The organism is Burkholderiales bacterium (genome assembly GCA_036262035.1).
Taxonomy (GTDB): Bacteria; Pseudomonadota; Gammaproteobacteria; order Burkholderiales; family SG8-41; genus JAQGMV01.
On the sequence record DATAJS010000003.1, the window covers coordinates 56495 to 113033 of the forward strand.

Annotated in this window: 58 protein-coding genes (2 of these 58 cut by a window edge); 34 read left to right on the forward strand and 24 right to left on the reverse strand. The window is 66.7% G+C overall.

The window, feature by feature from the left end; all coding sequences use genetic code 11:
* The 3 genes in view from VHP37_01490 to VHP37_01500 are tightly spaced (at most 2 nt apart) and all read left to right on the forward strand, a layout consistent with a single transcriptional unit that may run on beyond the window.
* Positions 1 to 163: the 3' portion of an isocitrate lyase/PEP mutase family protein gene (locus tag VHP37_01490; GenBank protein HEX2824993.1), read on the forward strand. Its footprint begins 731 nt before the window's first position; 163 of the gene's 894 nt are visible here — the last part of the coding sequence; its start codon lies beyond the left edge, outside the window; its stop codon occupies positions 161 to 163.
* A 1-nt stretch (position 164) separates the two neighbouring features.
* Complete coding sequence (locus tag VHP37_01495; GenBank protein ID HEX2824994.1) at positions 165 to 1109, forward strand: tripartite tricarboxylate transporter substrate-binding protein; 945 nt, start codon at positions 165 to 167, stop codon at positions 1107 to 1109.
* Between the two features lie 2 nt (positions 1110 to 1111).
* Positions 1112 to 2068, forward strand: a complete 957-nt coding sequence (locus tag VHP37_01500; protein HEX2824995.1) for a tripartite tricarboxylate transporter substrate binding protein — start codon at positions 1112 to 1114, stop codon at positions 2066 to 2068.
* Positions 2069 to 2124: 56 nt separating this feature from the next.
* On the opposite strand, the gene VHP37_01505 is transcribed toward VHP37_01500, so the two are convergent.
* On the reverse strand, positions 2125 to 3102 hold the full coding sequence (locus tag VHP37_01505) for a tripartite tricarboxylate transporter substrate binding protein (GenBank protein HEX2824996.1): 978 nt from the start codon (positions 3100 to 3102) through the stop codon (positions 2125 to 2127).
* A 123-nt stretch (positions 3103 to 3225) separates the two neighbouring features.
* Here VHP37_01505 and VHP37_01510 point away from each other — a divergent pair, with 123 nt between their 5' ends.
* Complete coding sequence (locus VHP37_01510) at positions 3226 to 4197, forward strand: tripartite tricarboxylate transporter substrate binding protein (GenBank protein HEX2824997.1); 972 nt, start codon at positions 3226 to 3228, stop codon at positions 4195 to 4197.
* Between the two features lie 39 nt (positions 4198 to 4236).
* On the opposite strand, the gene VHP37_01515 is transcribed toward VHP37_01510, so the two are convergent.
* Positions 4237 to 4647 (reverse strand): rhodanese-like domain-containing protein, encoded by a 411-nt coding sequence (locus tag VHP37_01515; GenBank protein ID HEX2824998.1) that lies wholly within the window; start codon positions 4645 to 4647, stop codon positions 4237 to 4239.
* Complete coding sequence (locus VHP37_01520) at positions 4644 to 5609, reverse strand: tripartite tricarboxylate transporter substrate binding protein (GenBank protein ID HEX2824999.1); 966 nt, start codon at positions 5607 to 5609, stop codon at positions 4644 to 4646. Before VHP37_01520 ends, VHP37_01515 begins: the two co-directional genes overlap by 4 nt.
* 119 nt (positions 5610 to 5728) lie before the next feature.
* Between VHP37_01520 and VHP37_01525 the strand changes: the two genes are divergently transcribed.
* The 4 genes from VHP37_01525 to VHP37_01540 are packed head-to-tail and all read left to right on the forward strand — an operon-like array spanning position 5729 to position 9082.
* On the forward strand, positions 5729 to 6790 hold the full coding sequence (locus VHP37_01525; protein HEX2825000.1) for a beta-propeller fold lactonase family protein: 1062 nt from the start codon (positions 5729 to 5731) through the stop codon (positions 6788 to 6790).
* A 10-nt stretch (positions 6791 to 6800) separates the two neighbouring features.
* The gene (locus tag VHP37_01530) at positions 6801 to 6926 is read left to right on the forward strand and encodes a hypothetical protein (GenBank protein HEX2825001.1); all 126 of its coding nucleotides are present in this window, start codon (positions 6801 to 6803) and stop codon (positions 6924 to 6926) included.
* 36 nt (positions 6927 to 6962) lie between these two features.
* On the forward strand, positions 6963 to 7901 hold the full coding sequence (locus VHP37_01535; protein ID HEX2825002.1) for an LLM class flavin-dependent oxidoreductase: 939 nt from the start codon (positions 6963 to 6965) through the stop codon (positions 7899 to 7901).
* Between the two features lie 5 nt (positions 7902 to 7906).
* On the forward strand, positions 7907 to 9082 hold the full coding sequence (locus tag VHP37_01540) for an acyl-CoA dehydrogenase family protein (GenBank protein HEX2825003.1): 1176 nt from the start codon (positions 7907 to 7909) through the stop codon (positions 9080 to 9082).
* 6 nt (positions 9083 to 9088) lie between these two features.
* Here the strand turns inward: VHP37_01540 and VHP37_01545 are convergent, their stop codons facing one another.
* Positions 9089 to 10018, reverse strand: a complete 930-nt coding sequence (locus VHP37_01545) for a class I SAM-dependent methyltransferase (protein ID HEX2825004.1) — start codon at positions 10016 to 10018, stop codon at positions 9089 to 9091.
* Between the two features lie 87 nt (positions 10019 to 10105).
* Here VHP37_01545 and VHP37_01550 point away from each other — a divergent pair, with 87 nt between their 5' ends.
* Complete coding sequence (locus tag VHP37_01550) at positions 10106 to 11557, forward strand: amidohydrolase (protein ID HEX2825005.1); 1452 nt, start codon at positions 10106 to 10108, stop codon at positions 11555 to 11557.
* Between the two features lie 54 nt (positions 11558 to 11611).
* On the opposite strand, the gene VHP37_01555 is transcribed toward VHP37_01550, so the two are convergent.
* The gene (locus tag VHP37_01555) at positions 11612 to 12346 is read right to left on the reverse strand and encodes a hypothetical protein (GenBank protein HEX2825006.1); all 735 of its coding nucleotides are present in this window, start codon (positions 12344 to 12346) and stop codon (positions 11612 to 11614) included.
* Complete coding sequence (locus VHP37_01560; protein HEX2825007.1) at positions 12304 to 13260, reverse strand: tripartite tricarboxylate transporter substrate binding protein; 957 nt, start codon at positions 13258 to 13260, stop codon at positions 12304 to 12306. The genes VHP37_01555 and VHP37_01560 overlap by 43 nt, the downstream gene beginning before the upstream one ends.
* A gap of 132 nt (positions 13261 to 13392) precedes the next feature.
* Between VHP37_01560 and VHP37_01565 the strand changes: the two genes are divergently transcribed.
* Positions 13393 to 13926, forward strand: a complete 534-nt coding sequence (locus VHP37_01565; GenBank protein ID HEX2825008.1) for a 2,4'-dihydroxyacetophenone dioxygenase family protein — start codon at positions 13393 to 13395, stop codon at positions 13924 to 13926.
* Between the two features lie 111 nt (positions 13927 to 14037).
* Positions 14038 to 14424, forward strand: a complete 387-nt coding sequence (locus VHP37_01570) for a hypothetical protein (GenBank protein ID HEX2825009.1) — start codon at positions 14038 to 14040, stop codon at positions 14422 to 14424.
* A gap of 88 nt (positions 14425 to 14512) precedes the next feature.
* Here the strand turns inward: VHP37_01570 and VHP37_01575 are convergent, their stop codons facing one another.
* The 4 genes from VHP37_01575 to VHP37_01590 form a co-directional block, all read right to left on the reverse strand.
* Positions 14513 to 15259, reverse strand: coding sequence for a hypothetical protein (locus tag VHP37_01575; protein ID HEX2825010.1), 747 nt, complete (start codon positions 15257 to 15259; stop codon positions 14513 to 14515).
* A gap of 113 nt (positions 15260 to 15372) precedes the next feature.
* Positions 15373 to 16023: a hypothetical protein gene (locus VHP37_01580; protein ID HEX2825011.1), complete on the reverse strand. Its 651-nt coding sequence runs from the start codon at positions 16021 to 16023 to the stop codon at positions 15373 to 15375.
* Positions 16024 to 16226: 203 nt separating this feature from the next.
* Positions 16227 to 16898, reverse strand: coding sequence for a hypothetical protein (locus VHP37_01585; GenBank protein ID HEX2825012.1), 672 nt, complete (start codon positions 16896 to 16898; stop codon positions 16227 to 16229).
* A gap of 106 nt (positions 16899 to 17004) precedes the next feature.
* The gene (locus VHP37_01590; protein HEX2825013.1) at positions 17005 to 17961 is read right to left on the reverse strand and encodes a tripartite tricarboxylate transporter substrate binding protein; all 957 of its coding nucleotides are present in this window, start codon (positions 17959 to 17961) and stop codon (positions 17005 to 17007) included.
* 100 nt (positions 17962 to 18061) lie between these two features.
* Here VHP37_01590 and VHP37_01595 point away from each other — a divergent pair, with 100 nt between their 5' ends.
* Positions 18062 to 18976, forward strand: a complete 915-nt coding sequence (locus VHP37_01595) for a formylglycine-generating enzyme family protein (GenBank protein ID HEX2825014.1) — start codon at positions 18062 to 18064, stop codon at positions 18974 to 18976.
* Positions 18977 to 19103: 127 nt separating this feature from the next.
* Here the strand turns inward: VHP37_01595 and VHP37_01600 are convergent, their stop codons facing one another.
* From VHP37_01600 to VHP37_01615, 4 genes are read right to left on the reverse strand one after another with little or no spacing between them, the layout of a single operon-like run.
* The gene (locus VHP37_01600) at positions 19104 to 20039 is read right to left on the reverse strand and encodes an aldolase/citrate lyase family protein (protein ID HEX2825015.1); all 936 of its coding nucleotides are present in this window, start codon (positions 20037 to 20039) and stop codon (positions 19104 to 19106) included.
* Positions 20036 to 20998 (reverse strand): aldolase/citrate lyase family protein, encoded by a 963-nt coding sequence (locus VHP37_01605; GenBank protein ID HEX2825016.1) that lies wholly within the window; start codon positions 20996 to 20998, stop codon positions 20036 to 20038. The genes VHP37_01600 and VHP37_01605 overlap by 4 nt, the downstream gene beginning before the upstream one ends.
* Positions 20995 to 21714, reverse strand: a complete 720-nt coding sequence (locus VHP37_01610; protein HEX2825017.1) for an aldolase/citrate lyase family protein — start codon at positions 21712 to 21714, stop codon at positions 20995 to 20997. Before VHP37_01610 ends, VHP37_01605 begins: the two co-directional genes overlap by 4 nt.
* Complete coding sequence (locus tag VHP37_01615) at positions 21711 to 22679, reverse strand: tripartite tricarboxylate transporter substrate binding protein (GenBank protein ID HEX2825018.1); 969 nt, start codon at positions 22677 to 22679, stop codon at positions 21711 to 21713. Before VHP37_01615 ends, VHP37_01610 begins: the two co-directional genes overlap by 4 nt.
* An 86-nt stretch (positions 22680 to 22765) precedes the next feature.
* Between VHP37_01615 and VHP37_01620 the strand changes: the two genes are divergently transcribed.
* Positions 22766 to 23716 carry an amidohydrolase family protein gene (locus tag VHP37_01620; protein ID HEX2825019.1) on the forward strand — a complete coding sequence of 317 codons (951 nt, stop codon included), beginning with the start codon at positions 22766 to 22768 and terminating at the stop codon, positions 23714 to 23716.
* 33 nt (positions 23717 to 23749) lie between these two features.
* Here the strand turns inward: VHP37_01620 and VHP37_01625 are convergent, their stop codons facing one another.
* Both VHP37_01625 and VHP37_01630 read right to left on the reverse strand, forming a co-directional pair.
* A complete protein-coding gene (locus VHP37_01625) occupies positions 23750 to 25693 on the reverse strand; it encodes a tripartite tricarboxylate transporter substrate-binding protein (GenBank protein HEX2825020.1) in 1944 nt (647 codons plus the stop codon).
* A gap of 205 nt (positions 25694 to 25898) precedes the next feature.
* Positions 25899 to 26864, reverse strand: a complete 966-nt coding sequence (locus VHP37_01630; protein ID HEX2825021.1) for a tripartite tricarboxylate transporter substrate-binding protein — start codon at positions 26862 to 26864, stop codon at positions 25899 to 25901.
* 52 nt (positions 26865 to 26916) lie between these two features.
* Here VHP37_01630 and VHP37_01635 point away from each other — a divergent pair, with 52 nt between their 5' ends.
* Entirely contained in the window at positions 26917 to 27888 is a 972-nt protein-coding gene (locus VHP37_01635; GenBank protein ID HEX2825022.1) for a tripartite tricarboxylate transporter substrate binding protein, read from the forward strand.
* Between the two features lie 114 nt (positions 27889 to 28002).
* On the opposite strand, the gene VHP37_01640 is transcribed toward VHP37_01635, so the two are convergent.
* Together VHP37_01640 and VHP37_01645 are read right to left on the reverse strand one after the other, a co-directional pair.
* Positions 28003 to 28740 (reverse strand): dienelactone hydrolase family protein, encoded by a 738-nt coding sequence (locus VHP37_01640; protein HEX2825023.1) that lies wholly within the window; start codon positions 28738 to 28740, stop codon positions 28003 to 28005.
* Between the two features lie 9 nt (positions 28741 to 28749).
* Complete coding sequence (locus VHP37_01645; GenBank protein HEX2825024.1) at positions 28750 to 29763, reverse strand: tripartite tricarboxylate transporter substrate binding protein; 1014 nt, start codon at positions 29761 to 29763, stop codon at positions 28750 to 28752.
* 65 nt (positions 29764 to 29828) lie between these two features.
* Between VHP37_01645 and VHP37_01650 the strand changes: the two genes are divergently transcribed.
* Entirely contained in the window at positions 29829 to 30770 is a 942-nt protein-coding gene (locus VHP37_01650; protein HEX2825025.1) for a tripartite tricarboxylate transporter substrate binding protein, read from the forward strand.
* Here the strand turns inward: VHP37_01650 and VHP37_01655 are convergent.
* On the reverse strand, positions 30767 to 31612 hold the full coding sequence (locus VHP37_01655) for a universal stress protein (protein HEX2825026.1): 846 nt from the start codon (positions 31610 to 31612) through the stop codon (positions 30767 to 30769). The genes VHP37_01650 and VHP37_01655 overlap by 4 nt on opposite strands.
* A 99-nt stretch (positions 31613 to 31711) precedes the next feature.
* Here VHP37_01655 and VHP37_01660 point away from each other — a divergent pair, with 99 nt between their 5' ends.
* From VHP37_01660 to VHP37_01685, 6 genes are all read left to right on the forward strand, one after another.
* A complete protein-coding gene (locus VHP37_01660) occupies positions 31712 to 32674 on the forward strand; it encodes a tripartite tricarboxylate transporter substrate binding protein (protein ID HEX2825027.1) in 963 nt (320 codons plus the stop codon).
* A 118-nt stretch (positions 32675 to 32792) separates the two neighbouring features.
* Complete coding sequence (locus tag VHP37_01665; protein ID HEX2825028.1) at positions 32793 to 33863, forward strand: flavodoxin family protein; 1071 nt, start codon at positions 32793 to 32795, stop codon at positions 33861 to 33863.
* Positions 33860 to 34873 (forward strand): AI-2E family transporter, encoded by a 1014-nt coding sequence (locus tag VHP37_01670; protein HEX2825029.1) that lies wholly within the window; start codon positions 33860 to 33862, stop codon positions 34871 to 34873. Before VHP37_01665 ends, VHP37_01670 begins: the two co-directional genes overlap by 4 nt.
* Before the next feature lie 337 nt (positions 34874 to 35210).
* Complete coding sequence (locus VHP37_01675; protein HEX2825030.1) at positions 35211 to 35606, forward strand: hypothetical protein; 396 nt, start codon at positions 35211 to 35213, stop codon at positions 35604 to 35606.
* Positions 35607 to 35786: 180 nt separating this feature from the next.
* Entirely contained in the window at positions 35787 to 37349 is a 1563-nt protein-coding gene (locus VHP37_01680) for a DUF1800 domain-containing protein (protein HEX2825031.1), read from the forward strand.
* Positions 37350 to 37353: 4 nt separating this feature from the next.
* Positions 37354 to 38541 carry a DUF1501 domain-containing protein gene (locus VHP37_01685; GenBank protein HEX2825032.1) on the forward strand — a complete coding sequence of 396 codons (1188 nt, stop codon included), beginning with the start codon at positions 37354 to 37356 and terminating at the stop codon, positions 38539 to 38541.
* 137 nt (positions 38542 to 38678) lie between these two features.
* Here the strand turns inward: VHP37_01685 and VHP37_01690 are convergent, their stop codons facing one another.
* Entirely contained in the window at positions 38679 to 39959 is a 1281-nt protein-coding gene (locus VHP37_01690; protein ID HEX2825033.1) for an amidase, read from the reverse strand.
* Between the two features lie 135 nt (positions 39960 to 40094).
* Between VHP37_01690 and VHP37_01695 the strand changes: the two genes are divergently transcribed.
* Positions 40095 to 41114 carry a tripartite tricarboxylate transporter substrate binding protein gene (locus VHP37_01695; protein ID HEX2825034.1) on the forward strand — a complete coding sequence of 340 codons (1020 nt, stop codon included), beginning with the start codon at positions 40095 to 40097 and terminating at the stop codon, positions 41112 to 41114.
* 52 nt (positions 41115 to 41166) lie between these two features.
* On the opposite strand, the gene VHP37_01700 is transcribed toward VHP37_01695, so the two are convergent.
* Positions 41167 to 41580: a hypothetical protein gene (locus VHP37_01700; protein HEX2825035.1), complete on the reverse strand. Its 414-nt coding sequence runs from the start codon at positions 41578 to 41580 to the stop codon at positions 41167 to 41169.
* A gap of 66 nt (positions 41581 to 41646) precedes the next feature.
* Here VHP37_01700 and VHP37_01705 point away from each other — a divergent pair, with 66 nt between their 5' ends.
* From VHP37_01705 to VHP37_01735, 7 genes are all read left to right on the forward strand, one after another.
* Positions 41647 to 42999, forward strand: a complete 1353-nt coding sequence (locus VHP37_01705; GenBank protein HEX2825036.1) for an MmgE/PrpD family protein — start codon at positions 41647 to 41649, stop codon at positions 42997 to 42999.
* Positions 43000 to 43027: 28 nt separating this feature from the next.
* Positions 43028 to 44008, forward strand: a complete 981-nt coding sequence (locus VHP37_01710; GenBank protein ID HEX2825037.1) for a tripartite tricarboxylate transporter substrate binding protein — start codon at positions 43028 to 43030, stop codon at positions 44006 to 44008.
* 259 nt (positions 44009 to 44267) lie between these two features.
* Entirely contained in the window at positions 44268 to 45239 is a 972-nt protein-coding gene (locus VHP37_01715) for a tripartite tricarboxylate transporter substrate binding protein (GenBank protein HEX2825038.1), read from the forward strand.
* A gap of 125 nt (positions 45240 to 45364) precedes the next feature.
* Entirely contained in the window at positions 45365 to 46555 is a 1191-nt protein-coding gene (locus VHP37_01720; protein HEX2825039.1) for an MFS transporter, read from the forward strand.
* A gap of 86 nt (positions 46556 to 46641) precedes the next feature.
* Positions 46642 to 46938, forward strand: coding sequence for a hypothetical protein (locus VHP37_01725; GenBank protein HEX2825040.1), 297 nt, complete (start codon positions 46642 to 46644; stop codon positions 46936 to 46938).
* A 33-nt stretch (positions 46939 to 46971) separates the two neighbouring features.
* Complete coding sequence (locus VHP37_01730) at positions 46972 to 47187, forward strand: hypothetical protein (GenBank protein HEX2825041.1); 216 nt, start codon at positions 46972 to 46974, stop codon at positions 47185 to 47187.
* Positions 47184 to 48233, forward strand: a complete 1050-nt coding sequence (locus tag VHP37_01735) for a hypothetical protein (protein HEX2825042.1) — start codon at positions 47184 to 47186, stop codon at positions 48231 to 48233. Before VHP37_01730 ends, VHP37_01735 begins: the two co-directional genes overlap by 4 nt.
* A 96-nt stretch (positions 48234 to 48329) precedes the next feature.
* Here VHP37_01735 and VHP37_01740 read toward each other — a convergent pair whose 3' ends face one another.
* Both VHP37_01740 and VHP37_01745 read right to left on the reverse strand, forming a co-directional pair.
* The gene (locus tag VHP37_01740) at positions 48330 to 49340 is read right to left on the reverse strand and encodes an amidohydrolase family protein (protein HEX2825043.1); all 1011 of its coding nucleotides are present in this window, start codon (positions 49338 to 49340) and stop codon (positions 48330 to 48332) included.
* 89 nt (positions 49341 to 49429) lie between these two features.
* The gene (locus VHP37_01745; GenBank protein HEX2825044.1) at positions 49430 to 50395 is read right to left on the reverse strand and encodes a tripartite tricarboxylate transporter substrate binding protein; all 966 of its coding nucleotides are present in this window, start codon (positions 50393 to 50395) and stop codon (positions 49430 to 49432) included.
* 104 nt (positions 50396 to 50499) lie between these two features.
* Here VHP37_01745 and VHP37_01750 point away from each other — a divergent pair, with 104 nt between their 5' ends.
* From VHP37_01750 to VHP37_01760, 3 genes are read left to right on the forward strand one after another with little or no spacing between them, the layout of a single operon-like run.
* The gene (locus VHP37_01750; protein HEX2825045.1) at positions 50500 to 50817 is read left to right on the forward strand and encodes a hypothetical protein; all 318 of its coding nucleotides are present in this window, start codon (positions 50500 to 50502) and stop codon (positions 50815 to 50817) included.
* An 18-nt stretch (positions 50818 to 50835) separates the two neighbouring features.
* Entirely contained in the window at positions 50836 to 52251 is a 1416-nt protein-coding gene (locus tag VHP37_01755; GenBank protein HEX2825046.1) for a UGSC family (seleno)protein, read from the forward strand.
* Complete coding sequence (locus tag VHP37_01760) at positions 52235 to 53161, forward strand: FAD-dependent oxidoreductase (protein HEX2825047.1); 927 nt, start codon at positions 52235 to 52237, stop codon at positions 53159 to 53161. The genes VHP37_01755 and VHP37_01760 overlap by 17 nt, the downstream gene beginning before the upstream one ends.
* Positions 53162 to 53389: 228 nt before the next feature.
* On the opposite strand, the gene VHP37_01765 is transcribed toward VHP37_01760, so the two are convergent.
* Positions 53390 to 54427: a hypothetical protein gene (locus VHP37_01765; GenBank protein HEX2825048.1), complete on the reverse strand. Its 1038-nt coding sequence runs from the start codon at positions 54425 to 54427 to the stop codon at positions 53390 to 53392.
* 152 nt (positions 54428 to 54579) lie between these two features.
* On the opposite strand from VHP37_01765, the gene glgP reads away from it, so the two are divergent.
* A complete protein-coding gene (gene glgP / locus VHP37_01770; protein ID HEX2825049.1) occupies positions 54580 to 56259 on the forward strand; it encodes an alpha-glucan family phosphorylase in 1680 nt (559 codons plus the stop codon).
* Positions 56260 to 56300: 41 nt separating this feature from the next.
* Positions 56301 to 56539, forward strand: the 5' portion of a protein-coding gene (locus tag VHP37_01775; protein ID HEX2825050.1) for a PaaI family thioesterase. Its footprint extends 229 nt past the window's final position; the window shows 239 of its 468 coding nt (coding positions 1-239); its start codon is at positions 56301 to 56303; its stop codon lies beyond the right edge, outside the window.

Sequence of the window (56539 nt, forward strand, 5' to 3'; positions counted from 1 at the left end):
GCTCAAAGGCATGATGAACGCGATGGCGGTGTTCAAGGACGAAGTGGTGAAGAACGAGCGCGTGGTCGATCGGCCCGACCTCCTCGCGTCGTTCGAGGAGCTCAACAACCTGATGGGGATGAAGCAAGTGGACGAGCTGGAGCGTAAATATGTCGGCGGTTGAGATGCGCGCGTTGACCCTGATGCTGCTGTCGCTTGCCGCAGGCGTTGCGCATGCCGACGACTATCCTTCCAAACCGATACGCCTGCTGACCGCCGGCGCCGGGGGCGGCAGCGACCTGACCGCGCGCGTCATCGCCGACGGGCTCTCGACGCGCATGAAGGAGTCGGTGATCGTCGATTCGCGCATCGGCGGCCCGGTGATCGCGGACATCGGCGCGAAAGCGGCGCCCGACGGCTACACGGTGATCGTCTACAGCGCGGCGCTGTGGCTGCTGCCGCTCATGCAGGAGAAGCCGAGCTACGACGTGTTCAAGGCGTTCGCGCCCATCACGCTCATCGGCGGATCGCCGATGGTGCTGGTGGTCAATACCTCGGTGCCGGCGAAATCGGTGCACGAGCTCGTCGCGCTCGCCAGATCGAAGCCGCGCGGGCTCAACTACGCGAGCGGTCCCGTCGGCGCGACGCCGCACATCGCGGGCGAGCTCTTCAAGATGCTGGCGGGTGTGAACATCGTGCACGTGCCGTATCGCAGCGTCGGCGCGGGGCTGACCGACGTCATGGGCGGGCGCGTGCAGATGATGTTCCCCGTGGCCGGGACGGCGATGCCGCTGATCAAGGCGGGCAAGCTGCGGGGCCTGGGCGTCGGCAGCCTTCAGCCGTCGCCGCTCGCGCCCGGCCTCGCGCCCATCTCCGAGAGCGGGCTGCCGGGTTTCGAATCGGTCGCGACCTTCGCCATGTTCGCGCCGGCAAAGACGCCCGCCGCCATCGTCAAGCGCCTCAACGACGAGGCCGTGAAGACCGCGACCTCACCCGAAGTGAAAGAGCGGCTGCTCTCGGCCGGGATCGAAGTGATCGCGAGCTCGCCCGAGGGTCTGGTCAAGCAGATCCGGCGCGACTTCGACGTGCAGGGCAAAGTGATCCGCAGCGCGAAGATAAGACTGGACTGAAGATGGCTCATCGATACCTGATTCTCGCGGCGCTCGCCGCGAGCGTTGCGAATGCCGCGGAAACGTTCCCGAGCAAGCCGGTGCGCATCATCGTGCCCGCCGCGCCCGGCGGCACCACTGACATCGCCGCGCGCATGCTCGGAGAGAAGATGGGCCCGGAGCTCGGCCAGCCGGTCATCGTCGAGAACCGCGCGGGCGCCGCCGGCATCGTCGGTGTGCAGGCATTCCTCGCCGCGCCGTCCGACGGACACACGGTCCTGATGGGCAACATCGGCCCCAACGCGATCAACTACGCGCTCTACAAGAGCCTGCCGTACAAGCCCGAGGACATGATCCCGATCACCAGCGTGATCTCGAATCCGAACGTGCTCGTGGTGAATCCGAGCGTGCCGGCGAAAAGCGTCAAGGAGCTGGTTGCGCTCGCCAAGGCGAATCCGGGGAAGCTCAGCTTCGCGTCATCGGGCCGCGGCCAGTCGGTGCACATGTCGGGCGAGCTGTTCAAGCTGCGCACCGGCATCGACCTCGTGCACGTGCCTTACAAAGGGACCGGCCCTGCGCTGATCGACGTGGTGGCCGGACAGGTCTACATGATCTTCAGCAGCCTGCCGAGCACGATGGGCTACATCAGGGGCGGGCGGCTGCGTCCGCTCGCCGTCACCAGCCTCAAGCGCACGCCGGAGCTTCCGAGCGTGCCGACGATGCAGGAGTCGGGCTATCGCGATTTCGAAGTGACGGGATGGTTCGGTCTGTTCGCTTCGGCAAAGACGCCTTCCGCGGCGATCGACCGGATCTACGGCGCGGCGAAGGCAGTGCTCGCGCAGCAGGATATCCGGTCGAAATTCGCGGAGCTCGGCGGCGCCGCGGGGGGCGAGCCGCCGGAGCAGTTCCGCAAATACGTGATCGCCGAAAAACAGAAGTGGGCGGAGGTCGCTGCCGCGGCGAGGATCCAGCCCGAATAGAAATCCAGGTGAGGGTCACATTTCGCCGCAATTCGACTCCGGGCCCAATTAATTTTCTACTGTTTCGGAATCTTTGCGTCCTTGATCACCTTCGCCCAGCGCGCGGCCTCCGAACGTATGAACTGATCGAACTCCTCGCGAGTCGTCGGCGAAGGGGGTATCACGAGGTCCGTCAGGCGCTGCTCGACATCGGGCATGCGCAACACCGAAACGACATCGTCGTGAATCTTGTCCAGCAGGGCCGTGGGTACGCCAGCGGGAGCGCAGACGCCGTACCAGGAGTTGACCTCGTAGCCCGGCACCCCCGATTCCTGCACCGTCGGCACATCCGGCAGCAGCGGCTGACGTTTCGCGCTGGTAACCGCCAGCGGACGCAGCCGGCCGGCTTTCACCGGCTCGACGAGAAACGGAAAGTTGGTGATGTTGATCGGAAGCTGGCCGGCGATGACATCGCCGGTCCCCTGCGCCGCATTCTTGTACGGAATGTGCACGATGTTGAAGTTCATCAGCAGCTTGAGCCATTCCATGGACAGGTGAGGCGAAGTGCCGACGGTGCCGGCAGCGTAACTCAGCTTGCCGGGGTTGGCCCTCGCGCGCGCCACGAGGTCCTTGAGCGACCTGAAAGGTGTCGACGGGTGCACCGTGATCATGTTCGGCGTCATGCCGATCCGCGTGATTGGCGCGAAATCCTTGTGCTCGTATGGCACCTTTTCGAACATCGACAGCGAGATCGCGTTGGGCGCGATGTTGCAATGGAGAAGCGTGTAGCCGTCGGGAGGCGCCTTCGCCGCAAACGCCGCGCCGATCGAGCCGGAAGCGCCGGCACGGTTATCCACGATGACCTGCTGACCCCAGATCCGCGTCAGTTTGTCGGTAATCAGACGACCGACGATATCGTTGCCGGTGCCGGCGGGAAACGGGATGACGTAGCGGACGGGTTTGACGGGCCAGTTTTGCGCTGAAGCCGTCGCCGGCAACAGCAGCAGCACCGTTACAACGCACAACAGGCGACCTGTTTCGAGCACTACGCGCATCGTTTCCTCCAGATTGGCGACGACGGGGCTTCGGCGGACAGGCTTATATGTGCTTTGAAACACAGTATGCTCCTCCCCGTCGAAAATGCGCTACATGCGAGGGAGGATTAATTGAGGTCTGCATTGAAAAAGCTTGCGTTCGTTCTGTTTCTCGGATTCGCATGCGGGGCACATGCTGCCACCAACGCCTGGAAACCCGAGCGTACGGTCGAGTTCATCGTCGCCACCGCGCCGGGCAGCGGCGTCGACTCGACCGCGCGCACGATCCAGAACATCCTGCAGTCGGAGAAGCTCGTGCCGGTGCCGATCGTCGTGGTGAACAAGCCGGGCGGCGGCGCGACGGTGGCGATGCAGTATCTCGCCCAGCACGACCGCGACGGCCACAAGCTGCTGATACAGACGTCGACCGGCCTGCTGACCTACGCGGCGGGCACGATGCCGCTCAACTACTTCGAGTTCACCCCGCTTGCGAGCCTGATCAGCGAGCCCATCATCGCGCTGGTGCGCACCGAATCGCCGCTGAAGAGCGGCGCCGACTTCATCTCGCGGCTCAAAGCCGACGCGGCGGGCGTGAACGTCGCGCTCGCGACCGCGCGCGGCAACGCCTTCCACATCGCCGCGGCGCAGGTCGCGAAGAGCGTGGGTGTCGATCCGAAGAAGCTCCTTGTCGTCACCTATACGTCGTCGGGGCAGGCGGTGAATGCGGCGCTCGGCACTCATGTCGACACCGTCTGGGCGACGGCGGGCAACGTGCGCGGCCTGGTGGAAGCCGGGAAGCTCCGGGTGATCGGCGTGTCGGCGGACAAGCGCCTGGGCGGCGCTTTCGCGAACGGACCGACGTGGAAAGAGCAGGGGGCGCATTCGGTCGTCGATCTGTGGCGCGGCGTGCTCGGCGCGCGCAAGCTCGGCCCGGCCGAGGTCGCTTACTGGGAAGACGTGTTCGCGCGCATGGTCAAGACCAGGGCGTGGCGCGAGAGCCTCGAGAAGAACCTCTGGGTGGATGCGTACGCGGACAGCGCCGCGACGCTGGCGCAGCACAAGAAGGAGTACGAGGCGATGAAAGCGGCGCTGAGCGAGATCGATATCGCGAAATAAACCAGGGTCCGACCCCGGAGCACCGGCGTCGGACCCCGATTACGGTTTGACGGCTGTGACCGGGCGCTTCTCCTTCAACCACGCCCGGATGCCGTCTTTCGCGTTGTACACCGTCGTGTAGCCGGCTTTCTGCGACAGGAAGCGGCTCACTTCCTTGGTGCGGTTGCCGCTGCGGCAGATCACGATGACCGGTTCGCCCGGTCTGGCGATCGCGTTCAGGCGCGAGACGAAACCCGCTGCGTCGTAGTTGCCTTTCTCGTCGAAGAACATGAGCGGATGGCTGCCCGGGACGACGCCGGTCTCCTTCCATTCGCCGGGCGTGCGGATGTCGACCACCGGGACGCCCGCCGCCTGCAGGCGTGCGAGCTCCGCGGTGTCGATGTCCGTCACGCTGGCGCGCGCCGCCAGCGGCAGCAGCAGCAGACACAGCGTCGCGAGCAGCTTGCTCATTCGCCCTTGATGCCCGTCGCCTTGATCACCTTCGCCCACATCGCTCCCTCGTCGCGCAGCAGGCCCTGCGTCTCGGTCGGCGTCGTGAACGCGACTTCGGATCCGCTCGCGACCACGAGATCGTGCACTTCCTTCTGCTTCATCACCTTCACGGTCTCGTCGTAGAGCCGCTTGACGACCGGCGCCGGTGTCTTCGCCGGTGTGAGCAGGCCGACCCAGCCTTCGATGGCATAGCCCGGCACGCCCGACTCGGCGATCGTGGGCAGGTCGGGCAGCACGGTCGAGCGCTTGCCCGCGGTGATCGCGATCGCCTTGAGCTTGCCCGACTTCACGTGCGGTATCGCCGACGGCGCGGTCGCGAACGAGACCTGCGTCTCGTTGCCGATGACGCTCACGATCGCCGGACCGCCGCCTTTGTACGACACGCTGGTCATGTCGGTGTGGGTCATGATCTTGAACTGCTCGACCGCCAGATGGTTGCTCGTGCCCACGCCCGGGTGCGCGTAGCTCGTCTTGCCGGCCTTCGCGAGCGCGATCAGCTCCTTGATGTTGCTCACCTTGACCGTCGGGTTGATCACCACGACGTGCGTGTACTTGATGAACTGCGTGATGCCGATGAGATCGCGCGCCGGCACATACGGCAGCCGCGGATAAAGGCTCGGGCTGACGGTGATGGGTCCTTCGGAGGTGGCGAGCAGCGTATAGCCGTCGGGCGCCGCCTTGGCGGCGATGTCGGTGCCGATGTTCCCGCCGGCGCCGCCGCGATTGTCGATGACGACGGTCTGCTTCAGCAGCGGCGGCAGGTTTTGCGACAGGATGCGCGCGCCGAAATCCGAAGACCCGCCGGGCGGGAAAGGACAGACGATGCGTATCGGACGTTCCGGATAACCCTGGGCGGCCGCGGCTCCGATGCCGGCGGCGACTGCGGAAACGCTCAGGACGATGCTGGCGGATCTTCTCATCAGTGGGCTCCTCCTCTGGCGGCAGCGCCGGGACGGCACTCGCCGTTGAGCGAGAGTCTACGCGAGGCCGGCCCGCCCAACGAGCGCTTCGCGTAAACTCGGCCGCGAGGAGGACGCTCGTGAGCAAGAGCTTCGTATACGTATCGAACGCCGAAGACGGCGAGATTTCCTGCTACACGCTGAACGAGGGCGGCGCGCTCGAGCCGGGTCCCCGCGTGAAGGCGGACAAGGGCGTGATGCCGATGGGCATCAGTCCCGACCGGCGCTACCTGGTCGCTGCGGTCCGCGGCGAGACGTCGCAGGCATACACCTACAGCATCGACCGCACGACCGGCGCGTTGAGGCACATCGGAACGGCCCCGCTCGCGGCGAACTGCCCGTACATCTTCTTCGATCGCAACGGCCGCTTCCTGCTGGGCGCGTCGTACAGCCAGAACCGCGTGGTCGTGCATCGCGTGAACGACGACGGCACGATCGGCGAGACGGTGCAGGCGATCCCGACCGCGCGCAACGCGCACGCGATCCGCACCGACGAGACCAACCGCTACGCGTTCGTGCCGCACCTGGGCACCGACCAGGTGTTCCAGTTCCTCTTCGACGAGACGAGCGGCCGGCTCGCCGCGAACACGCCGCCGCTCCTGCAGATGGCGCAGGGCAGCGGTCCGCGCCATCTCGTCACCTCGCCCGACAATCGCTTCGTCTACGTGCTCGCCGAGCTCACCGCCACGGTCACGACGTGTGCGCTCGACGGCGAGACCGGGTTGCTCACCGAAGTGTCGTCGGCGTCGGCCCTGCCGCCGGGCAGTACCTTCGTGCCGGGCGCGCCGCGCGGCCCGAGCGCGCCGGCGCGCGACGTCTCCAACGACATCTGGGCGTCCGACCTCCACATCACGCCCGATTCGAAGTTTCTTTATGCGGCCGAGCGCACCGGCAGCACGATCGCGACCTTCGGCGTCGATTCCGCGAGCGGCGCGCTCACGCCCAAAGGCGTGACCGAAACCGAGAAGCAGCCGCGCGGTTTCCGCATCGATGCGAGCGGACGCACTATGGTCGTGTCGGGCGAGCAGTCCGAGATGCTGTCGTCGTACGCGATCGCGCCCGGGAGCGGTGCGTTGAGCCTCGTCGGCCGCTATCCGACCGGACGCGGCGCGAACTGGGTGGAGATCGTGAGCTTCGAGTGAGGAGGCAGCCATGCGGATCGTCGCGATCGTGTCGCTCGCAATCGCGCTCGCCGGCTGTGCCGGTGTCGGCGGCATGGAAAGCATGCAGCCGGCCGGCGGCGCGCCGTATACGTGGCCGTGCAACGCGTCCGGCTAGGCCTTACCCTGCGGTGATTCCAGCAAGGAGAGCGATTTGACCGTACGTATCGGATATCTCTTGCCGACCCGCGAGTCGATCATGGAAGGGCGGCCCGAAGCCGGGCCGCTGCTGGCGCTCGCCGAGCGCGCGGAAGGCCTCGGCTACGACGGCGTGTGGATCGGCGACTCGCTGCTGGCGCGGCCGCGTCACGAGCCGATCACGATGCTCGCGGCGGTCGCGGGTCGCACGAAGCGCGTGAAGCTCGGCACCGCGGTGCTGCTGCCGGCGCTGCGCAACCCGGTGCTGCTCGCGCATTCGGTCGCGACGCTCGACCAGGTGAGCGCGGGGCGCGTGATCCTCGGCGTCGGCATCGCGAGCGACGTCCCCAACATCCGCGCGGAGTTTCGTTCCGCGGGCGTGCCGTGGGAGAAGCGTGTCGGCACGATGATGGAAGGCCTGCGCCTGTGCAAAGCCCTGTGGAGCGGCAAGCCGGTGGAATGGGAAGGCCGCTGGCACGTCGAGCAGGGCGTGATCGGACCCACGCCGGCGCAGCCCGGCGGACCGCCGCTGTGGGGCGGAGGCTCGGCGCCGGCGGCGCTCGAGCGCGCGGCGAAGTTCTTCGACGGCTGGTTCCCGACGGGGCCCGATGCGCAGCGCTGGGGCGAGCAGTGGCGCCACGTGCAGGCGCTCGCACGCGAGAACGGGCGCAATCCCGAGACAATCGAGCCCGCGATCTATCTCACGATGTTCGTCGACGACAACGCGTCGCGTGCCGGACAGCGCATCGACGAGTTTCTTTCCGCGTACTATGGCCAGCGTCCCGATCTTTTGAAGCAGCGTCAGGCGTGTTTCGCAGGATCGGCTTCGGCGGCCGCGGAGTGGATGAACGGTTACGTGAAGGAAGGCGTGCGCACGGTCGTGCTGCGCTTCGCGGGCGAGCACGAGCGGCACCTGGAGACGATGATCAAAGTACGCGAGCAACTCGGACGATAGACGATATGGATGCCGGACCTCTGAACGACGCCAAGCAGTTGCAGGCGGCGCGAGACCTCGCGCCGATGATCCGCGCCAGCGCGGACGAGATCGACAGGAACCGCGAGCTGCCGCGACCGCTCTTCGAAGCGCTCGCCGACGCGGGCATGTTCCACATGGCCGTGCCGCGCGAGATCGGCGGCGGCGAGATCGATTTCCCGATCTACGTGCGCGTGATCGAAGAGCTCGGTAAAGCCGACGCGAGCACCGCGTGGGCGGTGAACCAGGGCGCGACGTATGCGACGTACTCCGCGCGTATCGCCTCGGCGAGCGCGGCGCGCGAGATCTGGATCGATACGCCGCGCAGCGTGGTATCGAACAGCCCGGGCGCGACGGCGAAGGCGGTCGTCGTGCCGGGCGGTTACATCGTGTCGGGCCGGCAGGGGTTCAGCACCGGTTGCCGTCATGCGTCGTGGATCGCGGCGAACACGACGGTGTACGAGAACGGCGAAGTGCGGCTGCGCGACGGCAAGCCCGAAGCGCGTTACTGCGTGCTGCCGGTCGCGCAGGCCGAGATCCTCGACACCTGGCACACGCGCGGCATGCGCGGCACGGGCACGCATCACTTCGAAGTGAAGGACGTGTTCGTGCCGGAAGAGCGCACGTATTTCCCGAGAGGCATGCCGGCGTTGCGCGGCGGCCCGCGCTACAAGATTCCGTCGGGGCTGTCGTTCGCGGCCGGCGATGCCGCGGTCGCGCTGGCGGTCTCGCGGAGCTGCCTCGATGCGTTCTACGACCTCGCGGGCGCGAAGGTGCCGCGTTACACGACCAACCTCCTGCGCGACCAGCCGACGATCCAGTTGAGCATGGGGCAGGCGGAAGCCGCGCTGCGCTCGGGACGCGCGTTCCTCATGCAGGCGGTCGAGGACATCTGGGCGGACGCGACGACTATGGAAGCCGTGACCGTCGACCGTCGGGTCGCCTTACGTCTGGCCGCGACGCACGCCATCCGCCTCGCCGCGCAGATCGTCGACGCCGTCTACAACGCCGCGGGTGCGACCGCCGCGTTCGAAGGCAACCTCATCCAGCGCCACTTCCAGGATATCCACGTCATCACGCAGCACGTGCAGGGCCGGCTCGCGCATTACGAGACCGCCGGCAAGTACTGGCTCGGGCTGCCGCTCGACGAATCGCACCTCTAGATCAAATCAGACGCGTGCGGTCATGAGGCGCCCTGACGATCCGCGGAAGCGGAATCCGTCGGTGCGGTCCGCGAAGTAACGCTCGTTCGCTTCGGCCGCGCCGATCGAGCGGGCTTGCCCGTAACCCATCGCGGTCATCGCCTGCTCGAGCGACGCGGGATCGAAACGGCTGATCCACGGCTCGCCGATGGCGGCGACGCGCTCGGCGCGCGCCGCGCGCGCCTGGCGCTCCGGCTCGGTCAGAGCCTCGTCCGGCAGCGAGAAATCGAAGACGATCCGGCTGCCGCGCGCGCACGACGCGGCGACGACGCGCAGCGTGTGCAGCACCGCGTCTCGAGTCAGATACATCGTCACGCCCAGCCACGAGACGAAGACCGACTCGCTGCGTTTGAGTCCCGCCTGGCGCAGCCGCGCAGCCAGCGACTGCGTCTCGAAATCCACCGGCACGAACACCATCGACCGCGGCACCTCGATCGCCTGCTCGCGCAACTGCGCGCGTTTCCACGCCTGGGTGGCGGGATGGTCGACTTCGAACACGCGCAGCCGCGCGCCGAAGGGATTGCGGTAGGCGAAGGTGTCGAGCCCCGCGCCGAGGACGACGTACTGGCGCGTGCCTTCGCGTAACGATTGCGCGAGCCCGTCCTCTGCAAATCTCGCGCGCGTCACCAGGAAGGCGCGCATGCCCCGCGAGCCGGCGGTGCGATAGCGATCGATGTTCCTGCCGATCCACTTCACCCGCTCGCCGCCGAGGATCCTCAGCGCCAGCGGGTCCTCGAACACCAGCGGGCTTTCCAGCATCTGGTGCACCGCCCGGTGCGAGGCGGCGCCGAGCGCGGTTTGGCTCGGCTCTCCGGCGGCGAGCGCGGTCGCATCCGCTCCGTAGGCTGGCGCCACGCCCAGCGCCGGCAGCGTCAGCAGGAATTGGCGGCGATCCATGACGAACAGTTTGACACGCTTCGGCGCGAAGCCTAGGCTTTTCCGCAGTCGACCAGGTTTCCATCACCCACCGCAGGGAGGATGACCATGGGTACGCACCTGAGCCCTTCGCAGGTTCACGCCAGGCTCAATCATCCGGTCGTCGATGCCGACGGCCACTGGCTCGAATACGTTCCTGTTTTCGCCGAGAAGATGCGCAAGGCGGTCGGCGACAAAGCTGCCGACGGTTTTCTTGCCGCGATGAACACCACCACCGAAGCGCTGAAGATGACGCGGGCCGAGCGCGAGAAGAAGCGCGTGGCGCTGCCGAACTTCTGGAACCGCCAGGCGGAGAACACCCTCGACAGGGCGACGGCGATGATGCCGAAGATGCTCTACGAGCGTCTCGACGAGATCGGCACCGATTACGCCATCATCTATCCGACCGCGGGGCTGCGACTGCCGCGCATCAAGGACGACGAGACCCGGCGCGCGGTGATCCGTGCGTACAACATCGTGTCGGCCGAGTACTTCCGCGGCCTCGAAGACCGCATGACGCCGGCGGCGATCATTCCCATGCACACGCCCGAAGAAGCGATCGCCGAGCTCGAGTTCGCGACGAAGGAGCTCGGATCGAAGGTCGGCATGTTCGGCAGCCTGATGTCGCGCCCGGCGGATGAGGGCGGGGTGTGGTACGACGTGCTCGGCATCGACAGTCCCTACGACTACGACGCGGTGTGGGCGAAGTGCGTGGAAGTGAAGATTCCGCCGACGTTCCATTCGAGCGGCAGCGCGATGGGCCTGCGCAACTCGCCGACCAACTTCGTCTACAACCATATCGGCCACTTCGCGGCCGCGGGGCACGCGGCGGCGAAAGCGATCTTCCTCGGCGGTGTGACCCGCCGCTTCCCCGAGCTCAACTTCGGCTTCCTCGAAGGCGGCGTGGGCTGGGGCTGCCAGCTCTTCGGCGACCTCGTCGAGCACTGGGAGCGCCGCGGCGCGCGCGCGCTCGAGCGCATGGATCCCGACAAGCTCGACCGCAAGCTGTTGCTGAAGCTCATCGACGAGCACGGCTACGAGGATCTCGCGCAGGCGCTGCGTGCGCGCGACGGATGGCCCGAGCCCGGAGCGAAGACGCTCGTCGGCAACCGCACCGAGCTCGACGATTACGCGGCGTGCAAGATCACGCGCAAGGAAGACTGGATCGACCTCTACGCCAAGCCGTACTACTTCGGTTGCGAAGCGGACGACCGCATGAACGCAACCGCGTTCGGCCGCGGCAATCCGCTCGGCGCGAAGCTCAACGCGATCTACAGCTCGGACATCGGCCACTTCGACGTCATCGACTTCCGCGACCCGCTGCCCGAAGCGTACGAGCTCGTCGAGGAAGAGCACATCACGCAGGACGATTTCCGCGACTTCGTGTTCGCGAACGCGGTGCGGCTGTGGGGACGGCAGAACCCCGACTTCTTCAAGGGGACCGTGGTCGAGAAGCAAGCCGCCGCGGTGCTGGCGACGCCGAAGAAGGCGCAGCCTGTCCTCCAGGTCGAGGCGATCTGAACGTAGGGTGCGTGGTAACGCACCGCGAAAACGCGCGGTGCGCTCGCGCGCACCCTACGGTTGTATCTCCCCCGAGCGCGGATCGATCGTATAGCTCTTCACCACGCGCTCTCTCTCGCTCTTCGCGACGATCGTCGCGGCGCCCGCTTGCAGCGTGAGCGCGAACGGCGCTTCGCGTCCGTCCGAGTAGAACCCGTGCACGACCTCGCGCGCGGTACGTTTGCCGCCGGCGTTCAGCAGCAGGAACGCATTGAGCGGCATGCGCTCGCCTTCGACCGGAAGCTGCGGATCCATGATCACGACGAGCCGCACGCGCCGATCGCCCTGGATCTCCCAGTCGCGCGCGACGGCGTCGTTCTGCCGGCGCAGCGCGCGCAGCTCTTCGACCGAAGTCGCCCACCATCGATCGCCGAACGCCGCGGCGATCTCGCGTTCATCGCCTCGCAGTGGAAGCTCGTAGAGCGCGAGCTTCGCCGACGTCGGATCGATGCCCGCCTGGTTCAGCCTGGCGAACACGGCGACGACGCCGAGGATCACGCCGACGGAGAGCGCGAGCTTCAGGCCCCACGCGCTGCCGGCGACCATCAGCCCGCCCGAGACGAGCAGCAGCGCGCCGAGCGCGATCAGCAGCCAGTCGTCCCGGGTGCGCGGCGTGCCGCCGTCCCACGCGAGCGCGAACCAGCCGTAGCCGACGATCGCGATCGCGACGATGCAGACGATGACGCCGGCCGCGCGCATCGCGAGCGCTACTGCGGCTGCATGCCCGAAGCCTTCGCCGCCGCTGCCCACGACACGATCTGATCCCTGAGAAAAGCCGGCAGCTCCTGGCGCGTCGGCCCCCCGACCTCGAGCCCGATCTTGTCGAACTGCGGCTGGATGTCGGGACGCTTGAGCACCGCGCCGATCTCGCGATCGAGCCGCTCGACGACCGCTTGCGGCGTTTTCGCCGGCGCGAGGAACGCGAACCAGCCGTAGATCGAGAAGCTCGGCACGCCCGCTTCCACGATCGTCGGCACGTCGGGCGCGGGCCGCGTGCGCGTGCGCGTCAACGCCGCGAGCGCGCGCAGCCGGCCTTCCTTCACGTACGGCAGCAGCAGGTTGGTGCCGCCGGTGAGCACGTGGACGCGACCGGTGAGCAGGTCGGGCACTGCCGCCGCGTCGCCTTTGTACGCCACGCTCAGCATGTCCACTTTCGCGGCGGAGTTGATCTGCGCCATCGTGAAGATCGTCGGCGGGTTGGCCGCGGCGACGATGAGCTTGCCGGGATTCGCGCGTGCGTGCGCGATGAGCTCGGAGACGCTCTTCGCCGGCACGCCCGGATGCACGACGAGCAGCAGGCTGCTCCACCCGACGAAAGCGACCGGAATGAAATCGCGCAGCGGATCGTACGGCGGGTTCTTGCGCATGGCCGGAACGCCCGCGAGATTGGACCCGCTACCCATGAGCAGCGTGTGCCCGTCGGGTGACGCTTTCGCCGCGACTTCAGCGCCGATCGCACCGTCGGCGCCCGGCCGGTTGTCGACGACCACCGACTGGCCCAGCGGCGCCTGGAGCGCCTGCGCGATGATGCGTCCCGCCGCGTCGGTCGGCCCGCCCGCCGGAAAGCCGAGCACGAAGCGCACCGGCCGCGTCGGGAAATCGGCGGCGTGCGTCACGGTGATCACGGACAGTGCTGCGATGACTCCGAACGATGCGCTGTGCATTTCCCCCTCCCTCGTTAAATCTGACTCTGACCCGGATTTTCGATGACACACACATCATAACCGTCCAACTTCACGTCCGATCCCTGGCGCCCATCGTAAACTCGGTGTGAACCGTCACCCGGAGGAGGGGCCGTGAACAAGCCGCGCGATTCGGAAGCGACCGACCGCATCCCGTACCAGAAGCCGCAGCCGCGCTACATGCGGCCCGACAGGGTCATCCTCGACGGCATGGGGCGTGAGGACCCGCGGGTGTGGGTGCCGCTCGCGGATCACGTGGCGGTGCGCCCGCTCCAGTTCAACGTGAGCGCGGGGCAGTACACCCACATCCTGCGCGTGACCCGGGCGGGCATGATCGCGCGCCACCGCCACTCGGGCGGCGTGCACGCATGGGTGTTCAAGGGCCGCTGGCACTATCTCGAGCACGACTGGATGGCCGAGGAGGGGAGCTACATCTTCGAGCCGCCCGGCGAGACCCACACGCTCGTCGTGCCCGAAGGCTGCAACGAGATGGTGACCTTGTTCCAGGTGACCGGCAGCCTCATGTATGTCGATCCGCAGGGCGCGTCGACCGGTTACGACGACGTCTTCACACGGCTGGAGAAAGCGCGGAAGCACTACGCCGCGGTGGGCCTCGGCGAGTCCTACGTCGAGCAGTTCATTCTCTGACTCGTAGGGTGCGCGCCAGCGCACCGGGGCCTTTCGCGGTGCGTTAGCACGCACCCTACGGGCACGGCAGGTGCAGCGGGATCATCTCGGTCCGAGGAACGGAGGAATGAGATGAAATACCTGATGACCGCAGTAGCGCTGGGGGTGGCGATCGCCGGCGGCGTCGGTGCCGCGGGCACCGTGAGCTCGCGAACCTCGAGCAATGTATCGAGCTCGGTCAACTCGTCGAGCACGGTGAACTCCTCGAGCTCGGTCACTTCGTCGACCGGCAACGGCTCGCACAACAGCGTGATTTCGAACAACGGCTCGACCGTCTCGAGCTCGTCCGACGTCGGCGGCACCAACAGCGTCGTGACGAACTCGGTGGTCGGCAACCGCGGGAGCCTGTGCACCGCGGAGATCAACGGCAAACGCTGCGAAGTGACGTGCCGCCTGCCGCGCGTCGCGCAGTGCGGCAAGGCCGCGGACGCGGGCGCGCCGAGCTGTACCTGCCAGTAATCGCGATTCACGCGCAGCAAAAGAAAACCCGCCTTTCGGCGGGTTTTCTTTTGGGAAGCGGCCGCAGCCGCTTCCGGAGCAGGAGCGTTTAACGCTTCCAGCTGTCGTTGCCGTCGCCCCGGTCACGCTTGTGATGACCTTTGGCCTTGCCGTGGCCTTTCTTGCCCGGACCGTCGCTCATGTCGGTCTTCGAGCCGACCGCGCCGCCGGCGCTGGAGCTCGTGCCGCCCGCGCTCGCCGAGGCGCCGCCCATCGCGCCACTCGAGGTGCTGCCCGGAACCGCGCTCATGCCCGGCATCGAGGAGTCACCACGACGGCTGCCGTTCTGGCTCGGGTTCACGGCCATGTTCTGCGAGCTGTTGGTGTTCTGCGAGGCCGAGGTCGACTGGTTGGTCGTCGCGTTGTTGTTGATGCGCGCGCGGTTGTTGTCGCCCTTGATCCGCGCGTCCAAAGCAACGCCTGTCGCCGCCGACGGATTCACGTATTGCTCGGGGTTGGTCTGCGAAGCCTGGCTCGCATCGGTCCGCTGGCGCGCCGAGCCGCTGCGGCTGGCGTTCTGGCTCGGGTTCACGGCCATGTTCTGCGAGCTGTTGGTGTTCTGCGACGCCGAGGTCGACTGGTTCGTCGTCGCGCTGTTGTTGATGCGGGCGTTGGTGCCGCTGCCGTTGATGCCGACGTTCGACTCGACACCCGTGGCCGCGCTCGGGTTCACGATCTGCGTCGGGTTGGTCTGCGAGGCCTGGCTGGCGTCGGTGGACTGACGGGTCTGCGCCATAGCCGTCGTGCTGAGTGCAGCGAACACCGCCGCCGCGATAAGGGACTGTTTCAGGATCATGAGATGGATCTCCTCAAAAGTTGAGCTGCCGTATTTGCTGTGCAGCTTTTATGCCGTCCGGTGATGCGCAGTGCGTGTTGCACGCGCATCACCTTCGCGCATCCTGCGTTCGCTTACTTGCGATCGTGCTTCAGATGGCCTTTGGCTTTACCGTGGCCGCGCTTGCCCGGACCGTCGGTCATGTCGGGTTTCGAGCCGACCGAGCCGCCGGCGCTGGAGGACGTGCCGCCCTGACCGGGGAGCGCCTTCATGCCGGGAACGCCGCTCTGGATGCCCATGTTCTGGGCGCTATTGGTGTTCTGCGACGCGGTCGTCGACTGATTCGTCGTCGCCTGCGAGTCCATGAAGATGGTGTTGTGGTTGCCGCGGAACTGCGCGCTCGATTCCACGCCCGTCGCCGCGCTCGGGTTCACCGACTGCTCGGGGCTGGTCTGCGAGGCCTGGCTGCCCGACAGGCGGCTCGAGCCGCTGCCGCTGGCTTGTCCCGACGCGCCCAGACCCTGCGTGCTGCCGGTGTCCTGCGACACGCCGGTCGACTGGTTCGTCGTCGCCTGCGAGTCCATGAAGATGGTGTTGTGGTTGCCGCGGAAGTTGGCGCTCGAATCCACGCCCGTCGCCGCGCTCGGGTTGACCGACTGCAACGGGTTGGTCTGCGAAGCCTGGCTGGCGTCGGTGGATTGACGCGATTGCTGCGCAACCGCTGCGGTGCCGAAAGCCGCGAAGACCGCCGCGGCGATGATGCTTACAGAATGCTTCCGGATCATTGCTGTTCTCCTCAAAACAAAAAGCTACGAGCAGGGAAGGTGCAGCTTTTATGCCTGTGTTTTCAAGGCGTTGTCGTGAGGCGACAGAGGAACTAGGTCACCTGCCGGACGGCGGAGCGCCAAAAGAAAACCCGCTCGGAAGCGGGTTTCGTGGTGTGCGGTGCACGGGCCGCAACCGCGGACCGTGCACGATGCCGAAAGCATCAATCGCGGTTGTGCTTGTTCTTGTCGTGGCCTTTGGCTTTGCCCTTGCCGTGCTTGCCCGGGCCGTCGCTCATGTCGACCTTGCCCCCGGCCATGCCGCCGCTCGCGCCGGCCGCGGTGCCGCTGCCCGCGCTGCCGCCCGACGCGCCCGCAGCCATGCCGCTCACCGAGCCTGCGCCGGTGCGGCCGGCCGTCGTGTTCGACGTGGTGTTCGTCGACTGGTTGGCGCTGGTGGACTGATTGGTCGTCGCGCTCGGGCTGATCGTGACGTTGCTATGAGGCATCGCCTTGAACTGCGCGTTGGTGTTCACCGACGTGTTCGCGCTGGGGGCGGTCGTCTGGTTCGCGGTGGTACTGGTGTCGCTGCCCGCGCGGTTGCGGCCGTTGCCCCTGCCGTTGCCCGCGGCCTGGGTGTTCGAAGTGGTGTTCGTCGCCTGGTTCGCCGACGTCGACTGGTTGGTCGTGCCGCTCGGTGCGATGGTCACCGTGCTGTGCGGCATCGCCTTGAAGCGGGCGTCGGTGTTGACCGTCGTGTTCGCAGTCGGAGCGGTGGTCTGGTTCGCCGTCGTGCTGGTATTGCTGCCGGCGGTGTTGCTCTGCGCCATCGCCGCGGCGCTAAACGCCGCACACATCGCCGCCGCGATCGCAGTCAGGGAGTTCTTTCGTATCACTGTCTTCTCCTCGATATAGGGAATGAGCGACAGGGACCGGTGCAGCTTTTATGCCCATGCGATCTATCGTTGTTCCGCGGCGACAACGAGCGCCCGAAAAGCACGGTTACTGCTTCGGCAAACCCGCTGCGCGGGCGATCTCGCCGTAGCGCTGGATGTCGTCTCGCAGCAACGCACCGAGCTGCTCGGGCGTGCCGGGCCACGGGTCGACGCCCAGATCGGCCAGGCGTTTGCGAAGGTCGGGGGATTCCAGCGCCTTCACGAGCTCGATGTTCAGCCGCGTGACGAGCTCGCGCGGCGTCGCTGCGGGCGCGAACATCCCGTACCACAGCGGCATCGTGAAGCCGGGCACGCCGGCCTCGATGCCCGTCGGCACGTCCGGCAGCGCGGCGATGCGCTTCTCGGTGAGCACCGCGAGCGGCCGCACCTTGCCCGAGCGTATGGCGGTGAGCGCGGTCGACACCGGCATGACGACTTCATCGACCTCGCCCCCCATCATCGCCACCATCGCCTGCGTGACGCCTTTGTACGGCACGTGCACGAGGTCGATCTTCTCGAGCTTCTTCAGGAGCTCGTTCGCGAGATGGTTGGTCGTGCCCGCGCCGCCCGAGCCGAAGTTGAGCTTGCCCTTTTGCCTGCGCGCGAGATCGATGAACTGGCGCAGCGTCTTCGCCGGCACCGAAGGGTGCACGAGCAGGATGTTGGGGATGGACGTGAGCCGCGCGACCGGCGCCAGGTCCTTGATCGGATCGTAGCCGAGCTTCGCATACAACGAGGGGCTGACGGCGATGCTCGCGGTCGCGATGACGATCGTATAACCGTCCGGAGCGGAGTGCGCGGCGGCCCCGATGCCCAGGTTGCCGCCGGCGCCCGCGCGGTTGTCGGGCACGATCTGCTGGCCCATCTGCTCGGAAAGCTTCTCGCCGATCAGCCGGCCGACGATGTCGCTCGACGCGCCGGCCGGGAAAGGCACGACGAGGCGTATCGGTTTCACCGGGTACGAGGTCGTCGCCGCGATGCAGTTGAAGGTGATGCCGAACAGGATTGCCGCGAGGTATCGCATAGAGCTCCAAGGGTGCGCGCGAGCGCACCGCGCCTTATCGGTTTGTAACCCCCTTGCCCGAAGAGTAGATTGAAACGAACGAACACGCACGAGGAGTGCGATGACCATGCTCCGCGGTTTGTCGCGCAAGCTGCTGCTCGCCGCGCTGCTCGTTCCCGTCGCGGCCGCCGCGGCGCGCGATTGCGACGTCTGTCCCGACATGGTGAACCTACCGGCGGGACGCTTCCTGATGGGCGCGGCGCCGGGGGAGGAAGCGCGCGAGAATCTCGCCGCCGAGTTCCGCAAGCGCAGCCGGCCGCAGCGCACCGTCGAGATTCGCGCGTTTCGCGCGGGAAGAGCCGAAGTCACGCGCGGCGAGTATCGCGCGTTCGCCGAAGCGACCGGACGCAAAGGCGACGGCTGCTTCGCGTGGAACGGCCGCGAGTTCGAGCCCGATGCGCGCAGGGACTGGCGCACCCCGGGCTACGCGCAGGACGACGGGCACCCCGCGACGTGCGTGAGCTGGGAAGACGCGAGCGCGTACGTCGCATGGTTGTCGTCTCGCAGCGGCAAGCGCTATCGATTGCTCAGCGAAGCGGAGTGGGAATACGCGGCGCGCGCGGGCAGCACGACGCCGCGCTTCTGGGGCGCCGATGCGAACGCCGCTTGTGCGTACGCGAACGGCGCCGATCGCTCGACGCAGGCGCGCGTGGCGTTCGCCGCCGAGTGGAATGCAGCGCCGTGCGACGACGGCCACGCGTATACCGCGCCGGTGGGAAGCTTCCGGCCGAACGCTTTCGGCCTGCACGACATGCTCGGCAACGCGGCCGAATGGACGCAGGACTGCTGGAATCCCGATCACGGCGGCGCGCCCGCGGACGGCAGCGCGCGAACGAGCGGCGATTGCGCGTTACGCGCCGTGCGCGGCGGCTCGTGGGAAGACGCGCCGGTGGGCGTGCGTGCTGCTTATCGCGTCGGGAGCCCGACGACGGTGCGCGTGTGGACGCGGGGGTTTCGCGTCGCTGCCGATCCTTAGAGAGCACAGGCGTGCACACGTCATTGCGAGGAGCGAAGCGACGAAGCAATCCCGGAGCGTCCGTTACGTGCGCCACGAGATCGCCATGGCGTTCCTGCCGGAGCCGCCTCGCGATGACCCGGTTCGGTCAGGCCGCCGACTGTGCCCGCTTCAGCGCGTTCGCCTTGTACGCGTCCTTCGCCGCGCATTCGGCGGCCCACTTTAGCGTGCGCTGCGCGGAGTCGTATTCATATCTATCGACCACCTTGCCGTCGATCTCGCCGATCGATTCGCCTTCGTCGATCAGCTTCTCATAGAGATCGATCACCGTGCGCGCCCAAGCGATCTCGTCGCCGGTCGGCGAGAGGCCTTTCACCAGCGGCTCGATGAACGCGGGGTGCAGTGCGCCCGCGTGGTGGATGCCGGCCGCGTGCAGCGCGGCAGCCTGCGTCGCGGCCTGGTCGCCCTGGTCCACGCGCCCCGAAGGGTTCGGGACGAACACGCCGCCGGTGGCTTCGATGCCGAGCGCCATCGCCGAGAGCGCGACGTTGGCGACGGGGAACGCGTACTGGTCGAAGTCGGCGAACATCTCGATGCCGAGGTTCAGCGCCATGTCGTAGCCGCCGCCTCCGCCCATCGACCAGATCGTTCGCGGCACCGCGGTCAGGATCTCGTGGATGTTCACCGCGCCGAGCGCCGATTCGATCATCGGCGAGAGCTCGATCGTGCCTTCGGGAATGCCGCGCTCGCGCTCGAGCCTGGAGATGATCTCGTGAGCGTGGCGCATCTCCGCCGCCGATTCGGTCTTGGGCAGCATGATGCGGATGACGCCGGGCCACACCGCGTACGGCAGGTCGGCGTCGACGTAGGGCTTGTTGATGCGCACGTAGATAGCCGCGCCGCCTTTGCTCGCCTTGGCGATCGACTCCTTGATCAGCGTGCGGCAGCGCTCTTTCTCCTGCGGCGCGATCGAGTCCTCGATGTCGAGGATGTAGACGTCGCCGCCGCGCGTCCAGGCCTTGTCGATGAAGCGCGGGTTGGTCGGCGTCACGAACATCGCGACGCGGGCGGTGCGGTTGTTCATGCGTTCACCTCCTGCCCGTGCGCGCGCGCTTTCGCCTCGTCCCGCGCTTTCGCCCGCGCCGCCCAGTCGAGATAGAGCCTCGCGCGGATGTCCACAGGCACGTCGATCATCTTGCCGTCGATCGGCACCGACGCCATGCCGCGCTTCAGGCCTTCGGCGAAGACTTCGCGCACCTTCACGTAGTATGCGGTTTCCTGCGGGCTCGGACGGAAGCCTTCGTTGCACGCCCTGATCCACGACACGTGAGGACAGACCGCACCTTTGAAGCCGGTGTCGCGCGCGCGGCGCACGGCCTTCGCGAGCTCGGCCGCGCCGGGGTCGTGCTGCGTCATCGACAGCGGATAGCTCATGCCCTGCGCCTGGCCGCCGGCCGAGATCGCGACCGTGATGATCTCCGACTTGATGTATTCCAGCGGCTCGAAGGCTTCGTGCGGCTCGGTCGTCATGCCGAGGTTGCACGAGAGCGCACGCTCGTCGATCGTGAACGTGCCGAAGCGCGGCGTCGCGCGCGCGATCGCCAGCGCATTCCACACGCCCGCGGCGGTCGTGATGTCGACGTCGATCTCCAGCGAGCCCGACGCAATTCCACGCTCGTCCTCGAGCGCCGCGAGGCGCTCGCCCGCTTGCGCCATCTGCTCTGCGTCTTCCACGCCGCGCAGCACGACGCCGGTGAGCCCGTCGAACACCACCGCGCCAAGCTCTGCGGCGGCGCCGCTGACCCGCGCGAACACTTCGGCGCCGCCGCGCGCGGCGGCGTGGATCGCCGCGGGCATGCGCGTTTTCAGGTCCTGCTGCCAGTCGGCGCCCGGTTTGCGCGCGACGTCGAGCACGATCGCATCGGCCCACGATGCGTAGGCCTTGTCTGCGAGCGCCGGATCGTCGATCGACAGGCAATAGATCGAGCGCCGGATGTGCGTCGGGATCGGCCGCTCGCCGGCGATGCGGATGTCGCCGCTCATGCGCCGTATCCTTCGTTGACCGCGGCGACCTGATCGGGCGTGGCGCAGAGGCAGCCGCTGAATCCCATGAGCCTTCCTTCGCGTGCGGCCTGCGCGGTCGCCTGCGGCGACGCGACGCCGCCGCGCGAGCCGGGGCGCCACAGCGCGCCCAGCGGCTGCTTGCCGAGCATGCGCGCGGCGACGACCGCGCGCGTCATGAGGAAGCGGTAGAAACGGAACTCGCCCTGCGGCACCGGCCCGAGCCGCATCGTGAGGTCGATGCGCCCGACGCCCAGCGCGGTCACGCGCGGGCTCGCTTGCGCGATGGCGGCCGCATCGCGGAAACCTTGCGCCGATTCGAGCATGACCACGATCTCGGTCGAGCCCGCGTCGACGCCGCGCTCTTTCTCCTTCTGGTCGATGAGCGCCGAGAGCTCGCTCACTTCGCCGGCGTCTTCGGGGCCGGGAAAGACGATGCCTGCGACGCCGCGCCCGATCGCCGCCGCCGCATCCGCCCAGCGCGTCTCGCGCTCGATGCGCACGAACACGTCCGATCCGCTCGCCGCGAGCGAGGCGGCCAGCGACTTCAAGCCTTCGCGCGCGGCCTCTTTCGCCCGCGGCGGCACCGAGTATTCGAGGTCGAGGATCCGCACGTCCGGCCGCACGTCGCCGCTCGACCCTGCGTCGTGCGCCGGCACGATCAGCCACGATCGCCTGCGTCTATCGTTCTTGGTCATTCGAGTTTGATGTTCGCGGACTTGATGAGCTTCGAATATCGCACGAGATCGCGCTTGATGAGCGCCGCGACCTCCTGCGGATTGCTGACGTACGGATCGGCACCCATGGTGACCAGCGTGTCGCGCACGTCGGGCATCTGGAGGATACGCCCGATCTCGTGCGAGAGCTTGTCGATGATCGGTTTGGGCGTGCGCGCCGGCGCGAGCAGCGCCTGCCACGACCTCACTTCGTATCCCGGCAGTCCCGCCTGGGTGAACGTCGGGACGTCCGGCAGCGATTTGAGGCGCGTCTCCCCGGACACCGCGATCGGCCGGATCTTGCCGCTCTTCACGAACGGGATCAGCGGCAGCGCGTTGTTCATGAACATCTGGATGCGCCCGCCCATGAGATCGATCACCGCCGGGCCCGCGCCCTTGTACGGGATGTGCTGCATCCTGATGCCCGCCATGATCCCGAGCAACTCGGCGGCGAGATGATTGGTCGTGCCGCTCCCCGACGAGCCGAAGTTGATCTCTCCCGGTTTCGACTTCGCGAGCGCGATGAACTCCTGAAGGTTCCTGGCGGGCAGCGACAGATTGACCACCATCAGCGTCTCGGTCGCGACCAGTGTGGCGATCGGCGCGAAGTCCTTCACCGCGTCGTAAGGCGTGGCGAGCAGGCTCGGATTGATGACGTGGGTCGTCGTCACCTGGAGCACGGTGTAGCCGTCAGGCGCGGCCCTCACCATGGTTTCGGAGCCGATGATCGTATTGCCGCCGCCGCGGTTGTCGACGACGACCTGCTGGCCCCAGCTCTCGGTCAGCTTCTGCCCGAGCAGCCGCGCGATGATCGTCGTGCTGCCGCCGGGGACGAACGGCACGATCCAGCGGATGGGCTTGGCCGGATAGGCGGATTGCGCGTGTGCGCCGCCGCAGAGCGCCGCGCAGGCGGCCACGATATATGCGTACGTCCTGAGCCCCGACACTTCCGCTCCTTGACGACCCCGAAAGGTTGTATCGTTTCACAAAACGACCGATTCGATAAAGCACGCCGTTCCACAAGGAGGGGATCATGGTGACTCGACGCGATTTTCTCGCGGGCTCGGTCGCCGCGGCAGCGCTCTCGCGCGTGCCGTCGGCTTTCGCAAAACCTTCGCAGCCTTCGACGGCGGTAAACTTCGACGTGCCTTCGAACGCTTGCGATTGCCACACGCACATCCACATGCCGCAGTTCCCGTGGTACGAGGGCCGCGTCTACACGCCCGACATGGCGATGCCCGACGAGATGTCGGCGCTGCACAAGGCGTTGCGCATACAGCGGGTGGTGATCGTCACGCCCAGCGTGTACGGCACCGACAATCGTCCGACGCTGGTCGGCATGCAGGCGCGCGGGCGCGATGCGCGAGGCGTTGCGGTCATCGACGACAAGACGTCCGACGCCGAGCTCGACGCCATGGGCAAGCAGGGCGTGTGCGGAATCCGTTTGAACCTCGCCACCGGCGGGACGAACGATCCGGGCGTGGCGGCGAAGCGCTTCCAGAATGCCGCCGAGCGCATGAAGGCGCGCAAGTGGCACGTGCAGCTCAACACCAGCCTGGCGATGATCTCCGCGCTCCGGCAGCAGCTTGCGGCGTCACCCGTCACGATTGTCGTCGATCACTTCGGCAATGCGCGCGAGACCGAAGGTCCTCAGCAGGCCGGCTTCGACGCGCTGGTCGACCTGGTGCGCTCGGGTGTCGCGTACGTGAAGATCTCGGTCAACGGCGGCCCGCGCAGCGACTACTCGGGATTCGCGCCGCTCGCCCGCGCGCTGATCGCCGCGAACCCGGACCGCATCGTGTGGGGCACCAACTGGCCGCATCCCAACTCGGCGACGCCGCCCGGGCGCAAACCCACCGACGTCACCCCGGTACACCAGGTCGACGACGGGCTGGTGCTCAATCAGCTCGCGGTGTGGGTGCCCGACTCGGCGGTGCGGCGCAAGATCCTCGTCGACAACCCCGCGCGCCTCTACGGTTTCTGAGACGCTGGGATGAGACGCGACTTTCCTGGTCTCTCATTTCTGCGGAATTCGCCACCAGTCTTTGGGATTCCCGGGAACCTTGACGAGATAGCGCTTGTCGGCGCGTTGTCGGTAGTTGATTAAGTAGAACAGGTCGCTAGTCAGATAATACGAGTGTTTGATTAGGCCGGTATCCATTCCGGAGGCGTCGATGGTGTCGATCCAGTCGGCGAGGAAGGGGCCATTCAAGAGATCGCCCACGCGTACTTTACCTTTGCGCAGCGACCGTGAGGCCTGTAGAGCGCGATCGTCGCTGGATGCATACATCGTCACCCCCGCTCCCGCCGCAGAGAGTCGCGGCGCAATGACCTCCGTGAATACGGCACGGTCTATGTCCGGGGCAATGAGGACGAGCTCCTTAATGCGCTTCTTCATGTCCGGCCGCTTTTGAACGACCTGTATGAATGCATTCGTCAATGCCTGATTGCCCATGCTGTGCGCGACCAGGAAAACATCGCTTGGTCCTGTTTTCGTGAGGATGTCGTCGAGAAAAGCGGCGAGGCGCTGCCCTGAGACCTGAATCGTGGCTTCATCGGCGGCGTAGGCGCGAGGATCGGCACTTTCGAGGGTGGGCCAGCTGTAAAAAACGGGCACACCTTGAAATTCGAGATCGAAGGCGAGTTGGCCTGCGCGTCGTGCTGCGTCTGCAAAAGTGTTATTGAAGCCGTGCACGAACAGCAGCAGTTGGCTCCGCCTAGACTTAGTGACTCGTGCTTCGAGCGTGTCGAGAAAATCGTTTTGCGATTTTGGCTGCACATCTATCACGACGACATGTCGCTCTCGGTTCTCCCGAAACTCGAATTTCCAAAACGATGGCCTTTCCAGCTTTCCCCGCTCATGTATATTCGGAATGCTTACGTAACTGATTCCATAGCTGAAGCTTCCTTCTTTGGGAGCGAAGTAATTGTTAGGCTCAGAGGATTTGGTTCGTTCCCGATCGGTGCCGTAAAAAACTTCTACAACGGTCGAATTGTTGGTCCGCGTGCCGCCGCCTCCTCCTCCACCACCACCACCACCGCCGCCGCCGCCGCCACCACCACCACCATTGACCTTAATAGAGGCCGATGCGACCACCTTGCCCCATTTCGCGACATCGCTCCTGAATTGCGCCTGCAAGGCCGGCGCATCCGCATCGAATACATCGAGGCCCTGCCGCGACAGGACTTCAGCAACGCGCGGGCTTTTCATGACCGCTCGAACGTCTTGTGATACACGTGAAATCACCTCTTTAGGTGTGCGTGCTGGCGCAAAGAGCGCCTGCCACTGCGGGCATTCGTATTCGCGCACACTGCTGCTGATCGGCGGAACCGACGGCAGTGCAGCTACCCGTTGCGGCGAAGTTACGCCGAGTGCCCGTACTTTCCCGGACTCGATGAGCGGAAGCGCCGACGTCAACGGGGCGAGGCTGATGCTCGTTTCGCCCGCGATTACTGAAGTCACTGCGAGACTGGTTCCCTTGTATGGAATATGGGTAAGAGGAGCTCCGGTCAGTTGGGCAAATAGCGCAGAACACAGATGTGCCGAACTTCCCGAACCGGACGATGAGTACATCAACTTGCCGGGATTCGCTTTGGCATATGTGACGAGCTCGGCTACCGATTTCACTGGCAGCGACGGGTGAGCCATCAAAACCAGCGGTGATGAAGCTAATCCCGCTACCGGCGCGAAATCTCGCGTCGCATCGAACGGCAACTTGTTGTATAGCGCTGGTGTGGTGGCGAATGTATTCGACGCGACGAAGAACGTATAGCCATCAGGGGCGGCGCGTGCGGCGATCTCGGCTGCGATGGTTCCTCCGGGCCGGTTATCGATGACGACCTGCTGCCCCCATTTTTGGGTGAGTTCCTGACCGACGATGCGGGCAACCAGATCGGTAGATCCGCCGGGCGGCGCAGGGACGATCAATCTCACCGGTTTCTGCGGATAGGCCTGGGACACCTGCGCACTCGTACTGCACGGCACGCCCGCGACACCTGCTGCGATACATCCGACCAGCCACTGTCCGCGCAACATCCTCGCCTCCGCTCTATGCTGATTGTGGATACGGCCGATGCAGCCCGCTCGCACTCTTAGGGTGCTGTCAAGAATGGTGAACGCTCTCTACCGGTGTCAATCCGCCGGATTGTGGGTTGCGGAAGAGGATTCACTCCGCCTTGATGCCCGCCGCCTTGATGATCGGCCACCACTTCGCGATCTCGGCCTTGTGGTGCGCCGCGAGCGCGGCTGCGCTCTGCTGCTCGCGCGGAAAGATCTCCTGACCGAGGTCGGAGAGCCGCGTGCGCACCTCGCGATCGGCGAGCGCCGAGACGACGGCCGCGTTGAGCTTCATCACCGCGTCCTTCGGCGTGCCCCTCGGCACCCACAGCGCGTGCCAGCGCGAGAAATAGAACTTCGGCAGACCGGCTTCGTCGACCGTGGGGATGTCGGGCGCGGCGGCGAGACGTTCCTTCGCGGTCACCGCGAACGCCTTGATCTTGCCGGCGCGCACCTGAGGCAGCGAGCTGGTCGGGTCGTCGATGATCATGTCGACCTCGCCGCCGAGCAGCGCCTGCATCGCCGGCGCGGCGCCGCGATACGGCACGAACTGGAAGCGCGTGCCGGTCGCCTGCTGGAAGAAGATGCCGCCGACGTGCTGCGGGCTGCCCGCGCCGGCAGTGCCTTCGAGCGCCTTGTCGGGATTCGCCTTGAGCCACGCGATGAACGACTTCAGATCGGTCGCCGGCACCGCGTTCTTGGCGACGACGAGATACGAGTTCGTCGAAATCAGCGAGACCGGCTCGAAGTCCTTCAACACGTCGTACGGCAGCGTATACACCGCGCCGTTCACGACGTGCGTGCTCCAGTGGCCGATGCTGAGCGTGTAACCGTCGGGCGCCGCGCGCGCGACCTTGCCGACGCCGACGTTGCCGTTCGCGCCGGTGACGTTCTCGACGAGCACCTGTTGCCCGAGGAACGCGCGCATCGGCTGGCTCAGCAGGCGCGCGATGACGTCGGTCGGACCGCCCGCGGCGAACGGCACGACGATCGTGATCGCGCGGGAGGGATAGACCTGCGCCGCGGCGGAGCTTGCGAACGCGACGCAGGCGAAGACGGCGATGCGATACCGCATATCACCTCCCGTGCGACTTGAAATTCGGCGCCGGATGTACGATCGTTGCGGCATGAACCCGCTACGTATCGTCATCGCCGCGGCGGCTCTGTCCGCCGCTTGTTCCGCATGGAGCCAGACCCCGGCGTATCCCGTCAAGCTCGTGCGCATCGTCAACCCCGTCGCGCCCGGCGGCAACCAGGAGACCACCGCGCGCGCGATCGCCGAGCAGCTCACGCGTCTGCTCGGCCAGCAATTCATCGTCGAGAGCCGTCCCGGCTCGGCCGCGGTGATCGGCACGCGCTACGTGAAAGGCTCTCCGCCCGACGGCTACACGCTGCTCGCGATCTCGAACACCTTCGCGCGCGTGCCCGCGCTGCAAGCGGACGCGGGCTACGATCCCCTGAAAGACTTCGTCGCGATCTCGCAGACGAGCGACGTGCCGCTGGTGCTCGTCGTCAATACCGCGCTGCCGGTGAAGAACGTGCGCGAGCTCATCGCGCTCGCGAAGAAGCGGCCGGGGGAGATCACCAGCGCCTCGTCGGGCGTGGGATCGACCGGCCACGTCGCGGCCGAGATGTTCAGCAAACAGGCCGGGATCCGCATGCTGCACGTGCAGTACAAGGGCGCGGCGCCGGCGATCGTCGATCTCGTCGGCGGCCACGTGATGCTGCGCTTCGATCAGGTGACCACGTCGATCGCGCACATCCACTCCGGCCGCTTGCGCGCGCTCGGCGTCACCAGCGCCAAGCGCTCGCCGGTGCTGCCCGAGGTGCCGACGATCGCCGAATCGGGCCTGCCCGGCTTCGTCGACTCGACCTTCAACGGCCTGATGGCGCCCGCGGGCACACCGCGACCCGTCGTCGAGCGCTTGCACGACGCCGTCGCCAGGGCCGTCGCGGTACCCGAGCTGCGCTCGCGCTTCGGCGAGATGGCGATCGAGCTCACCGCGAGCCCGTCGAGCGAGCAGTTCGCGGCGTTCCTCAGGAAGCAGGTCGAGGATTTTGCGGTGCTGGCGAAACAGGTGGGGATGAAAGACAAGTGACGGTTGAAACAGTGACGGGTAAACCGGTGACGGGGGGCACGGAGCGACCGCCTTTCGTCACCGCATCATCCGTCACTGCACTATCCGTCACCGCCTTATCCGTCACGCTTCACGTCACTTCAGGTTCCGATCCCACAGATCGAACATCATCGTCCACGCCTGCTCCGATTGCGCCGCGGCGTAGGCCGCGCGCTCGGGGAACTGGAAGCCGTGCTGCGTGCCCGGCAGCACCTTGAGGCGATGCTTCACGCCGGCGCGCTCGAGCCCTGTCTGCAGCGTCGGGATAACGTTGTCGGGCACCGACGGATCGGTCTCGGCGAAGAGGTAGAGCATCTCGCCCTTGATCTCTCCGAGCAGCAGGTGCGGCGAGTCGGGCTGGTCGGTGACGATCTTCACGCCGTAGAGCGACGCGGTCGCTGAAAAGCGATGCGCGTAGCGCGCCGCGATCGTCGTCACGAACTGGCCGCTCATGCAGTAGCCGACACAGCCCACCGCGCCCGGGGTCACGGCGTCCTGTGCGTCGAGATGCGCGAGGAAACCCGCGGTGTCGTCCACGAGCATCGCGTTGGTGAGGCTGGTCCACGCCGCCTTGATGACGTTCGACATCGGGTCGTCGCGCCGCGCGGTATCGAAGCGCAGCGTGCCATAGCGGTAGTACATGTCGGGCAGCAGGCAGTAATAGCCGTGGCGTGCGATGCGCCGAGCCATGTTCTTGAGCTCTTCGCGGTAACCCGGCGCGTCCATGTAGAGGATGATGCCGGGGAAAGGGCCCGCGCCGTCGGGGCGCGCCGTGAAGGACAGGCAGCTTCCGTGCTTGGTGGTGACGTCGATCTCACGTTCGATGAGTGCCATGCGTGTCTCCTATTCCGGTTTGATTCCTGCGTTTTTTATGACGCGGTTCCAGCGCTCGTAGTCGCGCTTGATCAACGCGTCGAATTCCTCGGGCGTCGACGAAGCCGCGGTCGAGCCCATCTTGGCGAAACGTTCCTTGAGGTCGGGCGTCGCGACCGCGCGAACGACTTCGGCGTTGAGCCGCATCACGACAGGCTTCGGCGTGCCGGCCGGGGCGAGCAGGCCATACCACACCGACACGTCGTAGCCTTTGATGCCGCTTTCCGCGACGGTCGGCAGATCGGGCAGGAACGACGAGCGCGCTGCGGTCGTCACTGCGAGGGCGCGCAGCTTGCCGCTCTTGAGCTGAGGCACCACGGTGAGCATCTCGGAGAAGAGCACGTTCACCTCGCCCGCGATCAGCCCCGCGAGCGCCGGCGCGGCGCCTTTATAAGGCACGTGCGCCATCTTCACGCCCGCCATGCTTTTGAAGAGCTCACCCGCGAGATGCGCCGGCGTGCCGTTGCCCGCCGACGAGAAGTTCGCCTTGCCCGGATGCGCATTGAGCCATGCGACGAATTCCTTCACCGACGCCGCGGGCACCGAGGGGTGCACGACCAGCACGTACGGATTGGTGTTGACCAGCGATATCGCGGCGTAGTCCTTGAAGATGTCGTAGCCGACCGACGGATAGAGGCTGGGCGCGATGGCGTGCGGACCGTTCGCGGTCATGAGGAGCGTGTAGCCGTCCGGCGCGGCGCTCGCGGCGAGCGCGTTGCCGATCTGTCCGCCTGCGCCCGGACGGTTGTCGACGACGATCGGTTGCCCGAGCGATTCGGTAAGCTTGCCGCCGAGCGTGCGCGTCGCGATGTCGGTGCCGCCGCCGGGCGCGAAGCCGACGATGACACGGATCGGTTTGGTCGGATACGTGGATTGTGCGGCGGATGCGGGTGCGCACACCAGCGCCGGCAGCAGCGCTGCCAGCGTGCGCCACGGGATGGCTTCGTCGCTGACGCTCCTCGCGATGACGGCGTTTCGTCTCATGATCTCCCCCTGGCGCGAGCTTACACGGTTATCCTTGCGCCGTTGACGACTCGGAGGAGGTCGCGATGAAGCTCGCGTTCGGCGTTGCACTGCTGGCGTTCGCATCGGCTGTCCATGCACAAGGCTATCCGTCTCGCCCGATCCGTCTCGTGGTGCCGTTCACGCCCGGCGGCGGCACCGACATCATCGCGCGCGCCATCGGCTCGCATCTCGCCAACGCGCTCGGCCAGAACGTGATCGTCGACAACCGTCCGGGCGGCAACACGGTCATCGGCTCCGAGATCGTCGCGCGCGCGAGGCCCGACGGGCACACGCTGATCATGCAGATCAACAATCTCACCGCGCTGCCGGCGATGGTCAAAGGCTCGCCCTCGATCGAGCAGTTCTCGCCGATCAGCCTGGTCGCAGCGCTGCCTCACGTGATGGTCGTGAACAAAACGGTGTCGGCGAACAGCATCAAGGAGCTCGTCGCGCTCGCGAAGTCGCAGCCGGGCAAGCTCGGCTATGCGACGCCGGGATCGGGCACGCCGGTGCATCTCGCCGCCGCGTGGTTCGCATCGCTCGCCGGGCTCGATCTCCTGCACGTGCCGTACAAAGGCGCGGCCGAATACACCGCGGCGGTGCTCGGCAATCACGTGCAGATCGTGTTCGGCTCGGCGCCGCTCGCGGTGCCTCACGTGAAGAGCGGCGCGCTGAAAGCGCTCGGCGTGACGACGGCCAAAAGAATTCCGCAACTGCCGCAGGTGCCCACGATCGCGGAGAGCGGCTATCCGGGTTATGACATCGTGAGCTGGTACGGTCTGCTCGCACCCGCGAAGACGCCGAACGACGTCGTCGGCCGGATCGCGAAGGAAGTCGCCACGGCGGTGCACGCCAAAGGCTTCGCCGAGGCGCTGCCCGACTACGAGCTGATCGGCAACACGCCCGCCGAGTTCGCGGCGTTCCTGCGCAAGGACGCGGCGATCTCGACGAAGATCATCAGCGCCTCCGGCGCCAAGGCGAACTAGTTGGAGAAGATGACCGGGAGCTGCGCGCGGGTGAGGATGTGGCGCGTGGCGCCGCCGAAGATGAGCTGCCGCAGGCGGCTCTGGGTATAAGCGCCTTTGACCAGCAGGTCGGCGCCGGCCTTGGTGCATTCGGCGAGGATCACTTCGCCGGGCGTGCGGCCAGCCGGGTTGACCACGCGTGCGGTCGCAGGGACGCCGGCGCGCTGGAGGTAGGACGCGAGCTCCTTCGCGTTCGGCTCGGGCGTTCCCCAGCCTTCGACCGACAGCACCGTCACGCTGCGCGCGCGCTGCAGGCACGGCATCGAGAACGCGATGGTGCGCGCGACCTCGGGGCTCGAGTTCCACGCGATCACGACGTTGTCGCCGATGGTCGGCCCGATCGATTCCGGCGTGAGGAGCACCGGCCGGCCGCTGTCGAAGAGGGCCGATTCGACGATCACGCGCCAGTTGAGCCAGCCGCGGCCGAAGTCGCGCCCGACGACGATCAGGTCGAAGAGGCGTCCGTGGGCGCCGACGACCTGTTCTTCCGAACCTTCGATCTCGCGCCAGCCCGCCGCCGCGCGGTCGGACCCCCCGAGGTTCTCGACCGGCAGGCCCTGCTGGGCCGCGCACGATTCGAAGTGCGCGCGCGCACGGTCCGCGACGCGCCTGCACTCTTCCTGGAATTCCGCGAAATGGGTGTCGGCGAGCATGTCGCCGTCGCCGCCCTCGAGAATTTGCGGTCGGCGCAGCACGAACAGCCCTTCGATGTAGCCGTTGGTGCGCCTGACGAACCTCGCCGCGGCATCGAAAGCGTGCTGCGCCACCGGATCGTCATAGAAGGGTAACAGTATCGTTTTCATGTCGGCTCCTCTGCCGCGTTGCCCTTCGTCGCGGCCGTTATGTCACTATCTTGCTGGAGTTCGCGGCAACCTACAACACCAAAGCAGAGGAGGAGACCGATGCAGCGTCTGTTTGCTTACATCGCTTGCGCGTTCGCGGGGTTTTTCGCGGCGGTTGCGGGCGCGCAGGGCTACCCGACCAAACCCATACGCCTCGTGGTCCCGTTCACACCGGGCGGCGGGGTCGATTTCAACGCGCGGCTCGTCGCGCAGAAGCTCACCGAATACCTCGGCCAGCAGGTGATCGTCGAGAGCCGGCCGGGCGCCGGCACCAACATCGGCAACGAGTTCGTCGCCAAGTCGGCGCCGGACGGCTACACGCTGCTCATCAACAGCGGCGCGCCGGCGATCAACATGGCGCTCTACAAGAACCTCGGCTACGACACCCTGCGCGATTTCGCGATGGTGTCGCTCTTCTCCGAGAGCCCGAACGTGCTGGTGGTGCATCCCTCGCTGCCGGTGAAGACCGCGAAGCAGCTCGTGGCGTTGGCGAAATCGCGGCCGGGCGTCATGAACTACTCGTCCTCGGGCAGCGGCACGACGCAGCACCTCTCCGCCGAGCTCTTCAACCTGCGCACCGGCGTCAAGACCGTGCACGTGCCGTTCCGCGGCACCGCGCCGTCGCTGACCGCACTGATCTCCGGCGAGGTCGAGCTCACGTTCGCCAACATCCCGGCCATCGCCGGTTTCGTGAAAGCGGGACGGCTGCGACCCCTCGCGACGACGGGATTGAAGCGTGCCGCGCAGATGCCGCAGGTGCCGACGCTGAAGGAAGAGGGCATCGACGTCGAAGTGACCGTGCGCTACGGCGTGTTCGCGCCGATCGCGACGCCGAAAGAGATCGTGAACACGCTCGCCGGCGCCATCGCCAAAGCGGCGCGCTCGCCCGATACGCGCCAGCGGCTGCTCGACCAGGGCGCCGAGCCGGTCGGGAGCACGCCCGAGGAGTTCACGAAGATCATGAAGGACGAGATCGTGCGTTGGGCCGAGGTGGTGCGGGTGTCCGGGGCCAGGGCCGACTGATCGTAGATCGTCATTCCCGATCCCTTCTGCTGCCGCGGGTCGGGAATGACGTCGATGGGCCCGTGGCTTGCACCCGGCGCGATTTATATAATCCCGCAACGAATCCAGCAGGCTGCACATGCCCAAGGTCCGCAAAGGCCAGGCGCCGGGCAAGCTCTCGCGCGCCGAATTCAAGAAGCGCTTCGATCACGACTACGTCGATTCCACGTTCGATTCCGAGCGCGAGGCGCTCGACCGCATCGAAGCGATCGCATGGCATAACTATCAGCAAAGCCGCAAGGCGCCCCACACGCGCAAGGCCGGTCCCGGTTACGCCGATCCCGATTACGACCTGTCGGTCGAGTGGATCGAGGCGAAAGAGCGCATCGACGCCGCGCGCAAACGCCAGGAAGATCCCGCGACACCGTCGCGTGTGCTCGTCATCTGCGGCGCCGCGCGCAACGACGGCACGTGTCCCGGTGAGATGTCGAAGAGCTTCCGCCTGTCGCAGGTCGCGATCGAGATCCTGAAAGACGCGGGCATCGAGGCCGATCTGCTCGACCTCTCGCTGCTCACCTCCGAATACGGCCGGCGCATCTTTCCATGCAAGGCGTGCGTGTCGACCGCGATGCCGCTGTGCCACTGGCCGTGCAGCTGTTATCCGAACCATTCGCTGGGCCAGACCGACGACTGGATGAACGAGATCTACGAGCGCTGGACCGCGGCGCACGGCATCCTCATCATTACGCCGGTGTACTGGTACCAGACGCCCGGCACGCTGAAGCTCATGATCGATCGCCTGGTGTGCGCAGACGGCGGCAATCCCGATCCCACGAGCACGCACGGCAAGGATGCCGGGAAAGCAAAGGAGATCGAGCTTGCGGGCTGGCCGTATCCGAAGCACCTCGACGGGCGCACTTACGGCGTGGTCGTGCACGGCGACGTCGCGGGCACCGAGGCCACCCGGCGCGCGCTGTGCGACTGGCTCGACTGGATGGGCCTGATCGACGCCGGCCCCAAATCGCGGCTCGATCGTATGATCTGCTACTACGGCACGTACGCCGAGAGCCACGACGATATGGACAAGGAGCCCGAGTTCATCGAAGAAGTGCGCAACGCAGCGCGCTCGGTCGCGGAGGCGGTGGGCGAGCTTCGCGCGGGGCGGCTGTCCCGTCCGGGCAAAGGCCTCGAGAACCCGCGTCCGAAATGACGATCGCGCGCCGGCGGCCCGATGCGGTCGAGATCGCGGCCTACCTCCTGATGGCCGCGGCGCTGGTGATGGTGCTCAGGCTGCACCTGCTGACCGCGCTGCTCGCGGGGCTGCTCGTGTTCGAGCTGGTGCATATCCTGGCGCCGTTCATCGAGCGCAGGATCTACCGGCGCGGCCACCGCATGCTCGCGGTCGCGTTCCTCGCGACGATCGTCACCGGCGTGATCATCGCGGCGATCATCGGCATCGTCGCGTTCGCGCGCAGCGAAGGCAGCGTGTCGGGATTGCTCGACAGGATGGCGGAGATTCTCGACAAGGCGCGCAGCACGCTGCCGGACTGGATGGTCGCGCGCCTTCCCGACGACGTCGAAGACATCCGCACCACGGTCAGCGACTGGCTGCGCGAGCACGCCGGCGAGCTGCGCGTGGCGGGGGCGGAGACCGTGCGCACGATCGTGCACATCCTCATCGGCATGATCATCGGCTCGATGGTCGCGCTGCGCGAGGCGGTCGACGGCACTTCGCAAAAGCCCCTCGCGCGGGCGCTGTCCGAGCGCGCGCTGCGGCTGGGCGACGCTTTCCGCCGCGTCGTGTTCGCCCAGGTGAGGATCTCGGCGATCAACACGGTCTTCACCGCGATCTATCTGGCCATCGTGCTGCCGCTGGTGGGCGTGCACCTGCCCTTCGTGAAGACGATGATCGCGATCACGTTCATCGCGGGGCTGCTGCCGGTGATCGGCAACCTGATCTCGAACACCGTGATCGTCATCATCAGCCTCGCGTACTCGCCGGTGATGGCGCTGGCGTCGCTCGCTTTCCTGATCATCATCCACAAGCTCGAGTATTTCCTGAATGCCCGGATCATCGGCAGCCAGATCCAGTCGCGGGCGTGGGAGCTCCTGATCGCGATGCTGGCGATGGAGGCGGCCTTCGGATTACCGGGGGTGGCGGCGGCGCCGATCTACTACGCTTATATCAAGTGCGAGCTCTCCGACCGGGGGTTGGTCTGAGGCGCTAAAAGCTTCAACACGGAGGGCACGGAGGAAGGCACGGAGGGCACGGAGGATTACCTCGGGCGCGTATGCCCGACTACCTCGCTTCGCCCGGCATCGCGACCGCCTTGTTTTCCTCCGTGCCCTCCGTGAACCTCCGTGTCCTCCGTGTTAATGCTTTTTGTTTTTAAAGCCTCAGCGCTGTCGCCAATGCCCGACAGGTCCCTGTTTTTTCGAAATATTTTCTGAAACCGCGTCAACCGGGCCCAATTCCCCGGCGTTATCGCTTGCACGTGCGTCCGAACCATGTCGGGCTGGACGCCGTAAAAACCCAACATTACGTGGAGTGACCAAAGTGCAAAGCAAATTCCTCGCATCCCTCGTTGCAGCCGCTGTCCTCGGTTTCGGTTCGGTCGCGGTCAGCGCGGCTGACACGAAAGCGGACGCGAAAGCCGATGTGAAGGCCGAAACCAAGGCCCCGAAAGCCGAAGCGAAAGCCGACGTGAAGGCCGACGCGAAAGTGGCGAAAGAGTCGGCGAAGAAAGCCGAAGCGTCCGCGGACAAGGCCGACAAGTCGGCGAAGAAAGCGGAAGCACACGAGAAGAAGGCCGAGAAAGTCGCTCAGGGCGACGCCCACAAGTCGACCAAAGGCAAGGAAGCCTCGGAAGCCAAGTCGGCCAACAAGTCGGACAAGGCCGCCAAGAAAGCCGAAGCGAAAGCCGACGCGAAGACCGAAACCACGACCAAGTAATTCGGGTTCATGGTTCAGAAAGGCAGCCCTCGGGCTGCCTTTTTCGTTTCCGAGGGCAGGGCGCGACCCTGCCCTTCGTTTTTGTGTCGAAACGTAAAACCGCCTCACCTTCGGGCCGCGCGTGCGTTAGGCTGTCTGACCGCCGCGATTCGTAGCCGCCGGCCGCCTGGACGAAGAGCCATGACCAGAATACGCAGCATCCTCCTCGCCGTCGCCGCCGCCGCTGCCGCGCTCGCCGCGTGCCAGTCGACTTCGCCGCCCTCCGGTTCCGGCGCTGCGCCTGCGACCGCCGCACGCAGCGAAAACCCCGAGAAACAGCTCCTCGTCCTGAACCGCGTCACGTGGGGGGCGACCACCTCGTCCGCCCGCGAGATCGCGGCGGCGGGCACCGAGCGCTGGCTCGAGCAGCAGTTGAAGCCGGCGCCGCGGCCGGCGCTGCCCCCGGCGGTGCAGGCGCAGATCGACGCCATGACGATCTCGCAGCAGCCTTTCGCGGAGCTCGCGATGGCGGTCGAGCAGCAGCGCCGCGCGATGGTCGCGATACGCGATCCGGCCGAGCAGAAGCTCGCGCGCCAGGCCTACCAGCGCGAGCTCACGCGCCTCGGCCGCGAAGCGGCGCACCGCTCGATGCTGCGCGCGCTGTATTCGCCCAACCAGCTCCAGGAGCAGATGACGTGGTTCTGGATGAACCACTTCAACGTCTTCCAGGGCAAGGCCAACATCCGCGCGTACGTCGGCGATTACGAAGAGCGCGTCCGCGCGCACGCGCTCGGACGCTTCCGCGAGCTGCTCGCGGTGACCTCGCACCATCCGGCGATGCTGCGCTATCTCGACAACGCCAACAACGCCGCCAACCGCATCAACGAGAACTACGCGCGCGAGCTGATGGAACTGCACACGCTCGGCGTCGACGCCGGCTATACCCAGCGCGACGTACAGGAGCTCACGCGCATCCTCACCGGGTTCGGCATCAACCTCAGCGGCAACACGCCGCGCGTGCGCCCCGAGCATCAGGGCGACTACGCGAAAAACGGCGTGTTCGAGTTCAACCCCAACCGCCACGACTACGGCGACAAGCTCTTCCTCGGCCAGACCGTGAGAGGCCGCGGGCCGGGCGAGCTCGACGAAGCGCTCGACCGCCTCGCGCGCCATCCGGCGACGGCGAAGTTCGTGAGCCGCAAGCTCGCGGTGTTCTTCGTCTCGGACAATCCGCCGCCGGCGCTGGTCGAGCGCATGGCCGAAGCGTTCAGGAAGAGCGACGGCGACGTCGCCGCGGTGCTGCGCGCGATGTTCCGCTCGGACGAGTTCATCGCTTCGCTCGGCCGCAAGTTCAAGGACCCGGTGCACTACGTGTACTCGGCGGTGCGCTACGCCTACGACGGCAAGACGATCCTGAACGCGCAGCCGATGATGGGCTGGCTGTTCCGCATGGGACAGGGGCTGTACCTGCACCAGACGCCGGACGGCTACGCGCTCACGCAGGACGCGTGGGCGAGCCCGGGGCAGATGACGACACGCTTCGAGATCGCGCGCACCATAGGCTCGGGCGCGGCCGGGCTCTTCCGCAGCGAAGCGGCGCCCGCCGCCGACGTGCCGGCGTTCCCGCAGCTTTCGAACGCGCTCTATCACGCATCGATCCAGAAGACATTGCATCCGCAGACCCTGTCGGCGCTCGACAAGGCGACGACCCCGCAGGAGTGGAACGCGTTCCTTCTCTCGTCTCCCGAGTTCATGCTGAGGTGACACCGTGAACCGACGTGATTTCCTGAAGCTCTCAGCGGCGGCGCCGCTCGCCGCGTCTTCGTTCTCGCTCCATGCGGCCCCTGCGGGCAACCCGCGGCTGCTCGTCGTCTTCATGCGCGGCGCGTACGACGCGGCGAACCTGCTCGTGCCTCACGGCAGCAGCTTCTATTACGAGGCGAGGCCGAACATCGCGATACCGCGCCCCGGCGCGGCGGCCAATTCGGCGCTCGCGCTCGATGCGACGTGGGCGCTGCACCCGTCGCTGCGCGCTTCGCTGCTGCCGCTGTACGAAAAAGGCCAGCTCGCGTTCGTGCCGTTCGCGGGCACCGACAATCTCTCGCGCAGCCACTTCGAGACCCAGGACTCGATCGAGCTCGGCCAGGGGCAGGACCGCGCTCGCAGCTACCAGTCGGGTTTCATGAACCGCCTCGCTTCGGTGCTCGCCAAGCGCGGCCAGCCGATCGCGTTCACCGGACAGGTGCCGGTCGCTTTCCGCGGCGACGTGCAGGTGCCGAACGTGGCGCTGCGCCAGCTCGCCAGGCCGTCGGTCGACGCGCGGCAGAGCGCGGTGATCGCCGAGATGTACCGCAACACCGCGCTCGCCGGCCCGGTGATGGAAGGCTTCAGCACGCGCGACGGCGTCATCCAGACCCTCGCCGAGGACATGGACGCGGCGAGCCGCAACGCGCTCACCGCGCGCGGCTTCGAGCTCGAGGCGCGCCGCATCGCGCGTCTCATGCGCGACCGCTACAACCTCGCCTTCGTCGACATCGGCGGCTGGGACACGCACGTGGGGCAGGGCGGCGCCGAGGGTTATCTCGCCAACCGGCTCGAAGAGCTCGGGCGCGGCGTCGCGGCATATGCCGACGAGATGGGCGGCGCGTGGAACGACACGGTCGTCGTCGTCATCAGCGAGTTCGGCCGCACCTTCCGCGAGAACGGCAACCGCGGCACCGACCATGGCCACGGCAGCGCTTACTGGGTGCTCGGCGGCGGCGTGCGCGGCGGCCGCATCGCGGGCGAGCAGGTCGCGCTCACGCCCGCGACGTTGAACCAGTCGCGTGACTACCCGGTCCTCAACGAGTATCGGGCGCTGTTCGCGGGGTTGTTCGGACGGATGTACGGGCTGGATGCCGCGCAGACCGAGCGCGTGTTTGCGGGCGTGAAGCCGAAAGATTTCGGGCTTGTTTGAGGATCGTCATTCCCGACCGCGCGCCCTGGCCGGTAGCCCCGGAACGGCATCCGGGGGCGAAGTGATCGGGAATCCATTTTTGATTTACGTCGTTAAAGATGGATTCCCGCCTGCGCGGGAATGACGGTCGGCCGTTTTCATCCCAGCGCGCGACGTACCCACTCCGCCGCCAGCAGGACCCGCCCGTCATCGTCGTACCGCCCGACGATCTGCACCCCGAGCGGCAATCCGCTCTCGCCTCGTCCGTACGGCACCGTCACGCACGGCGCGCCGAGCAGCGTCCAGTTGCGGTTGAAGAGCGAGCTGCCGGTGCTGTCCAGGCCCCTGGGCGCCTCGCCGGGCGCGCTCGGCGTGAGCAGCACGTCGACGTCCGCGAAGGCATCGGCATACACCGCGCGGCACTCGCGCGCGTGGCGCATCGCGTCGTCGTAGCGCTGGCGCGGCATGTCCCAATGCTCCTGGAGCTTGCCGCGCAGGTGGTCGCTCAGGCGCTCGCCGTGCCGGAAGCGCTCGTGCGCGAGGCCGCGCGCGGCCTCGAAGTTCATGATGAGCACCTGCTCTTCGTACAGGCGGTCGAAATCGGCGGGCAGGGTGAAGTCGCGCACGCGGGCCCCTGCCTTCGACAGCGCGGCCGCGGCCTGCTCCAGCGCGGCCTGGGTCGCCGGCGACGCATCGCCCCAGCGCGAGGTCCTGAACAGGCCGATGCGCGGCGCTTCCGCGCGTTTCGCGGCGAAGTCGGGCAGCGTGCGCCCGGAGCAGACGTTGACCAGCAGCGCGCAGTCTTCCACCGTGCGCCCCATGACGCCGATCGTGTCGAGCGATTCGGCGAGCGATTTGAGACCCGAGCGGTTGATCGTGCCGAAGCTCGGCTTGTAGCCGACGACGCCGCAGTACGCGGCAGGGCGGATGTTCGAGCCGCCGGTCTGCGTCCCGAAAGCGAGCGGCGCCATGAAGTCCGCGACCGCGGCGCCCGAGCCGCTCGACGAGCCGCCGGGCGTGTGCTCGACGTTGTGCGGATTGCGCGTCGGACCGACGGTGCGGGTCGCGAATTCGGTCGTCACGGTCTTGCCGATGACGACGCCGCCCGCGTGCCGCGCCAGCGCGGCGCACGCCGCGTCGATGCGCGGACGGTAATCGGTGTAGATCGGCGAGTTGTATTGCGTGGGCATGTCGAACGTGTCGATCACGTCCTTGAACGCGACGGGCACGCCGGCGAGCGCGCCGCGATGCCCGGCCTTGTCGATCGCTCGCGCCTGGACCAGCGCGGCTTCGGCATCGAACCAGGCGAATGCCCGGATGAGCGGCTCGCGCTCCCTGATGCGCTCGATGCACGCCCTCACGAGCGCTTCGGACGTGATCGCGCCGGCGGCGATCTGGCGCGCCGCTTCGGCTGCGCCGAGATGATTGAGATTCTTCATGTGAGCCTGGATTCAGTGGTGGTTGCGAGGAGGGCGCCGGGATTGTCGCCCGCGCGTTGTTAAAATTGCAAACGAAGCGCCGCGCCCAGCGGCAGTCGAGCGGCGTTTCGTCCGTCCAACAATCATGAGGTGCAGGTGTCTCAGCAGAACGCAGGGTTCGACCCGGCGCGCAACGCGCGCGGGGCGGTGTGGGGTGTCGTAATCGCGTCCTTTACGTTATCGGCGCTGCCGGCGGCGGCGCAGTCCGGCGTGGAGAGCTATCCGGACCGTCCGATCCGGCTGATCGATCCGTATCCGCCGGGCGGCGGCTCCGGCGTGGTGGCCCGCCTGATCGGCGACAAGCTCGTCGCGGCATGGGGCAGGCAGGTGATTGTCGACAGCCGACCCGGCGCCGCCGCGGCGATCGGAACGGAGCTCGCCGCGCGCGCGACGCCCGACGGCTACACGCTCGTGATGGGCACGAGCGGCTCGATCGCGATGAACCCCGGGATGTATCCCAAGCTCGCGTACGATCCGGTCAAGGATCTCGCCCCGATCACTCAGACCAGCTCGCAGCCCATGATCGTGGTGCTGCATCCGAGCGTCGCCATCAACTCGGTCAAGGAGCTCGTCGCGTACGCGAAAGCTCAGCCCAACAAGCTCAACTTCTCCTCGTCGAGCACGGGCGGGTCCGGGCATCTCGCCGGCGAGCTCTTCAAGGCGATGACGAAGACCGAAATGATCCACATCCCGTACAAAGGCAGCGGTCCGGCCACGCTCGCGGCCATTTCGGGTGAGGTGCAGCTCACGTTCAACAACATCCTCGCGGCGCTGCCTCACGTGCAGGGCGGCAAGCTCAAGGCGATCGCCATCACGAGCCGCGAGCGCTCGAAGTCGCTGCCCAAGGTTCCCACGGTGGCGGAGGCCGGCGTGCCGGGCTACGAAGCGACGTCGTGGAACGGCATGTTCGCCCCGGCGAGGACGCCGACGGCGATCGTGAACAAGCTCAATGCCGAAGTGGTGAGGATCCTGAAGACGCCGGAAGTGCGCGATCGTTTCATCGCGATGGGGGCCGATCCGGTCGCCAGCACGCCCGAGCAGTTCGGCGCGTACGTGAAGAGCGAGATCGCGCGCTGGGGCAAGGTGATCCGGGACAACAACATCCAGGCGGACTGAAGCCTCGCCGTCGTCCCGGCGGCAGGCCGGGACGACGGCGTCGATCGCCGGGTTACGCCGTCGGTTTCACCACGTAGCCGTAGCGGCGGTTCGTGCGGTGGGGGCCTTCGGCGAGATACGTCGCGCGCGCCATCGCGATCTCATCGGTCGCGAGCTCGGCGCGCTGCTGCGGCGTGTACTTGTAGAGCCGCGCCGACCGCTTCGCGCGCGCGCACGAAATTCTCCAGCCGCGTGTCGTCGCGCAGGAGCTCGCTGCCGAGCGCCTTGATGCGGGCTTCGACTTTTTCTGATTTTCGGTCTGCGGGTCGGGCAGGAACTCGTCGCTCGAGACGAACTGCGTGGGAATGGGCGACGGGAAGGACTGGGTCTCGGCGGGGACGAGCTGTTCCAGGTCTTCCGGATCGAGCAGCGACAGGGTGACCCTCCTTATTGTGATTGTTGCCGGTCGATTGTCGAGGCGGGGCACGACGCGGTCAATGTTGCGTGCGCGCTTCGCAGACCGTAACGTAGTCTCACACTCAAGGAGAGGATCATGGCGGACCATCCCACGCTCGCGCTCGCGCGCTTCGCGTCGACGCTGGCGCTCGAGAGCATCCCGCAAGCGACGCGCGAGTACACCAAGGACCTGCTGCTCGACACCCTGGCGTGCATGCTCGCCGGCCATCAGGGTGAAGAGACGGGGCAGGTGGCGGCGTTCGCCGGCGCGCTCGGCCAGTCGCAGGAAAGCAGCATCGTCGGCGGCGGGCGGAGCACCCTGGCGGGCGCGACGCTGCTCAACGCCTTCCTGGTCACCGCGGTCACGATGTGCGACATCCATCGCCCGACGCTGACGCACGTCACGCCCGAGGTGATGCCGCCTGCGCTGCTGATCGCCGAGCGCGACGGGAAGAGCGGAGCGGACCTGCTGCTCGCCCTCGCGATCGGCTGCGAGGTCACCACGCGCATCGGCGTCTCTCTCGATTTTCCCGAGTTCCGCCGCCGCGGCTGGCACGGCCCCGGCGTGATCGGGCCGTTCGGCGCCGCCGCCGCGGTGGGCCGCCTGATCGGGCTCGACGTCGAAAAGATGGCCAAGGCGCTCGGTCTCGCGGGCAGCCAGGCAGCGGGAACGTTCGCCGCGTGGGGCACGCCGACGGTCAAGTTCCACCAGTGCCGCGGGGCATTGTCCGGCCTCATGGCCGCGCTGCTCGCCGAGCAGGGTTTCCTCGCGACGCAGGAATTCCTCACCGCGAAAGACGGCGGCCTCTACAACACCTATACGAACGGCGGGAAACCCGATCTCGCGACCGAAGGTCTCGGCAAACGCTGGGAGCTCGAGCAGATCGCGCTGCGCGCGTGGCCCGCGGCGTCGACGATCGGCGGGATGGTCACCGCGATGTTCGATCTGGTCGAGCAGTACGAGCTCAAGCCCGAACGCGTCCGCCGCATCAAGGTGGCGATGAGCGAGACCGCGAACAGGATGCACGGCATCTTCCCGCGCTACCAGGGCAAGTTCGACGCGCTGCTCTCCACGCATTACTGCGCCAGCGCCATCCTGCACGATCGCGCGCTCACGCTCGCCCAGTTCGAGCCCGCGCGCTACAACGATCCGAAGCTCAAATCGTTCGCCGCAGACAACGTGGAGGTCGTCGGCGATCCGGCGCTGAAGGAAGTACAGGCGGTGATCGAGGCCGAGCTCACCGACGGCCGCACCGTCAGCGTGCGCTGCGACACCCCGCGCGGCGCGCCGGAGAACAGGCTCACGCGCTCTCAGGTCGAGGCGAAGTTCCGCACCTATGCGCAAGGGCGCATTGCGGATGCGCGCATCGAGGACGTGATCGCTACCGTCGCGAAGCTGGAACAGCTCGGCGACGTTCGGAAGCTCATGGAGATGCTCAGGGTGAAGTAGCTTCACGCGACAAAGAGGAGGTGTAACGATGCGCTGCACTCTCTGGTCTCTCGCAGTTGTCGCCATCGCCGCAGCGCTGCCTACCTACGCGCAGCGCGCGGCCTCCGATTATCCCAACCGCCCGGTGCGCATCATCGTCCCGCAGACCGCGGGCGGCGGCGTCGACGTCGTCGCGCGGCTGGTCGCGCAGAAGCTCACCGAGACGTGGGGCCAGCAGGTCATCGTCGACAACCGCCCCGGCGCCAACGGCATCATCGGCATCGAGGCGGTCGCGAAGTCCAGGCCCGACGGCTACACCATCGCGGCGGCGTTCACCTCGGTGCTGACGATCAACCACCACGTCTACAAGTCGCTGCCGTACGACCCTTTCCGCGACTTCGCGCCGATCACGCAGAACGTGACGAACACGATCGTGCTCGCGGTCCATCCGACGCTGCCGGTGCGCAGCGTGAAAGAGCTGGTCGCGCTCGGCCGCGCGCAGCCGGGCGATCTCGTCTACGGCTCGTTCGGCGTGGGCAACATGACGCATCTCGCGGGCGAGCTGATGCGGCTGGAGACGAAGCTCAAGATGAACCACGTGCCGTACAAGGGCGAATCGCCGGCCGTCACCGCGCTGCTCGGCGGGCAGGTGATGCTGATCTGGGCGACCTCCGCGGGCATCGCGGGACACATCCGCGACGGCAGGCTGCGGCTGCTCGCCACCGGCGGCGAAAAGCGCACCAACGCCTGGCCTGCGACGCCGACGATGATCGAGCTCGGCTATCCCAACGTTCGCGTCACCGGCTGGGGCGCGTACCTCGCGCCTGCGGGCACGCCGCAGGACGTCATCGACAAGTTCCATCGCGACGCCTCGCGCCATCTCCTCGCGCCCGACATGCGCGAGAAGCTCAGCGCCGCCGGCGCCGAGCCGGTGGGCAGCTCCCCGACCGAGCTCGCGGCGTTCATGAAAGCCGAGTCCGACAAGTGGCTGCGGGTCACGCAGCAGGCCGGGATTTACCAGAGCCAATAAGGTCAAAGGCGTTCAACCGCAAAGGACGCAAAGGACGCAAAGGAAAAACCAAACCTGTCATTGCGAGGAGCGGCAGCGACGAAGCAATCCCGGAACGTCCGCATCGTGCGCCACGGGATCGCCACGCGCCTTCGGCGCTCGCGATGACGTCATAAGGGTTTCCTTTGCGTCCTTTGCCTCCTTGGCGGTTCATTGCTGTACTCCTGGGGCAGCTGCTGCATTTGAGTAAAATGCGACGGAAACATCCCGAGGAGTCCCCTTGAAGTCCAGCATCACCCGCGCGCTCGCAATGAGCGCGGTGGCAACCTTTGCTTTCGCCGCGCATGCCGCGCAGTCCACGTATCCCACCCGCGCGGTGCGCATGATCATTCCGTATCCGCCCGGCGGCGCGGGCGACATCGTCGGGCGCCTGCTCACCGCGAAGCTCACCGAAGCGCTCGGCCAGCAGGTCGTCGTCGACAATCGCGGCGGCGGCGGGCAGGTCATCGCGACGCAGCTCGCGGCCACCGCGCCCGCCGACGGTCACACGCTGTTCCTCTCGAGCGCGACGCATTCGGTGAACCCGGCGCTGCGCAAGAACCTGCCGTACGACACGCTGAAGGATTTCGCGCCGATCACGCTCGTCGCGCAGTCGCCGCTGGTGTTCATCGCGCACCCGTCGGTGGGCGTCTCGAGCATCAAGGATCTGATCGCCGCGGCGAAGGCGAAGCCCGGCCGCATCAACTACGCGTCGTCCGGCCCGGGCACCGGCGGACACATGTCGGTCGAGCTCCTGAAGTCGATGGCGGGCGTCGACCTCGTGCACATTCCGTACAAAGGCGCGGGTCCCGCGCTCGTCGACCTCATCGCGGGACAGGTCCAGGTCATGTGCACCAGCCCGCTGCCTTCGATGCCGCACGTGAAGAGCGGCAAGCTGCGCGCGCTCGCGATGACCTCGCTCAAGCGCGCGAGCTTCGCGCCCGACATCCCGACGGTCTCCGAGACGATTCCCGGTTACCAGACGACGTTGTGGTACGCGTTGTTCGCGCCCGCGGGCACGCCGCAGCCCATCCTCAAGCGCGTCTACGACGACACCCTGAAGGTCCTGCGCACGAAGGAGTTCACGCAGCAGCTCGAGTCGCAGGGCGCGGAACCGGTCGGCAACACGCCGCAGGAGCTGCAGAAGTTCGTGCAGACCGAGATCGCGCAGTGGACGCGTCTGGTGAAGCAGGCGAAGATCACCGCGGACTAGTTGAGCTGAACGTTAGAACCCATAGCAACCTTCTGGTGAGCGACGGGCCCGCTCTCGAGCGGGCGGCCGTCGCGAACGTTACTTTCGCAATCGCTGACCCGGCCACTAGCGTGAGCTAGCCGCGCTTGCGACTCTTCTCCATCGCGGACTTCCGCCGCCTCTGGCTGATCGGATTCACGTTCTCGGTCGTGCGCTGGCTGGAGACGCTGGCGCTCGCGCTCTACGCGTACCAGCTCACCGCCTCCGCATTCGTCGTGGCGATGCTCACGATGCTGCGCCTGCTGCCGATGGGACTCTTCGGCGCGTTCTTCGGCGCGGCGTCCGAGCGCTTCGATCGCCGGCGCGTGCTGATCCTCGTGGTTGCGGTGCAGACGACGGTGTCGCTGACGCTCGCCGTGCTCGCGAGCTTCGACGCGATCGCGATCTGGCACTTAGCAAGCGCGAGCTTCATCAACGGCACCGGCTGGGCGACCGATCACCCGGTGCGCCGCATGATGATCGGCGATTCGGTCGGCGCCGAGCGCGTCGGCACGGCGCTGTCGCTCGATACCGCGAGCAACAACGGCACGCGGGTGCTGGGCCCGGTGCTCTCGGGCGTGCTGCTCGCCCATTTCGGCATCGTCAGCGTCTTCTGCTTCAGCATCGCGCTCTACGTGCCGAGCCTCTTCGCGGCGATCCATATCGGCATGCGCCGCGAGGGCTCGCACGCGAGGGCGCTGTCGTTCTTTTCGAGCATCCGCGAAGGGCTCGCCTGGGCGCGCAACGATCGCGGCCTGATGGGCGTGTTCCTCATCACGATCATCTACAACATCTTCGGCTGGCCCGCGACCAGCATGGTGCCGGTGATCGGCACCGACGCGCTGCGCCTCGGGCCCGAAGGCGTGGGGCTGCTGGCCGCGTGTGACGGCGTGGGCGGTCTCGTCGGCGCGCTCCTCGTAGCCGGACGCGCGCGGCCCGCCTATTACGGGCGGCTTTACGTGGGCGCGGTGGCGATGTATCTCGTCATGGTGGTGCTGTTCGCGGCGTCGCCCGTGGCGCCGGCGGCGGGGCTCGCGCTCCTGCTCGGGGGAACGAGCGGTGCGGCATTCGCGGTGATGCAGGCGACGCTGGTCTATCGCTCGGCGCCCGTGCACATGCGCGCGCGCCTGCTCGGCGTGATTTCGGTGTGCATCGGCACCGGACCGATCGGATTCCTGTATCTGGGCTGGCTCGCCGAAATCCTGACGCCGGCGATTGCGACGATGGCGCTCGCCGCGCAGGGCCTGGTCGTGATGGCTGCGACGCGCCGATACTGGCGTCCGACGTTACGGCTGTGACGGCTGTGCTATTTTCGGCCTCTCCTGGAAAACCGGGGTCAGACCCCCAAAAAGCCGGGGTCTGACCCCGATCTCTCGAGGTACACATGACTGCAACGCTCACCCTGTTCGACCCGACCGCACCGCGCCGCGAAGCCGCGGACGCGCCGGGCACCGCGAGGACGCTCGCCGGCCTCGCCGGCAAGGTCGTCGGCTTCATCGACAACGCCAAGCCCAACTTCGGCCTGCTGGCCGACGATCTCGGCGAATTGCTCAAGACCAAGTACGGCGTCGCGAGCGTCATCAAGCGCAGGAAGCCTTCGGCGTCCGTCCCCGCGAAGCCGGAGGTGATCGAAGAGCTCGCGAAAGAGTGCGACGTCGTCATCACCGGCTCGGGCGACTGAGGCTCCTGCACGTCGTGGAGTATCCACGACAGTGTGGAAGTCGCGAAACGCGGCAAGACTGCGGTGACGGTGTGCTCCACCGCATTCCTCACTCTCGGCAAGGCGCAGGCGCGCGCGCTCGGTGACGCCAACCTGCCGATCGCGGTGATCCCGCATCCGTTCGGCCTGCGCACGCGCGACGAAGTGCGCGACATCGCGAGCCAGTGCGTCGACGAGCTCGCCGAGCTGGTCACCGGAGGTCCGAAATGAACGCCATCGGTGAAGCCGCGGCGACCTTCGAAGCCGCCGACGACCTCGACGCGATCAACCGCCTGTATCGGGAGAAGCAGTGGAGCGACGGGTTGCCGATCGTTCCGCCCACCAAGGAGCGCGTCGAGCGCATGCTCGCGACGACCCGGCGCGGACCGCACGAGATCGTCGCCAGCGTCGCCCCCGGCTACGGCGCGGCGACCGTCGAGCGCATCGCGATCAACTGCGTGATGGCGGGCTGCGATCCCGCGTATCTGCCGGTGCTGATCGCGGCGACCGAAGCGGTCGCCGATCCCGCGTTCAACCTGCAGGGCATACAGGCGACGACCAACCCGGTCGCGGTATGGGTGATCGTCAACGGACCCCTCGGCAAGTCGCTCGACGTCAACGCGCGCTTCAACTGCCTGGGGCAGGGCGCATGGGCGAACGCGACCATCGGCCGCGCGATGCGCCTCATCCTCCAGAACATCGGCGGCGCGCTGCCCGGCGAGATGGATCGCGCGACGCAGGGCCAGCCGGCCAAGTACACCTTCTGCTGCGCCGAGAACGAGGACGTGAGCCCGTGGGAGCCTCTGCACGTCGAGCGCGGATTCCGGCGCGAGCAGAGCACGGTCACGGTGGTCGGCGCCGAAGGCACGATGAACATGAACACGCACTCGAAGGAAGCGTACGAGCTCGCACGCGTGTTCGCCGACACGATGATCCACCCGCCGAGCAACGAATACGTGCACGGCGGCGAGCCGTGGCTGGTGATCGGCCCCGAGCACGCCGAGATCTTCAAGCGCGGCGGCATGAGCAAGGCGGATCTGAAGCGCGAGCTGTGGGAGAAGTCCAAGATGCCGGTCTCGGCGCTCGCGAAGAAGGAGATCGAGCGCGCGCGCGACTCGCGCAGCGAAATGCTCGGCGAGCTCACGCCGGACACGCTGCTGACGATCTCGCCGACGCCGGAAGAGGTTCAGCTCATCGTCGCCGGCGGGGCGGGCACGCACTCGGTGTACGTGCCGTGCTTCGGGAATAGCCGGGGGGTGACGAGGGAGATCGTTTGAGATCGTCATTCCCGACCGCGCGATAGCGCGAAGTGATCGGGGATCCATTTTCAAAGTCAAAATGGATCCCCGCCTGCGCGGGGATGACGCGGTCCGCTAACGCGTTGACTGCGTCAGCTTCAACAGCCTCACCGCATTGCCGCCCAGGATCAGCTCTTTCTCCGCCGCGGACAGCGTCTCCATCCCCGTCACGATCTTCACCGGCTCCTCGTACGCGATGTCGAAGCAGTAGTCGCTGCCCATCATGATGCGGTCGGCGCCGACGAGGTCGACGAGGTCCTGGAGGACCTTGGCGTCATAGGCGATGGTGTCGTAGGTGAAACGCTTCAGGTACTCGCTCGGCCGGCGCGGCAGGTGTTTGCACTCGGGGCGTATCTCGTAACCACGGTCGAGGCGGCCGCGCAGTATCGGCAGGGCGCCGCCGGCGTGCGGCAGCGAGATCTCGAGCTTGGGGAAGGCGTCGAGGACGCCGCCGAAGATGAGGTGTGACGCCGCGAGCGCGGTCTCGAACGGGTTGCCGCAGGTGTTGATCAGGTACCACTGCTTCATCCGCTCGTTGTTGACCATCATCGGGTGCAGGAAGAGCGGCAGGCCGAGCTCCTCCATGCGCGCGTAGAGCGGGAAGAAGCTGCGGTCCGACAGGTCGCGATCGCGCACGACCGTCGCGGCGTAGATGCCGCGAATGCCCGGCAGCCGGGCGACGCGGTCGAGCTCTTCGAGCGCGAGCTTCGCGTTCTGCAGCGGCAGCGTGGCGAAGCCGTAGAGCCGCTCCGGGTGCGCCTTGTGCGCGGCGCTGATCGCGTCGTTGAAGGCCATCGAGAGCTCCAGCCCGAGCTCGTCGTCGGCCCAGTACACCATCGGCTGGGTCAGCGACAGGATATGCACCTTGACGCCCTGCCGGTCCATCTCCTTCAGCCGCCCGTCGAGGTCGGTGAACAGCGGCTCGATCGGTCCGGTGCGCAGCGAGAGCCCGACCTGTATGAACGTGTTGCCTTTCGGGTCCTGCTCGACGCGCGCGCCGACGCGCGGGCCTTTCTTCGCGATGAGATCGAGATAGGACTGCGGGAAGTAATGCGCGTGGGTGTCGATCGTCGGTGCTGCGGGCAAGGGGTCCTCCGGTATTCGCTTGAATCAAGATGCGCAGGCTACTTCCGGCGCGTCGTCGTTCCCGCGCAGGCGGGAATCCATTTTCGGCGTCAGTCCGCCTTCGCCCCCGAGTCCTTCACCACCTTCGCCCACTTGTCGATCTCGGAGCGGATGAGCTTCTCGAACGCCGCCGCGTCCGCCGGGTGCGCCTCGACGCCGGACGCGAACAGCCGGTCCTGGACTTCTTTCATCGAGAGCGTCGAGAGCGACGCCCTGGCGAGCGTGTCGACGACGGGCTGCGGAATCTTCGCCGGCCCGACGATGCCGTACCACGCGACCGCGACGAAGCCGGGCACGCCCGCCTCGGACATCGTCGGCAGCTCGGGTATCGACTTGGAGCGCTGCGCGGCGGTCACCGCATAGCCTTTGAGCTTGCCGGACTTGATGAAAGGAATCGCAGAGGAAAGACTTGCGAAGCTGAAATCGACCTGGCCGCCGAGCAGCGCGGTCAGCGATTCGGCCGCGCCCTTGAACGGCACGTGGATCGTCTTCACGCCCGCCATGCTGTTCAGGAGCTCGCCCGACAGATGCACCGACGTGCCCGCGCCCGAGCTGCTGAAGTTGAGCTTGCCCGGGTTCGCTTTCGCGTAGGCGATGAACTCCTTCACGTTGTTCGCGGGAATCCGCGGCGTCGTCACCAGCACGTTCGGGCTCTCGCCGACGAGCACGATCGGCGTGAAGTCGCGCAGCGGATGGTAGTTGAGCTTCGAATAGAGGCTGTAGTTGATCGCCTGCGTGCCGATCGTGCCCATCATCAGCGTGTAGCCGTCGGGCACCGACTTCGCGCACAGCTCCGCGGCGATGTTGCCGCCGGCGCCGCCGCGATTGTCGATGACGACCGCCTGGCCCAGCTTGGCGCGAAGCTCGGGCTCCATCGCGCGCGCGATGATGTCCGCCGCGCTGCCGGCGGTGAACGGTATCAGCATGCGGACAGGGCGCGTGGGGTATTGCTGTGCGTGCGCGAGCGGGGCAAGCGTGAGTGCGGAAAGCAGGACGGCACGTGCGAGCGATTTCATTCGATCTCCTCCGGTTGGTCGTGAGGTTAGCATCTGCGCTATTCTTCGTGCTCCCCTTCAGATCAAACCCGGGTCAGACCCCATGGGGTCGGACCCGCACACCGATGACTAACACCGACGGTTATTACGAAGCGCTGTGGCCGCGCAGCCCGCGCCAGGTCCAGCTCCAGCCGCTCGCCGAGCGCCTGCGCTCGCTCGAAGGCAAGACGATCGCGCAGATGTGGGACTACGTGTTCCGCGGCGACGAAGTGTTCGCGCTGCTCGAAGAAGGCCTGCGCGAGCGGTTCCCGAACATCAAGTGGGTGAGTTACAAGGAGTTCGGCAATACGCATGGCGGCGAGGAGCGCGAGGTCGTGGCATCGATCGCGCGCAAGTTCAAGGAGCTCAAGGTCGACGCCGCGATCAGCGGCATGGGCTGTTGAGGGAGCTGCACGCCCGCCGTGTTGCGGGCGAGTGCAGCGGCCGAAGCGGCGGGTGTCCCGTCGTCGACCCTGGTCTGTGAAGGCTTTCTCGGGCTCGCGGCGAGCACGTCGGTCGGTCTCGGGCTTCCGAACATTCCGGTCGCGCCGGTGCCCGGTCATACCGGCGTGCAGAGCAAGGACGAGCTTCGTCGCAACATCCTCGACGTGACGCTGGACCATGTCGTCAAGAACCTGACCGGCGAGATGATGGAAGCGAGCGAGGAATCCGAGCCCGGTGCGCGCGACATCGTCGTGCGCGGCAGCTTCGACGAGGTGAACCAGTACTTCTACGAGCACGAGTTGTCCGACGGCCTGCCGATCGTGCCGCCGACCAAGGAGCGCGTCGAAGCGTTCCTCGCTCACACCGATCGCAGCCCCGACGAGATCATCGGCATCATGCTGCCCGACAATCGCGCGGCCACCGTGTGGAGCGTCGCGGTCAACGGCGTGATGGCCGGCTGCAAGCCCGAATACATGCCGGTGCTCATCGCGCTGATCGAAGCGATGGCCGACCACTACTACGGCGTCGAGCACAGCGGCAACACGCCGGGCGGCGAGACCCTGATCGTGCTCAACGGCCCGATCATCAAGGAGCTCGGCTTCAACTACACGCAAGGGGTGATGCGTGACGGTTTCATGGCGAATACCTCGGTCGGGCGCTTCTGGCGGCTCTACCTGCGTAACATCGCCGGCTTCCTGCCGCACAAGAACGACAAGGCGACCTTCGGCAACACCTGGCGCGTCGTCGTCGCCGAGAACGAAGACGTCGTGAAAGAGCTCGGCTGGGAGCCGCTGTCGGTCGACATGGGTTTCGCCGCCGGCGACAACACCGTGACCATCTCGCGCATGACCGGCGGCAACCACATCTCGTCGATCTCGGGCTCCACGCCCGAGGAGATGCTGCCTTACCTCGCGGACGCGGTGGTGCGCCAGTACTCGTGGCAGATCATGTTCACGGTGGGGCAGGGCATGGGAACGCTGCGCCCTCTGGTGCTGCTCGGCCCGATCATCGCCAAAACGATCGCGTCGTGGGGCTGGAGCAAGGCGGACCTGCGCAAGTATCTCTACGACCACGCACGGCTGCCGGCGCACCAGTGGGAGCGGATACTGCGCGACTGGACGCTGAAGCCGACGTGGAATCTCGAAGAGGAAGTGCGGCTCGGCCGCATCCCGAAGGCGTTCTTCGAGTCGGACGATCCGAACCGCATGGTGCCGCTCGTCTGGGACCCGGACGATTACATGATCGTCGTCACGGGCGACCCCGCGCGCAACAGCGCGTACGTGTTCGCGCACAACGGCGTGCTGGGCTATCCGGTCGCGAAGAAGATCGATACCGCCAAGCCTGTGAAGGCGGGTGCAAAGACCAAGCGAGGAACGCGTGTCGCTGCGTCGTAGACGAGACATCTGGGACGTCGTCGTCGTGGGCGGTGGCATCGGGGGATTGACCGCGGCGTGGTACACCGCGCGCCACGGGCTGCCGACCGCGGTGATCGAAGCCGAAGGCCTGCTCGGCGGACAGGTCGCCACGGTGAACGAGCTCGACGACTGGCCTTCCACCAGGGAGGAGTCGGGCGTCGAGCTTGCGAGCGCGATGCGCACGAAGCTCGAGATGAACTCGGTCGAGATCGCGCACGAGCCGGTGATCGAAGTGAAGCGGGACGGCGAGCTCACGCTCGTCAGGACCGCGGAGCGCACGTTCAGGACGCGACGCGTGGTCGCGGCCTCGGGTGCGAAGCTGCGCGAGCTGCCCGCGGCGGGCACCGACAAGTTCAAGGGCAAAGGCGTCTCGCAATGCGCGCACTGCGACGGCTACTTCTTCAGGAACCAGGACGTGGTGGTCGTCGGGGGCGGCGACTCGGCGCTGCAGGAAGCGCTGGTGCTGGCTAAGCTCGCGAAGAGCGTGACGATCGTCGTGCGCTCGAAGCTGCGCGCCAAGCGCGCTTACGTCGAGCGCGCCGCGAGCGCGGCGAACGTCACCTTCGTCTGGGACGCCGAGGTCGACGCGGTGATCGGCAACGGCGCGGTCAGCGGCGTGCGGCTGCGCAGGAAGACGGGCGAGAAGAGCGAGATCGCGTGCAGCGGCGTGTTCCCGTTCATCGGTGTCGAGCCGAACACGTCGTACCTGCCGTCATCGGTCCGTCGCGACGACGGCGGGCGCGTCATCACCGATGAGCGCATGCGCACCGGCGAGCCGTCGATCTTCGCGATCGGCGCGGTGCGTTCGGGGTTCTCGGGCGAGCTCACCGGCGCCGCGGGAGAAGCAGCGATCGCTGCGGCGACAATTGCCGCTGACCTCGCTCGGTAAACGTCAAAAGCAATTAACCGCCAAGGACGCCAAGGACGCAAAGGAAAAATCAAAACGTCAATAAATCGTCATTCGCGACCGCGCGAAGCGCGAGGTGATCGGGAATCCATTTTGATTTCGGACGCGTTGAAAATGGATTCCCGCGTACGCGGGCATGACGATTATTTGCCGTTCCTCCGTGTTCCTCCGTGTCCTCCGTGTCCTCCGTGTTCCTCCGTGCCCTCCGTGTCAACGCTTTTGGTTTTGGATTACCCGGGAAACCGCGCGTGTCCCCCCCGACCACGTCGGCACGTAGGCGCCTTTGCGGCCGACGCCGCCGGCCACGACGATCGTGACGTCCTCGGGCTTTGCGGCGACCCGTAGATAACCGTCCTCCGCGCCGCCGCTCGCTTTGGCGCGCTCGCGCAGCGGCGGCGAAAGCTTGTCGATCGACAGCCGCGCGCGCTCGTAGATCGCCGCTTTGGCGTCGCGCTTGCTCATGCCGCTCCTTACGAACACGTCCGCATGCTCGGGCGGCATGACGATGAGCGGCTCGCCGCCGCCCAGCAGTCCGGAGCCGCCGACGTTGCCGGGGATGAGCATCGACTGGGCATAGGTCTGCGCGAGGTCTTCGCCGGTCGCGCTCTCGGAGTCGACGACTTCGATCGTGCCGGACACACCGAACGCAGTGACCACGCTCGCACCGGCATCGAAGCCGCGCTCGACGGCGAGCGGCGGCCACGGGCTCTCGGCCTCGTTCTCCGCGAAGCAGAAGGTGTATTTGCCGGGCTGGCCCAGTGTCGCCATATCGGTCTCGCCGGAACGCGCGCCGCCGGCGTTCTGCAGCGTGAGGCGCAGCGCCCGGCCGATCGTCGCATTGGCGCGATTGCCCGGGCCGAACGCGTTGACGCCGGCGTTCATCCCGATCTCGCGGGCGGCCGGACCGTTGACGACGACGCACACCGTCGCGGAGCCGGTCGTTGTTGCAATGCCGAGAAGGTTGAACTCGGGCGCCGCGATCGCTTCGACAGCGGCGGCGACCACACACAGGCAAGCGGGGCTGCAACCCGCCATGACGGCGTTGTAAGCGACGTCGCGCCACGAGACGTCCGCGTAGCCCGGCGGCAGGACGGCAATCGTCGTTGCCGCATCGCCGCATGCCGACAGCATTCGGGCCAGGCGCTCGCGGGTGGGCACCACCGCCGGCAAGCCGTCGCCGAGACCGGCTTCCAGGATCGCCTGCTGTGCTTCATCGAAGTTTTCGGGCCAGCTCTCTCGTATGTCCATCACACCTCCGCGCGCGATTCTAGCGCGCACTACGCGCATTCCAGGCGTGACGTTTGCTCGCGGTTCCCGACAGAAATCCCGCGGAAAAACGGTCGTATACTCAGCAAGCCTTCGCCGGATCTTCCGGCCTGCCGTCGAGATGAGCCCCTAACATGAACGAGCTCGGCGCTTTCCTGCCCCAGACCAACATCGCTTACTTCACGATGGAGCTCGCGCTCCGCGTCGAGGTGCACACCTATTCCGGCGGTCTCGGCGTGCTGGCCGGCGACACCGTCCGCTCGTGCGCGGATCTCGAGCTGCCGGTCGTGTTCGTGTCGCCGATCAGCCGCGCGGGATACTTCCGGCAGGAGATCGACGCCGAAGGCCGCCAGATCGAGCATCCCGATCCGTGGGACATCGAGCGCTGGGCGCAGCCGCTCGCCGCCATGATCGGCGTGAAGATCGAAGACCGCGACGTGTGGGTCCGGCCGTGGCTCTACGTGCACAAGTCCGAAGCGGGTTACTCGGTGCCGGTGCTCCTGCTCGACACCGATCTGGAGCAGAACGATCCGCGCGACCGGCAGCTCACGCACTATCTCTACGGCGGCGACATCGAGTACCGCCTGAAGCAGGAGCTGCTGCTCGGCATCGGCGGCGTGCGCATCCTCGAAGCGCTGTCCTTCGACATCGGCACCTATCACCTCAACGAAGGCCATGCCGCTTTCGCGACCGTCGAGCTCCTCAAGCGCTTCCCGCGACGCCGCCGGCAAAACGACAAGGCGGAGTGGTCCTACGACGCCGATCGCGTGCGCGACCTGTGCGTGTTCACCACGCACACGCCGGTGGAAGCGGGACACGACCGCTTCTCGTACGATGTGGTGGGGCGGATAGGCACCGACCTGCTGCCGATCGAGGCGCTGAAAGTCTTCGGCGGGACCGACAGGCTCAACATGACGCGCCTGTGCCTCAATCTCTCCGGCTTCGTCAACGGCGTGGCGCAGCGCCACGCGATCACCGCGCGCGAGATGTTTCCCGGCTTCGACGTGCACGCAGTGACCAACGGGGTGCACGTCGGCATCTGGGCGCATCCCGCGTTCGCCGCGCTCTACCGCCAGCACTACCCGCAGTGGATGCACGAGCCCGAGGTCCTGGTGCGCGCTGATCACCTGCCGGACGCCGACGTGTGGGCCGCTCACACGCGCGCGAAAACCGAGCTGTGCGGCTTCGTGCGCGAGCACACCGGCGTCGAGATGAATCCCGACGTGCCGATCGTCGGCTTCGCGCGCCGCATGACGGGGTACAAGCGCCCGGATCTCCTCTTCAGCGATCTCGAAAGGCTGGCGCAGATCGCGGAGAAGCATCCGTTCCAGCTCGTGTTCGCGGGCAAGGCGCATCCCGCAGACGCCGCCGGCAAGGAAAGCCTCTACATGATCCACAAGGCGATGGGCGAGCTGAGAGGCCGCATCCCCATCGCTTTCCTCCAGAACTACGACATGTCGGTCGCGCAGGTGCTCGTCGCGGGCGCCGACGTGTGGCTCAACAACCCGCTGCCGCCGCTCGAAGCGTCGGGCACGAGCGGCATGAAGTCGGCGGTGAACGGAGGGCTCAACCTCTCGGTGCTCGACGGCTGGTGGGTCGAAGGCTGCATCGAAGGCGTCACCGGCTGGGCGATCGAGGACGCGACCGACGCTGCGCCGCTGTACGACAAGCTCGAGCGCGTGGTGCTGCCGCTCTACTACGACAACCAGGCGCACTGGATCTGGATGATGAAGCAGGCGATCAGCAAGATCGCGTGCTATTTCAATTCGCATAGAATGATGCGACGGTATGCGGCCGAGGCGTACCTGCGATAGCTAAAATAGATTCCCGCCTGCGCGGGAATGACGACGGGAACATGGCAACGATCAAAAAAACGAAGAAGAAACGCCTGCCCAAGGCGGACCCGCGCAACCTTTCGATCGAGAACAACACGGTGATGAAGGGCGGCATGCCGCGGGCGCTGGGCATGCGCGTCACTTCGCTGACGAAGAGGAAAGTCGTCGGCGAGATGACGATCAAGCCGATCCACTGCAACCTCAACGGTCGCGTGAACGGCGGGGCGATCATGTCGTTCGCCGACGCGCTGGGCGCGGT

Coding starts and splice junctions, on each gene's coding strand:
- VHP37_01495 (HEX2824994.1), top strand. CDS start 165: ATGCGCGCGTTGACCCTGATGCTGCTGTCGCTTGCCGCAGGCGTTGCG.
- VHP37_01500 (HEX2824995.1), top strand. CDS start 1,112: ATGGCTCATCGATACCTGATTCTCGCGGCGCTCGCCGCGAGCGTTGCG.
- VHP37_01505 (HEX2824996.1), bottom strand. CDS start 3,102: ATGCGCGTAGTGCTCGAAACAGGTCGCCTGTTGTGCGTTGTAACGGTG.
- VHP37_01515 (HEX2824998.1), bottom strand. CDS start 4,647: ATGAGCAAGCTGCTCGCGACGCTGTGTCTGCTGCTGCTGCCGCTGGCG.
- VHP37_01520 (HEX2824999.1), bottom strand. CDS start 5,609: ATGAGAAGATCCGCCAGCATCGTCCTGAGCGTTTCCGCAGTCGCCGCC.
- VHP37_01530 (HEX2825001.1), top strand. CDS start 6,801: ATGCGGATCGTCGCGATCGTGTCGCTCGCAATCGCGCTCGCCGGCTGT.
- VHP37_01540 (HEX2825003.1), top strand. CDS start 7,907: ATGGATGCCGGACCTCTGAACGACGCCAAGCAGTTGCAGGCGGCGCGA.
- VHP37_01545 (HEX2825004.1), bottom strand. CDS start 10,018: ATGGATCGCCGCCAATTCCTGCTGACGCTGCCGGCGCTGGGCGTGGCG.
- VHP37_01550 (HEX2825005.1), top strand. CDS start 10,106: ATGGGTACGCACCTGAGCCCTTCGCAGGTTCACGCCAGGCTCAATCAT.
- VHP37_01560 (HEX2825007.1), bottom strand. CDS start 13,260: ATGCACAGCGCATCGTTCGGAGTCATCGCAGCACTGTCCGTGATCACC.
- VHP37_01570 (HEX2825009.1), top strand. CDS start 14,038: ATGAAATACCTGATGACCGCAGTAGCGCTGGGGGTGGCGATCGCCGGC.
- VHP37_01575 (HEX2825010.1), bottom strand. CDS start 15,259: ATGATCCTGAAACAGTCCCTTATCGCGGCGGCGGTGTTCGCTGCACTC.
- VHP37_01580 (HEX2825011.1), bottom strand. CDS start 16,023: ATGATCCGGAAGCATTCTGTAAGCATCATCGCCGCGGCGGTCTTCGCG.
- VHP37_01590 (HEX2825013.1), bottom strand. CDS start 17,961: ATGCGATACCTCGCGGCAATCCTGTTCGGCATCACCTTCAACTGCATC.
- VHP37_01595 (HEX2825014.1), top strand. CDS start 18,062: ATGACCATGCTCCGCGGTTTGTCGCGCAAGCTGCTGCTCGCCGCGCTG.
- VHP37_01600 (HEX2825015.1), bottom strand. CDS start 20,039: ATGAACAACCGCACCGCCCGCGTCGCGATGTTCGTGACGCCGACCAAC.
- VHP37_01605 (HEX2825016.1), bottom strand. CDS start 20,998: ATGAGCGGCGACATCCGCATCGCCGGCGAGCGGCCGATCCCGACGCAC.
- VHP37_01610 (HEX2825017.1), bottom strand. CDS start 21,714: ATGACCAAGAACGATAGACGCAGGCGATCGTGGCTGATCGTGCCGGCG.
- VHP37_01620 (HEX2825019.1), top strand. CDS start 22,766: ATGGTGACTCGACGCGATTTTCTCGCGGGCTCGGTCGCCGCGGCAGCG.
- VHP37_01630 (HEX2825021.1), bottom strand. CDS start 26,864: ATGCGGTATCGCATCGCCGTCTTCGCCTGCGTCGCGTTCGCAAGCTCC.
- VHP37_01635 (HEX2825022.1), top strand. CDS start 26,917: ATGAACCCGCTACGTATCGTCATCGCCGCGGCGGCTCTGTCCGCCGCT.
- VHP37_01640 (HEX2825023.1), bottom strand. CDS start 28,740: ATGGCACTCATCGAACGTGAGATCGACGTCACCACCAAGCACGGAAGC.
- VHP37_01645 (HEX2825024.1), bottom strand. CDS start 29,763: ATGAGACGAAACGCCGTCATCGCGAGGAGCGTCAGCGACGAAGCCATC.
- VHP37_01650 (HEX2825025.1), top strand. CDS start 29,829: ATGAAGCTCGCGTTCGGCGTTGCACTGCTGGCGTTCGCATCGGCTGTC.
- VHP37_01655 (HEX2825026.1), bottom strand. CDS start 31,612: ATGAAAACGATACTGTTACCCTTCTATGACGATCCGGTGGCGCAGCAC.
- VHP37_01660 (HEX2825027.1), top strand. CDS start 31,712: ATGCAGCGTCTGTTTGCTTACATCGCTTGCGCGTTCGCGGGGTTTTTC.
- VHP37_01665 (HEX2825028.1), top strand. CDS start 32,793: ATGCCCAAGGTCCGCAAAGGCCAGGCGCCGGGCAAGCTCTCGCGCGCC.
- VHP37_01670 (HEX2825029.1), top strand. CDS start 33,860: ATGACGATCGCGCGCCGGCGGCCCGATGCGGTCGAGATCGCGGCCTAC.
- VHP37_01680 (HEX2825031.1), top strand. CDS start 35,787: ATGACCAGAATACGCAGCATCCTCCTCGCCGTCGCCGCCGCCGCTGCC.
- VHP37_01690 (HEX2825033.1), bottom strand. CDS start 39,959: ATGAAGAATCTCAATCATCTCGGCGCAGCCGAAGCGGCGCGCCAGATC.
- VHP37_01705 (HEX2825036.1), top strand. CDS start 41,647: ATGGCGGACCATCCCACGCTCGCGCTCGCGCGCTTCGCGTCGACGCTG.
- VHP37_01710 (HEX2825037.1), top strand. CDS start 43,028: ATGCGCTGCACTCTCTGGTCTCTCGCAGTTGTCGCCATCGCCGCAGCG.
- VHP37_01725 (HEX2825040.1), top strand. CDS start 46,642: ATGACTGCAACGCTCACCCTGTTCGACCCGACCGCACCGCGCCGCGAA.
- VHP37_01735 (HEX2825042.1), top strand. CDS start 47,184: ATGAACGCCATCGGTGAAGCCGCGGCGACCTTCGAAGCCGCCGACGAC.
- VHP37_01745 (HEX2825044.1), bottom strand. CDS start 50,395: ATGAAATCGCTCGCACGTGCCGTCCTGCTTTCCGCACTCACGCTTGCC.
- VHP37_01750 (HEX2825045.1), top strand. CDS start 50,500: ATGACTAACACCGACGGTTATTACGAAGCGCTGTGGCCGCGCAGCCCG.
- VHP37_01765 (HEX2825048.1), bottom strand. CDS start 54,427: ATGGACATACGAGAGAGCTGGCCCGAAAACTTCGATGAAGCACAGCAG.
- glgP (HEX2825049.1), top strand. CDS start 54,580: ATGAACGAGCTCGGCGCTTTCCTGCCCCAGACCAACATCGCTTACTTC.